We start from the raw sequence: 57671 nt of genomic DNA, 5'->3' as shown, positions 1-57671 counted from the left end.
GGTTTCCTGGCGCATACGGGGCTCATGCCCGAGCCGGCGGAAGCCCCTGGGAAGCCATGCCGGTTTTACGACGTGAGCGATCCCGGCGCTCAGGTTTACTCGGACTGCAGCGGCATTTTCATGGCAGATGTCGCCATTGGTGAGCTCTGTGGTCAAGGCGATCCAATAGGGCGGATTTTTGATTTCTACGACGTCATGGCGCCGCCGAAAGTGATTAGAAACAAGATCCCGGGCAGAGTGCTTGCAATAAGGAGCCTTCCGCGCGTTGAGGTCGGGGATTGTCTGGCTCAGGTTGGTAAGTTGGTGCGGGTCTGATGGGGCTTTCTCAAATGCAACCCAATTCTCAAGAACCAGGCATCCATCCGCAGCTTTCAGCTGAGGGAATATACAAATCATTTGGTCAGTTTGAGGTCCTTAAGGGCATCTCACTCAATGCCTATAAACACGACGTTATCTCCATCTTGGGCGCCAGCGGGTCCGGCAAGAGCACTTTTCTGAGATGCCTCAATTTCTTGGAGTGCCCGAGCGAAGGAATCGTCACGCTCGATGGCGAAAGGGTGCGAACGCGACGAAATCGGGCGCGACAGCTGGAACCTTCCGACAGAAAGCAGATCGAGCAACTTCGAACCCGTGTTTCCATGGTTTTCCAGAGCTTCAATCTGTGGTCTCACATGACGGCGCTTGAAAATGTTATGGAGGCCCCGCTCCACGTTCTTCGCATGTCTCGCAGCGAGGCGAAGGACGTTGCCGAGCAATATCTCGAGCGCGTTGGGCTGGCCGAGCGGAGAAATTTCTATCCCGCGCAGATGTCCGGCGGTCAGCAGCAGCGCGCGGCCATAGCGCGCGCACTTGCGGTGGACCCGGAGGTAATCCTGTTTGATGAGCCGACCTCCGCATTGGATCCGGAACTCGTGGGGGAAGTTCTGAAGGTAATGAAAGGATTGGCGGAAGAGGGGAGAACCATGATTGTGGTGACCCACGAGATGGCGTTTGCCCGGGAGGTTTCCAATCGAATCGTATTTCTGGATCAGGGACTTAAAGAAGCCGAGGGGTCGCCGGAGGAGGTGATGCTCAATCCTGAGTCAGACCGCCTTCGACAGTTTTTGGCGCGCACCCAATACTCGTCGGAATAACGCAAATGCGCAAACCAAGAGGGAACGTAGATGATCGCTTCTATAAGAAAAATTGCTTTGGCGAGTGTAATGGTCTTTGCTTCGTTCGGCGTTGCCGCCGCCGAGGATATCATCCGATTTGCCACTGAGGCGGCCTATCCGCCCTTCAACGAGCGCGCCGCTGACGGCTCCATTGTCGGGTGGGAAATCGATCTGGGCATGGCAATGTGCGAAAAGATCGGGCGCAAATGCGAATTCGTGGCGCAGGATTGGGACGGTATGATCCCAGGGCTGCTGAGCAATCGGTTCGATGGAATTTTCGCGTCGATGAGCATCACCGAGGAGCGAAAGCAACGCATTGATTTCACAAACAAATATTATCAATCACCAGCCTACTTCATCGCCAAGAAGGGCACTAAGATAGATCGCTCCGCGAAAGACCTTGGAGGCATCAAACTGGGCACAATCGGAGGTGTGCAGAGCTGCTTCCTCGCGAAGTACTATCCAGACGCCAAGGTTTCAATCTATCCGACGGCAGAGGACACGTATCTTGATCTCCAAGCCGGCCGCGTCGATACCATCCTGGCGGAATCTGTCCAGACCGATTTTGGCCTGCTCCGCAAAAATCCCGATGCGCAGTACGCATTTATCGGGGAACCGGCTTTGGACAAGGAGTGCTATGGCGAAGGCATTGGTATCGGTGTTCGCAAGGACGATGTCGCGCTTAAAGGGATCCTCAACAAGGCGATAAAGGAGGTCCGCGCCGATGGTACCTACGACAAGCTGGTCCAGAAGTATTTCGGCTACGACATCTATGGGCAATAGACAGCGGTTTCTGATTCAAGTTCTCGGAAATTCGCAGTAGATCAATAACCTTAGGTAGGGCTGCCGCATCGCCGGTGGCCCGTGCCTTGGTCGGGTGAGAACGGACGAACCACAATCTTATGGGTCGCCAATCTGTTAAGGTGCGTCTTGGACAACATTGTCGCATATAGCCCCTTTCTGTTGAAGGGGGTGGGAGTCACGATCGGCCTAAGCCTCTGCTCGATTATGGTCGCAGTGCTACTCGGTCTCGCGGGTGCAGCGGCGAGCATGTCGGGCAATGTATTGGCGAAACGAGCGGCGTCCTTCTACACCACGGTTGTGAGAGGAATTCCTGATCTCGTATTCATGCTGCTGTTGTACAATTTTGGCCAAGTTGCCCTAAATTCACTGGGTGCCGTTACCGGTCTGTGGAAATTTGTAGAACTAAACCAGTTTATTACCGGAGTGATCGTAATCGGCGTGATCTTTGGCGCCTATATGAGCGAAACATTTCGTGGTGCATACATGGCAATACCGCGCGGCATGATAGAGGCCGGGATTTCTTTCGGAATGAAGAGAGGGCTTCTTTTTCGTCGCATTATTTGGCCGCAGCTTATTCGCTACGCTCTGCCAGGCTTCACGAACAATTGGCTTGGGTTGATGAAGACCACGGCTCTTGTATCGGTCGTCGGCTTGGAAGACATTATCCACAATGGGTATGCCGCAGGTCGCGCCACACGCGAGCCATTCACGTTCATGATGATCGCATTGGTTGTTTATCTCCTTATGACAATCATTTCAGACATCGGGCTTCGCGCACTTCAGCAGCATTACACAAGGGGCGTGGTTCGGGGAGTCTTGCGATGAGTGACCTCTTCGAGGCGGTCCATAGATTTTCGTCAGAGACGTCGCCACTCGACTTCCATCTTGTCATCGAAAATTGGCGTCTGTTCTGGTATGGCCTGGTAAACACCCTTATCTTGTGGATTGTCTCGCTGATCGCCGGTGGCCTTTTCGCAATCCCCTTGGCGGTCATACGCGCGCGACGTGTGCCGGTGCTTAACCAGATCGCCTACGGCTATATTTACGTCATCCGGGGCACCCCGCTACTCGCCCAGCTCTATGTTATCTATTACGGGCTCTCCCAGTTCGAGTTTATCAGAGAGTCTGCGGCCTGGACGATTCTGCGGGACCCGTGGTGGTGTGCATTAATCTCATTTTCAATCGGCACGTCGGCCTATACCGGTGAAATCCTGCGGGGCGCGATCGAGGATACGCCGCGTGGAGAGGTGGAGGCTGCGACGGCGTCCGGGATGTCACAATCAATGATACTGCGCCGAATCTTGTTGCCCAGTGCTTTCCGCAGGTCGTTGCCGTCCTACGGAAATGAGGTGATATTCAGCCTATATACAACGGTACTTGCAAGCATGGTGACCGTAATCGATCTGCTAGGGGCGGCACGGCAATTCAATAGTAAATATTATCTGGCCTATGAGGGCTTTGTGACGGCAGCACTTATATTCATGGCAATCGTCTTCGTCATCACACGCATTTTCCGGTTCTTGGAAGGCAGAATGCTCAGACATCTGGCCCCGATTTCTTCCTGATGCTCACCAATTGACGCTTAGTCCAAACTGCTTTTTCCGCCTGATGGAGGCCCTGATGTTAGATTTGCCCGTTTCCGAAAACTGGTACCAGATTGATGACCTTGGGGACGGTATATTCAAGATCTTTGAACCTCACGTCGCGGGATTCATGAAAGCAAACGCCTTTGTTGTGCGCGGGCGCGATGATACTTTGCTGATCGACGCTCTTAACGGAGTGAGGCCCCTCAGGCCATTCTTGGCTGACTACGGGCTAGAGCCGACCATCGTCTTGGCGACGCACGCCCATGCGGATCATATCGGTGGACTCCATGAATGGCCGTTAACCCTATGCCACAGCGCGGAAGCCGAGGGGCTGCGGATACTCGATCCTGACGTGACTCTTGCCAGTAGAAACTACGACATTCTCGATCTCCAGACATTGCTCGTTCAGGACGACAGGCTTCACGGACCCATCATCACAGCTTTGCCGCATGCCGGGTTTACCTCCCATGACTTCAGGCTGCATGCACCACAGGTCGAGGCGATCGAAGACGGGCATGTCATAAACCTTGGAGATCGCCAGTTTGAAGTTCTTCACCTGCCAGGTCACTCGCCGGGCGGGGTCGGCCTTTGGGACGCATCCAATCGAATTCTCTTCGGCGGCGATACCATTTATGACGGCAAGCCTTACGATAAGCTTCACCATTCCAGCGTCCCCGACAACCGGCAATCGCTGCAACGCCTGCTCCCTTTGAATCCCCGCGTAGTGTACGGCGGACACGAGCAGCCCATACACTTGGAACGCTTTCGCAAGGTCATCGAGGACTATCTCGCTCAAACCGCCTAACAACTCCAGACACGAGCCTTGTTGGGAGGCTTTCGACTTTGAAAACAAGATGCCTAAGCAAGTTTACGTTGAACGCAGCGTCTTGTTGTATTGTTGCGCATCAGCGCTGATGTCGCTGCCGGCGCCGTTTGTCTGTCATCAGCCGGCCGTGAGGCCGGCTTTTCGCACAGTTTCTGCCGTTTTGACAAAGGCTGCGACAAGAGGCATGACAACGGCGTCTTCATGAAAGAGTAGCCGAATTTTGGTCATTTTGCGAATATGAACGGGAAGCAGGGGGCGCATGACGCCGCTGTCTACCCAACCCTTGGCGTAGTGTTGAGGCAAGAAACCGATATAATTCCCCGTCAGTATCAACATGGCAATCCCTTCCGTAAATTGCCCGGTTGCGGCCGGAGTAAGCCCGATCTTGTTCTCATCCCGAAGCTCGGACTCTGAATAGGCATGTTGCGCAAATCGCTGTTCGTTGAGCAGATCGAGGCTCAGATCGCTTTCGATATACTCAAAAAGTGGGTGATTTCGTCCGCAATAAAGATAGCTGTGTTCAAAAAACAGCGAGATGCTTTTCGCTCCTTTGATCATTCCTCGGTCGGTAGAAAATCCGATCTGCACGCGCCGGTCCGCAACAGACTGATCAATCTCAGCGGATGAGGTGGTAATTATCTTGATCTTCACGTCCGGAAAGTCGGTTGAGAAGCGGGTCAAGATCGCCAGGACCGGGGACTTTTCGCTGGTGACCAGCGAGTCAATGCATCCAATATGCAAGGTTCCGGTAGGATGTTTTTGAAGCGCGCTCAGTTCGGTGCGAAATCCCTCTAGAGCGCCCAACATCTTGGTACTCGCATCATAGACATATTGTCCTTCAGCGGTCAAAGCGAAGCCCGACCGCCCTCGGTGGCAAAGCTGCACACCCAATCGAATTTCCAGGTCAGCGATCTGTTTGCTGATCGCTGATTTCGTCATGTTTAGTTCGATTTCTGCAAGCGAAAAACCGCTGCAATCCGCCACAGAACGAAAGGTGCGAATGAGCTTCAAGTCAAAGTCCGATATCTGACCCGAAAACAGGCGCACTGGAAGGGTCATGAAACGATCCTGTTTGCTAAACTAAAAGCTCATACTTGTATTTTTGGGAAACTATAGCAAGCTGATATGGGAAAGCACGAAACCCAAAATTGACAGTTTCCTGCTGAGCAACTCAGCTTTCCAAGTCCGCCGATTTATCTCTTAAGATTATCGCTAAAGATGCCTCACTGGCGCACGTTGAGGAGACGAACCCGATGAGAACTGTTTATACGCGAGCTGAAATCGATGCCGTATTGCCTCGTGTAGATGCAACTGAAGCGGTCGCTCAAGGGTTTGTAGCCTTTTCGAAGGGGGACGTAGAAGTGGCGCCGGTGGGCGAACTGCTATTCCCTGAAAATTCCGGCGAGTTGCATATCAAGTTCGGTGCAATTCGCGGCGATGACGTGTTCGTCGTTAAGCTTGCTACCGGCTTCTTCAATAATCCGACCATCGGTCTGCCGCCGTTCAACGGATGCATGATCGTCCTTAGCCAGAAAACGGGCGTGATTGACGCCGTCCTGCTGGAAGAGGGAGAATTGACAAACCATCGGACTGCGGCTGCAGGTGCAGTCGCGGCCAAGGCACTCGCCCCCGGCAATCTTCGCGCGATCGGTATCGTCGGCACCGGAGTGCAGGCACGCCTACAGGCCGACTACCTGCGTCGCGTGACCGACTGCCGAGACCTGTTCATATGGGGTCGTCGGCCTGAAGCCACAGAACACGCGGCCGCGGACATAGGCAGAATGGGTTTTCAAGTCTTCATCGCCAAAGGTCTCGATGAGCTGTGTGAGCGGAGCAGATTGATCGTCACGACAACCCCTGCCGAACACCCGCTTCTCACTGCCTCAATGGTCAGACCTGGTACGCATATTACAGCAATGGGATCGGACACGGCCGAGAAAAACGAACTTGCAGCCGAACTTCTGGAGTTGGCTGACTTGGTCGTTGCCGATAGTTTGGCACAAAGCGAGTTCCGAGGTGAAATCTACCAAGCGTGCAAGGCCGGGGTTTTGCAGCGGAAAACCGTGGTGGAACTCGGCACAGTCCTGTCTGGAGCAGCGGTAGGAAGGACATCTGATGCACAAATTACCATCGCAGATCTGACTGGCGTAGCTGTCCAAGATATCGCGATTGCTAAAGCCGTTCTTCGCGAGCTCAGGTCGAACTAGGCCCTGCGTTTAATTCCGCTCCGGCGAACAACACGTGGCTTTTAGTCGAGTTGACGACGAGATACGGCAGCTTGCGCGGGACCATCCCGTAGGCGAACTTTGGAAGGTAATTACTGGTGCCGAGCCGGGCCGCACCGCCGCATCACAGATCACCTTGTTGGACAGCGTGCGATATTCAACGGGATTTCTCAGCCCTGAGGTATGTCCGGCACGCAAAAGCTCACTTTCTTTCAGAATCTGGATCTGCGAGCAGATCCAGATAACCTACGAGGGATGTTCGGGATGCTGATGCGGCATCGGGTTATATTAGGAGCGGTCTAAAGACTGCCTAACGCGATTGAGCGCAGAGCTCAAACGGCAGCGAGGGATGATCGGAGTGCGCGGCACTTCCGAAACAAGGGGTTGTTTTTTGAGACATCAACTTAAGAAGACAATTCGGCAAGTGGTGGGGACGCTGCTGATGAACCTTACTCCGTCACTTTTTTGGAGCTTCAAGCCTTCGCGGTTTTTTTCCAGGGTGAAATTGCCGAACAAAGAGTGGGGCATCACTTCAGCGATCTTCGTCTGCGGCGGAGGCAAGCCAGCCTATGTCCATCCCTTCGACCGAGTCCCATCGGAACAATAATTTTAGCCGTATCGCTGTTCCATAAACCGCATGCTGAAGGTGCGATTCCGAACCCCCAGCCTCCTCCCGGGGCACCTCGACTGCATCATCGCTATACGCAAGAAGAACGGCTCCGAATATTTGAACCGCCATAAGTAAATACCTTAGGGCCTGCCGGACGGACTTGAGTTCGGTATGGAAATATTGCTGACAGAGGGCAGCGCTAAACTAAATAGGATCGGCCCATCAATAATCAACAGCTGACGGCGTTTAGATATTCTCAATATCCGTTTCGATATATTTGGAGTTGATCTCCAACCTACCTGTCGATGAAGCCCAAAAAACGCCAACGCCGGCAATCGCGCAAAAAATCAGAGTTAGGACGCCAAGCCAGCGCAGTCTGCGTTCCTCAACTTGTGACAGGGGTTTATCGCGACCATCGCAAAGCGAACCGGCGACCGCATATCCAATCCCACGTTCAAACATTTCCAATCTCCTTCTTAGTCCCGATAACTAATTGGCAGACGCAGTCGCGGTCGCTCCCAATCATTCAGATAGTTGTCGATTGCGATGACCTCTTGTGTCAGGAGGGGAGATTCGTGGCTTGGGTAAAACACCTTTTCGTGAAAGTTTACATTCTGATTTTGAGTATTATGTCTGCAAAGGTGCTTGTCCCACTTGCTTAGTGCCCCACGCGTAGAGATCGCTGCGAAAGGTTGAAGGCGTTTGCGGCGTCTTGTGGCCGAAGTCGAGATAGCTTGCGAAATCTCGTTTCCATGTCGCCACCCACTCCGGTTCAAAACAGGCGTTTTCAGCTTCAGTATTCATGACTGGAATTATCGTCATCAATGCCACCAGATCAAAGCCGTCAGGTCTCGCCATCCCCGTCAGTGGCCGGCGACTCCTCCTCCTGTAAATTGATTTTAAAGCCCGTTGAAGGCGCGGCTTTCCGCTCGCTCTGTTTGCTTGCCAACGAACTTTCAGCGTGAACTTCATCAGTCGTTCTGAACCGCCCCGACTTTTCCGAAGACAAGGCCGGGGCGGTTTAACATCATGGGCTCATACAAAATCGTACCATTTCAACGACCCAGTCGCTCTGCTAGCGCAATCGCGTGTTGGCGACTTGCAATTCGCGTATTTGCTCGCTCGATGTAGTGCTTCTCAGTCGTCGTAAAGGAACGATGGCCCAGGCCTTCTCTTGTCATTCGGATGTTTTTTGGATCGACCACTGCGATGAACGTGGCAAAGGCATTGCGAAAACGGTGAGGCGACACAGGAAACCCTAGGGCGGCCTTGGTTCGGCTACAAACGATGCGATAGATGCTGCCAGGGGACATTGCGCGATTACCTTGAACCCATAGCGCATCGTTCGTTCCGCTAGAAAAACTCTCGCGAACATTGGAAAAATAATGATCTAGATATGAAGTAAGCCGGAGCGACAACAAATAGGTCTGGGACGATCCCGTCTTAACCAAATCCGCGGGCACTTCAATACGCCAAAGCCCGTTGATGTTCCTAAAATGAGATTCTCTCAGCCCCGCAAGTGCCCTACGGCGCATGGAAGATTCGACCAATAATACGATCAAAAGCCCGTCACGGAATGCTTTCGCGTCAGCAATCGAGATATTTACCGCATCTTTTGTTTTGTCTAGTGACGATTCAATCAGGGATATACCCACGGCGTAAAGGTCGCTGCTAAGCACTTCTGGACGGCTTCGCGGCTTCGCGTGATATTCGATGCGCTCGCCTATCTTGTAGAGCCATCCCCACTCCTTCGATGGGCACATTACCTTAATGACCGTATAAACTTTCTTTAGGACGTGCGCGATGGAGGACAACCGCATTGTTTTGAAAGCCACAATGCAAAATGTCCGCACCGACTGAGGAGTTAGCCGTTCTGTGGGTGATAGCAGTAGTCGAGGGGGATCGACCGTACTCAGAAACTTCCCGTAGCAACCTTCATAGGAGCGCAGAGTGGCCGGTGACAGCGGACGACGATAGTTGTCCTCGAATATGTCATCCGACGATTGAAAAGCCCTCTGGAACAGGTCCCTATCTGCCTCTGGCCAAAGGGCGAACGACAGCGAAGAAATTCTCCTCTTCTTAATCACGGGCATCCCTTTCGCGTTTGACCTGGATGCCCTCTAGGCCGGCAGAGATCGACTCTTCTAGAAGCTTTTGGTGATGGCGCTGGCCTCGCTTGGGCTCGTACCCTGCATAAAAATTTACTGTGGTAGACAGGTTCTTATGCCCCAGCAATTGCTGCACTAAAACATGCGCGCCGGGATCCGCGTCCAAGATGATTTTGGCACACAGGTGCCGAAAAATATGAGGGTTCAGAGGTACTCCCACAAATCTCTCGGTGTATTCTTTAACGAGCCTTGCGACCTGTGCGTCCCCTTTGGGAAGCCCATTCGAACCAAAAAATAGATACTTCGATGGGCCTCCCATAGCGTTAGGCGCAATCTTTTCGCGATACTCGAGCAACATTTCCGCAAGGGTAGGCGGAATATCAAAATCGAGCGCTGTACCGGATTTGTTTTCGTGCGCCGGAATCACCAATCGCGATTGTCCGGCAGGCCGGAGGTAGATATGTCGGTCCCAGGACAGGGACGCCAGGTTCGCGAGCCGAATAGGCATGTAGATCAAGATACAAATGGCCAAAGCGGCATGGGCTTTAGCCATGGTCCACGCCGATTTCGGATCGCCTTCTCGCACCAGGATCCATAACAGAGTAGGGGTCTTGACCAATCGAAGCAGGTAAGCGGGATCATCAAATACTGCTAACTTCACCTCGTTGCGCGGTGCCATCACCGCGGGACGCCGGGGTGACTTGTATACAATTCGTTTTAGTTCTTCCAACTGATTGGGATCAAGTCGCAGAAAATCACGGGCAACCAAGAAAAGAGAAAGGGCCAAATCGAACACAGGCTTGGGCTCTAGCCGATCTCCCATGTAGTAGCTTAGTATCGCTTTGAAGTTTTCTTTTATGAATAATATCTTCAGGCTATCGATCTCGTTCCGTCCGATGCCGTTTTTTATAAGCGCGGAGACGGCGCGTTTAATATCCAACTTGAGTCCCACTCTTGATGAAACAGAAAGCGGTCTTGTCCGCGCATCGTCAGCAAATATATCGCGACATTCGCACCAGTTGAGAAGTTGATAAACCTCTGTCCCAAAAGTTGTTGGAAGCTTCTCAATGTCAGGGAGAGTTGGACCGTTGCGTCGGGCCGAAACAGTAACGTGATTCAACTCAAGTTCTGGGTGCTCATCGGCAAAGCAATTCCAAGCGATCAACGTGGGGCGAATGATGTTGTCAAGCTTTTTTCGCAGAGATGTTAAGCTCCGATACCGAAAATAGTCCTGCATACATAGATCGGTTACCTGATGAGGCAACACCTCGCGGCAGCTGAAATAGCGTGCGGCTGGCATTAGGTATGTTCGAAAATCGTATTGACTGCTGAAGCCGAAGACATGCCACTCCCTTCTCAGTAGACAATTGTTCACATCTTCTTGACCCGAGGTGATCAGGATCGCCTTAAGCCAATGTGATTTCAAATTGGCGAACGTCTTGGGACTGACGTTTAATCTGGCCGGAAAGAGGTGCTTAAGAAGCTCGCGTAACTGGGGAGCCTCACCAGGGATTTGTTCAAGAGGCATATTTAGCCACTCGGGGAGTCTATTCAACGCCAATGTGATTTGGTGACGGTCCCCGTCAGACAGATCAGTTGAAGTTTTGAGAATTTCTTTTACCTGCGCCATGTTCCTCTTGGCGATATACAGGTCGGTCCTGATATTCATGAATTTGCTCCTTTTGTTCTCGTCCGATGATCCGCTGCGGGAATACATTGGGTGTGAACTCTGTTGAATTTCGAAAATTATCGCATTACGCGAGGCTCCGAGTTTCCGACTCCGGAGGGTTACAACTGGAGAACTGTGGGAAGTGAACCGCACTGAACTGCACAATGCGGCGGTTTCGGATTGAGACCGCGAGCGCTGATCTCCACGCGAGGCATGAACTCGTTACCCCGTTAAACTACTCGACTTCAGCAGACGTATCTTTTGACAGAGAGTCCGGCCGGCCCTCAAAGGCCAATTCACCGCACGATCCGGTTTCAGTCACTATCCTTGCGCCGCTGAGATCCGCCGCAATCCGCGGCGGAGAACTCATCGGCGCAGGGCCATCGCTCACAATGGCCAGTTAAAGAAACCTCCAATTTTTCAAATTATCAAGATCAAAATTCAGATTTCACGAATAAAATTCCGCCAATGCACCTAATTTTTTTACTTGCCTTCGTATTATCAAGTTTATCTTAACACCAAAATCACTAGTTTATTTTGATATACACATTCACAGAATGCAACGTTCTGACTCGTTCTGATGCCTCTGCCCTTCAAAAGACCTCAATGCCATTAATTAGTCGTCTTGTTGTCTGCCTCGCGTCCACAGGACACGTAAAGGCATTGGAAACAGGTAGATAGTTCGGGGTACAGATGTCTGCTGATTGCGTCGGCGAATCCCGCACTCATCTCTCTCAGGGACACACGGCGCATGTCGGAGTAGATGCGGATCGTCCTCACGCGCCACTGCGCGCGATCCAATGCAACCCCAATAATTCGGGCGGTGAACAGATTACCTTGACAGCGGATATCGGCACCGCTTTTCCGGGCATTCCTGCTTCTCATGCAGATTGCCGGATCAATAATCTGAGAGGCCTTTATCAAGTTCCGTGGATTTAAGGCCCGGCCAAGGATTTCTAGGGTCCCCGGCGCTGCCTCTCCGGAGGAAAATTTTCCAGAATTGCAAAACCCGTGGAAGGATTCCGAGGGTCCCCGGCACTCATTCTGGATTGAGGATGTAAGGTGAAGGCAGCCACAAGAGCCGTTCATGAGGGTGAGCCGAAAGCATCGCGGATAGCAGGCGCTAACGTCCGGAGATCACCCGTGGCTTCGGTTTCAAATTATATGATTCAAAAAATCTGCAAGGATTCGCAGGGTCCCCAGCCGCTTATTTGAGCTGAGAAAGACTTTTCACTCGAAAAATGAAGGGTGGCCGTCCTGGTATTTGGCTACCCACGGGGGAGGGCGGGGCGTGAAAGGAACGTTTCCACTCCGTGCTTCGGTTCATTCATTTGGGTTGATCGGATCCTGCCGATTCAGGCCCTCTAGCCGTGAAACCCAGTCCCGACCGGACCATGACAAGCAGCCTTGGCGCCAACAAACCAGGCAACGTTTTGCGATCAACGCAGTCAAGCGCGTCGCGCATTTCTTGGGGCTAAGTTTCGGTGCGCCTCTGTTTGCACCCGCGACCAGCGCCGACGCCCCGCAAAACCGATCGCAGCAGGGCTCGGAACTTGCTCATTGTCCCAGCGTAGGAAAGCGGATCGGACGAAGGCTTTTCTGTAGCTTTTTCAGTGTTTTAACGAAAAATGCATAAGATCAATTATGGAACTCACGACGTAGGGAGACCGAGGGCTCGCCCGGAGCATTGCGCTTGGAGGAAAGGTTATTTAGTACGACTGGAATGCGCGCAGCCTCTCACTTTGTGGTTTCGCAAGAACCTCTTTCGAATCTCCTTCCTCGGCGATCACGCCCTGGCTCAGGAACACGCGGCTGCCGTCGTCTCGGGCGAAGGCTATTTCGTGGGTGACCACGATCATGGTGCGCCCCTCTCCGCCAAGAACTTGCATCGCGATCTGCCAGGCTGTGTTGATTGCCTGTAATTCCCTGGTGTGCGGTATCACAGTTTCTTCTCAGGATTTTGTACAGGCCGAACATCACGCTCGTGGATGGTAATTGCCATGGCGCACTCGCAGTCGCCCGGCTTGGAAGCGAAATAGAACATACCGGGCAAAAGAGGGGAACCTATGCGCGGCCCAGAGCACTGCAAAACAGGCTGGCGCAGCGGGGCAAAGCTTCCCCCCGTGGATGTGTGGGAGCTCCTCGCTTCGCTCCCTTGGTGAGATCGAAGGCGGCAACGAAGACGAATGCTCCAGCAAGGCCTAGATGTTCGAAGAAAGCGTTGGTGGCCATCATGCGCTCCATGCCGGGAGCCAGTGCCCAGAACCGAAGTGCGATGAGTGTGGCAATCAGCGTGAAGCCTGAAAGCGCCAAGGCGCCTGCCCAGCGCAGAACGCCTGAGATTACCATGGCAGACGCCGTCAGCTCAAAAACAATGACAATGACTGCAAAGACAGCGGCAGGTTGCAGGCGGAAGTGGTCCATCTCTGCCATGGCGCCATTGAAATCGAAGATCTTGGTCAAAGGACCCTGAATATAGGCAGCGCATAGCGCGAGCAGCGCAACGGTCCGGATCACTGGCGTTGCGATGATGCCCGCCAGACCTGCTTTCACTCGATTGTCGGTATGTGTTTGGTAGGTCATGGCTGCTCCTGCAGCTTGGCCCGGCGTGACGGGCTGTCGTCTTGCGACGGAGTGATCTTGAGCGGAAACATTGCCGCCCACAATTGCATCAATAGTTCCGATTTAATTGCGTTTTCTGTAATTATGAAATGCGAACGGGCCGCACTGCCTGTCCGCCAAAGCAGGGACAATCACACCGCCCAGCACGAGCAACCCAACGCCCCGAAGAACCCCTTGAGATCAGCAATCGGCAGTTTCGACGTCCATGCGTCTGCGTGGTCGTGACCGTGAACACCGCAATCGCTGGCGCAACCGCACGAGGTGATGGCTGTCCGGCGCAGCGACCGTTGACCGGCACCTTCCGGTTCACCCCAGGCGGCGTAGCCACCGAACTTTCGAACTGGAGACCAATCGGGCATAGCGGGCGGCACGTCGTTTTCATCTAGCGCCTTGAAGTCACCGGACCCGTAGACGATTTCGCCACCGACCATGGTGAGGTCTGAGGTCAGAAACGAGATTTCGTCTTCGGTGCAGGAGAAAAAGTCTTTGTCCGGCACGACGAGATCGGCGAACTGGCCCTTTTCAATGCGGCCTTTCTTGCCTTCCTCGTTGGAAAACCAGGTGACCTTTTCCGTCCACATGCGCAGCGCCGTTTCGCGATCCAGGCAATTCGCGCGCGGATAAAGCTGCATGCCGCCAACGGTCTTGCCCGTGACCATCCAGGAGAGCGAAACCCATGGATTATAGGAGGCGACGCGGGTGGCATCGGTTCCGGCGGAGACATGGACGCCCTTGTCAAGCATCTTGCGGATCGGAGGCGTTGCCTCGGCAACGCCATGGCCGTAGCGCTCCGTAAAATATTCGCCCTGATAGGCCATGCGATGCTGTGTCGCGATGCCGCCGCCGAGAGCCGCGATACGGTCTATGGAGCGGTCGGAAATGGTTTCGGCATGATCGAAGAACCAGTTCAGGCCTTCCAGCGGAATGTCCTTATTGACCTTCTCGAAAACATCCAGCGCACGCGTGATCGTCTCGTCATAAGTGGCGTGCAGGCGCCAGGGCCAACGGTTTTCCGCCAGGACCCGCACCACCTCTTCCAACTCGCCTTCCATTTCCGGGGCCATTTCGGGCCTTGGCTGGCGAAAGTCCTCGAAATCGGCAGCGGAAAAGACCAGCATTTCGCCAGCGCCGTTGTGGCGGAAGTAGTCATTGCCCTGCTTGTATTTGACCGACTGCGCCCATTTGAGAAAATCTTGCTTCTCTTCCTTCGGCTTCTGGGTAAACAGATTGTACGCGAGACGAACCGTCATTTGGTTTTCGTCGGAAAGCTTCTGGATGACTTCATAGTCGTCCGGATAATTCTGGAAACCACCGCCCGCATCGATGACGCCGGTGATGCCTAGACGGTTCAGTTCCCGCATGAAATGGCGGGTCGAATTGACCTGATAGTCCAGCGGCAGTTTTGGCCCCTTGGCCAGCGTCGAATAGAGAATGCCCGCATTGGGCTTCGCCAAAAGCAACCCTGTCGGATTGCCGTTGAGATCGCGCGTAATCTCACCACCCGGCGGGTTGGGCGTATCCTTCGTGTAGCCGACGGCACGAAGGGCGGCACCATTGAGAAGCGCCCTGTCATAGAGGTGCAGCAGAAACACCGGTGTATCGGGCGCGACAGCGTTGATTTCTTCGATTGTCGGCAGACGCTTTTCCCAAAACTGGTGCACGGTAAAGCCACCGACGACGCGCACCCATTGAGGGGCAGGGGTAATCGCGACCTGCCGCTTCAACATGTCCATTGCATCTGCCAGCGAACGAACGCCATCCCAGCGCAGTTCCATGTTGAAGTTCAAGCCGCCACGCACGACGTGGGTGTGGTTGTCGATCAGGCCCGGCAGTACGCGCTTTTCCTTGAGGTCGATAATTTTCGTATCCGGCCCTGCAAACGCCATGACAGCGCCATCGCTACCCACATCGGCAAACAAACCGTCTTTGATGGCAATTGCCGTTGCATTGGGGTTGGCGCGATCCAGCGTCGTGACGCGGCCATTGTGAAGGATGATATCGGGATGCATGGTGTCTGCTCCGGTCTTGTTTGTATCCGCGGCTTTGGCCGGCAAGAGGAGATTGGACAAGGCGAGGCTGGACGCCGCACCAAGAAACGTGCGGCGCGTCGTCATCAGCTTTTGCCCTCGGGAGCGTCTTGTCTGGAGGTCTGCCCGCCCTTGGGCATATGTCCGAACATGTGCGGCTTGGCGTGGTTGAGCCACGCCACCGCCCCGGGCTCCTTGTTCCAGATGGTTTTTGCAAGAGGCACGAGCTGTTCGCCAACGAGGATGCCAAGGAGACCGACCAGAGCGACGACAGGCGGAGCGGGCGAGCGGACATTGAGAAGGCTGTAGATCACGCCCACCAACAGGCCGGCACCGAGGGACAGGAGATAAATTTTCATGGCTGAGACCTTCAATGTGGGAAGAACAGCCCTGTTGGCCACCATCGGTGGAACGAGAGACTTCCTCCCGGGCCCACTCGGCCCGGCAATTTTGAAAGGGTTTCTATTTGCAGCACAATGGAGCGAGCGGGCTGGAAACAATCCCGCGCGCAATCAGTCGTTTAGCCCGCATTCCTGACAGCGTCCTGTGCCCTCTGATAACTCTCGATCACAGCCGCATAGTTAGGTGCTGCCATCGCATAAAGCTGGGCGAGGTCGCCGGCCTCTGGACGAGCCCAGGTGCGGTGGAGTTCTGACAAGAGCGAATTTGTGGATGTCGGCTTCACTCCGCCTTGCACAAAGCGAGCTAGCGAAACTCGAGATGCCATTTCACTGGGGTCGCCTGAGGCATCCATTACCGCATATACTTCGTACCCCGCTGCCCGTGCATCGAGTGCGGGGAACATCACGCATACGCTTGTCCAGACGCCAGCCATCACAAGTGTTTTGCGGCCCGTCGCCTTTACTACGCCGACGAAATCGTCGTTGTCCCATGCGTTAACTTCACCTTTACGCGGAACGTAAACGGCGTGCGACGCGTATTCATGGATTTCCGGCATAAGCGGGCCGTTGCTGCCGGCAGGCTCCGAAGCCGTTGTGATGACAGGAATGTCGAGAAGTGTAGCTAGCTTGGCAATCATCGCCACGTTTCTGCGGAGATCAGCGACTGCGATATCTTTTACGGTCTGGAACAGACCAGACTGATGATCAAGCAGGAGGATCACCGTATCGGACGGATCGAGCAGGGTTGCGCCACCGCCCGAGGGAAGGATGCTGGATTTGTTGGCTGAAAGTGTCATTACCATTCTCCATCTTGTTTCGTTGTGCGGCTGCAATTGCCTGAATTCTTAGCGCACCCCATCCTCGGGTGTCGTCGAAAACGAGCCATACGCTGTTAAACCAAGTATCGCCTGATTTTAGGAAAGGTGATCTAAATCGCGCAATAAAACCGCCTGCATCGGAATTGTAATCTCCAATTTCAGGCAAAGGCCTCTTCCCTCGCCGAAGAGCGCCAACGGGAACTTCTCCTGTTCCACTCGAATGAAGCCTCCCTTCGGCGGAAGCAAGGGAGCTTTTTCTGCACCAGGGATATCTTGTGATGCCAAGTCGGATACAGATTCACCAGCGTCTGGAGCGAAGGCTGCCACGTAAACATGGCTGACGACCTTTTCATTGGTCCCTGCTCCCTAATCACACCACCATACGAATGTCCGACGGGCACCACCGGATTTTTCGCTTCAGCGATAACACCCCTTGTGCGCTCAACGTCTTGAGTGAACGAGATGGCGGAGTTTCGGTCGATGAGGGCTTTATGGCCCACTTGCGACAAGGTTTGATAGACGCTCCGCTATCCGGACGCGTCGACAAAAGCCCGTCTACAAGCACGACCGAAACGGCGTGGGGCACAAGTCGAGTTTGCTTCAATGTCATGACGCGAGCTCCGAGTTGGTATCGACCAGCTTATCCATCCGTGAAACAGGTCGACAGCTACGGGCAGTTCGGCGGAGGCTTTCCGGGTGTGGGTTGCCTTATGTGCTACCTCAGCCAATCGCTTTAGCTTATGTTTAAAGCGCATTTGGGCTGTTCTCAATTGCGATCAAGGTCTCGTCCCACTAGACGAAAGGATTGAAAAATAGACCTTCGTCTATGAATCTCGGCTAACGCAGTCCAGCGGAAAAGCGTAGTTTATGAGAGCACGAGCAGTGGGGGATTACTTGAAAAATCAGACGAACTTCGACACGATCATCGACCTGATCCCCGCGATGGCTTGGTCGACGACTTCTGATGGGATGCTTGATTTTGCCAATCAGCACTTTCTTGAATACATCGGCATGCCGCTTGCAGATATTGCCGGGGAAAATTTCTACCGCCTGTTTCATCCCGATGACGTCGCCCATTTGGGCTCGGAGTGGCGGAGCATCATGTCTTCCAAGACGGGAAGGGAAGTCGAAGGTCGGATCAGGCGCGCGGATGGCGATTACCGCTGGTGCTCTCTTCGTCAAAAGCCTCATCTCGATCCCGAAGGCAATGTTCTGAAATGGTATGGTGTCGTTCTCGATATCGAAGATCGTAAACAAGCCGAAGTTGCGCTCAAGGAGACGAAATCGGCACTTGCGGCTAGCGAAGAAAATCTCCGGCTCATCATCGATTCGCTTCCGGTGCTCGTATGGTCAGCACGACCTGATGGAAGCGCGGATTTTGTGAACCAGAGTTGGCTTGACTATGCCGGCCTGCAGGCCGAACGAATCCTCGAGTGGGGCTTTCTAGACCTTTACCATCCCGATGATATTCCGGAGATGGTGGAGATCTGGAAGCGGGACCTTGAGCATTCCGACCACACCCAGTTGAAAGGTCGCATCCGTGGCAGAGATGGACAATACCGCTGGTTCTATTTCTCCGGTCGGAAACTGAAGGATGCCAATGGCATCGTGCGCTGGTTCGGTGTTAACATCGACATCGAAAATCTCCAGTGCGCCGAGAACGCTCTGCGTGCGAGCGAGGCCGCACTCAGAGAGAGCGAGCACAAGCTCAACCTCATCATCAATACCATCCCAGCCATGGCGTGGTCGTGCACGCCGGACGGGCGGCTTGAATACTGGAACCAGCATCTAACCGATTTTGTCGGCCTTCCCTTCGAAGAAATCGTAGGCTTCGGTTTTTATCGGATGTTTCATCCTGAAGACGTTGAACGCATGCGCATAAGTTGGGAGGAAATTGTTGCCACCAAACGCCCCGATCCAGTAGATGCCCGCATCAGACGGTTCGACGGCGAATACAGGTGGTTCAACCTGCAACAAAGCCCACTACTTGATGCGGAAGGAAATGTCGTGCGGTGGTACGGCGTGGTTGTGGACATCGAGGATCGCAAACGAGCAGAAGAGTCCCTTCGGCAGAGCCAGAGCCACCTTGCACATGTTACCCGGCTGACCACCATCGGCGAGCTGGCCGTCTCGATCGCACACGAGATCAATCAGCCGCTGATGGCGATTGTTACCAATGCCGGGACCTGCCTGCGCTGGCTTCAGGACGGACATACAGATCTTGAGCAGGCTCGCCTGGCCGCGGAGCGGGTTGTGAATGACGGGCATCGCGCCGGCGAGATTGTTGCCAGTATACGTGCAATGGCCCAGAGATCTCCGGTGAGTATGGAGAGGACTGACTTTACCAGAGCGCTTCGTGACGTGCTTTTCCTTCTGCGGGAAGAGCTGCAATCCCGAGGCTTACAGGTCGTCACGGATCTTACGCCAGACCCCGTCTATGTCTTGGGTGATCGCACGCAGTTACAACAGGTCCTGCTTAATCTGATAATGAACAGCGCTGAGGCAATGCCTCCTGGCGCAGATGCAGTGATCAGGGTCAAGTGCACGCAGCGTCCAGAGGGCGGAGTCGAAGTTAGTGTTTCTGATACGGGGGAAGCTATCCCCCCTGAACAGCTCGACCGGGTATTTGAGGCGTTCTACACCACGAAACCTGACGGCATAGGAATGGGCCTTTCTATCTGCCGCTCTATCGTTGAGGCTCATGGAGGGCGCATCTGGGCTACATCCAGTCATCCACGCGGGAGCTCATTTAACTTCACGCTCTCCAGCTTCAAGGACGCGGCCATTGATCGATGACAGGAAGAACAGACGGCCCACTGTCATCATCATTGATGACGATCAAAGCGTCCGCGAAGCTCTCAAGGGGCTGTTCGAGTCCGTGGGCCTAAGCGCTGAAACCCACGGCTCCGTAAAAGAGTTCATGGCCGCAGACGATCCCGAAAAAGCCGCGTGTATAGTTCTCGACATCCGACTTCCCGGCCAAAGCGGACTTGAGTTTCAGGAGGAGTTGGCAAAGAGCAATCTTCCTCGGTCCGTCGTGTTGATTAGCGCTCACGTCGATGTGCCCATGGCGGTGCGGGCGATGAAGGCGGGCGCCATAGACGTACTTAGCAAACCGGTGCGGGAGCAAGATCTGTTGGAAGCCGTCAACCGCGCGATCGCTCGCGACGCCGCTCGTCGAGAGGAAAAAACACTGAACGTGGCCACCCGATCAAGATATTTGATGCTGACGGAGCGTGAGCGCCAAATTATGGCTTTAGTGATCGTCGGTAAACTTAATAAGCAGATTGCGGCAGAGCTTCAACTTGCTGAGGCAACGGTGAAGCTTCATCGGGGCCACATGATGCGGAAGATGAAGGCAACTTCAGTCGCTCATTTGGTCAAAATGGCCGACGGATTGTTGTAGGCGAAGCTCAGTGGAGATGAAGTGCGTTAAGCGGGAGCATGTTTCCATGCTCTTGATTGCAACCGAACGTACGACGACGCAAAATGGCCATGCGGCGCGCGAGCGAACGTCTTGACGATCCGCCGGCAACCTTGTTCACTCGGCCAATGTACAAAGCCGCGAAAACTCTGCAGATTAGAGTTTCTATCGATGAGATCGAGCCGGGCGTCTGGCGCCGTCTCATTCTGCGTGTCGATTGGAACCTGGAGCATCTGCATCTTGGAATCCAAGCTGCCTTCAAGTGGTGGAACTATCATCGCTATTAGTTCGACGTGGTGGTCTCCAGTATGGCGAGTCGAAATATTGACGAAGATCCCGAATATGCCGAAACCATTTAGTGGTGCGGTGGCTTTTTTGATTCAGATAGCGGACACGGATTTCCACAATGCTCTCCGCTCGAACGCCAAACGACACCTGTATCAACCGAAGCCGAAAGCCGTTCCGAAGAAATAAATTGGCTAGGTTCAAGGTGAACGCCTGGGACGGATTCGACCCCCCGGCACCCTATGTCTCTGCAATCTCAAATTGATCAACTACTTTGCTTTCCAAGCCGAGATGATGTACTACGGTTGAGCAAAACCGCCGCCATTGCCGTAGATCTGAACTCACTACCCGTCCGGTGGTTGTCGAGTGTCGCGTCAAGGCAAATTTGTCGTCGGCGCAACAGGGAACAGGCATTAAATTTCACGTAGTCGTACATCGCACTCTCGAATGCACCACGTCACGCGTTCTCGCCTTTCTGTGTACTAGCCAAATATATTTCCTCAATGTTTTGAGAGAGATTTAGGTCGAATTCGGCGTTGGGCATGGAAACACGTAGATTCTCAAACAGAGCCCGCGAGAAGCTTCCGATCACCCCGGTGTTCTCTCTGAGTTTTTCACAAGCGACCTTTAGACTATAGCCCCCGGATAAGGCAAAAACCCGGGCAACCTTAGGATGCTCGACAAGTGCTGCGTAGAGATCGGGCTGACTTGGCAGAGTAAGCTTCAATATGACCTGCGTTCCATGAGCAAGTTCCGAAAGGTTCTTGAGGATTTCCTTGACCAAAATGGCTTCGGCAATCACCTTATCCGGGCTGCTGACGAGAACCTCAGGCTCGATAATCGGGATCAATCCATTCTTTAGGATGGTCGATGCCACGTCAAATTGTTGCCTAACAGCAATAGAAATGCCTTTTTCGGACGCTGAATGCACGACCGAACGCATTTTCGTCCCGAGGACGCCTTTTTCCAATGCGCGCTCTAGCAAATTGCTCAGATTTGGCATGGGCTTCATCAACTGAACGCCGTCCTGCTCAGCTTCTCGACCGCTGTCGACCTTTAGAAAGGAGAAAATTCCGCGATCTTCCCAAAGGTAAGCCGGGATTGATTTGGCGCCGATGGAGCGATCCATAGTGTGTTCGAACAAGATGGCGCCAATTACACGTTCGCTAGAGAATGTGGGGGCGGTCATTATCCTTACGCGCACCTCATGGATAAGCTTCAACATTTCCGTTTCGCCCTGATAGGCCGCGTCGGATATTCCGTATGAGCGCAAGGTCTCGGGGGTAGAGCCTCCGCTTTGATCGAGCGCTGCGACAATCCCGGGTGTTGAAGTCAACCGGGCGGCCATTTCTTTGCGAGTTTCCGTATTCATGCGTACTTTCCCTTCCTCCGATTGAACAGAAATTTCGAGGCGTGGCTCAGCGAGAAGATACCGCGCGTCCTTGCGCTAGTGTGCACGGCCGGCGAGGCAGATGGCGGGCGAGCCCATCGGGCAAGATTGCCATCTCACAACCTGAAGTTCTTCCGGTGAAATGCCTGCCGGAAGCCTACTTTCCTAAGGTTATCAAAGGAAATATTCGGTTCTCCAACTACAGGTTCCAATGTCTCGACGGCAAATGTCGACACGCCGTTGCCGAGCCCATGTTCGACACGGCTTTTGATGAGCGCTTTTTGAACACCGCGATTTCGGAACTCCGGAAGTGTCGTGCCACCGCCTAACCATGCGTAAGTGCCAGACTGATACATGGCAGCTGTTCCGACTGGATACTCACCATCGAGGGCGAAAAAACACGACCAGCCTCCTTTTCCGACGATTGCAGACCACAACCTCGTCAGGGTCGATGGAAAGTTAAAGCCTTTGCACACCATCGATCCAAAGAGCATGGCTTCCTCAACATGAACGAGGCGCGTTCGGAAAGAGTTGGGCTCCGAAAGGTTCACTGATGAGCCGTCGTAGACAAGCTTCGCCCAGCCGACACCATACTCAAGCAGACCCTTGGCAAGGATCCAGTCTTTAGTCCCGGCCGAAACCTTATCTATATTTACCTGGAAAAACCGGTGTCCGGTCTTTCCAATCATCCACTCATAGGCTTCCTCAAGATCCGTCACGGAGTTCAGTCCCAATACACGGTTCAGACCGATGGCCGGCGCGCTTGGCAGCGAGATTGCGCATCCACGGTTGATGGGCAGGCATTCAAAATGCTCTTCCGCCCTGAGCTCTGCCGGTGAGACATTGTACAGATCGACGAAGGCTTTGACCTCGATAGCCTCCTCTTCTGCCGGAGATGAACGTTGTGAAAAATGCGAATTCAAATGACCATGCCGCTGTCTTCGACTGATGGAGATGGAAACGAGGTTGATCAGAAACCAAGCTCGCTGAGCCCCGGGTGGTCGTCGGGCCGACGACCGAGCGGCCAGTGAAAGCGACGGTCTTCCGCGCGGATCGGCAGGTCGTTAATGCAGGCGTATCGCTTGCCCATCAGGCCACTATCATTGAACTCCCAGTTCTCGTTGCCGAAGGATCGGAACCAATTGCCGCTGTCGTCATGCCACTCATATGCAAACCTGACGGCAATCCTGTTGCCATCGAACGCCCACAGCTCCTTGATCAGACGGTAGTCGAGCTCCCGCCGCCATTTTCCTGTGAGAAAAGCAACGATTGCCTCACGACCATTGACGAACTCGACGCGGTTACGCCACTGACTATCAACCGTGTATGCGAACGCGACCTTGCCCGGGTCCCGGCTATTCCAGCCATCTTCGGCAAGCCGCACCTTTTCGGCAGCCGTCTCTGATGTAAACGGGGGCAGAGGCGGTCTTTCAGCGTCGGTCATTCGGATCTTCCTTCTAATCTTGCCCGCAACGCTGCATTTTCAGCTTCCAGCTGTTGCAGCTTCTGACGAAGCGGTGCGACTGCTTGCTCAACCTGCTGTTCGGTGTAGCGGGGGATGATGTGCTGGGGACAGTTCCAGTCGTATGCTTCGACCCGGAGCTTGAATATCCGCTCTGCACGGCCCCTATACGTCGGATCGGATACGAGGTCCGTGAGCGATTGGTCGGCGTCGAGCGTCAGCCGCTCGACGTGGGCATAGACTTTGAGCCGGGTCCGTCGGACATAGTCCATTAGGAACAGACAGGCGCGGTCGTTGGCTGCGAAATTCCCTGCGCTGATGTACTGGCGGTTTCCGCGATAGTCGGCAAATGCCATCGTTTGCGGATCAACAACCTTGAGGAAACCGATTTTCCCACCGCGATGTTGAACATACGGCCAACCCGTTTCTGACACAGACGCGATATAGAAGCTGTCGCGCGTCGCGATGAAAGCGATCTCATTCTCCGTCAAAGTATCCGAAGGGCGATCGTGCTCGCCCAGCCATATCTGGTCGACCCCCATATCCGCCTGCGCGGCTCGGACGCTTGGCGTCACGGCGACTTCCAGAAAGTGGTACGCCATACCTCGTCTCCATACTCGAGGAGGCCCGCATCAGCGGATAATGCGGGCCTTAATCTATCTTCAGGTGCCTAAATCCTTCGGCTAAAGCATCAATCTTGCAAGGCCCAGTCGGCTACTTCCCAGCGCATCTGACCACGATCAGAGACCACGCGACCAAGACCTGGGAATGGCATGTGTGTCGCAGCGATCAGGGCACCTTCCGAGGCAGCTTGTGGGAAGAAGCGATCGCGCATGGCTTTCGCAGCAGCCTGATCCTGTTCGAACAGGAAGAACACGTCCGACGCAGCCGGATGGACAACCGGGAAAATCATGTCGGAAACCATGATCAGGCTCTTGGCGCCATCCTCGATGCGGACGCCGATATGGCCAGGCGTATGGCCGGTCAGGTCGACAATCGAGACGCCGGGAACGATCTCGCGCTCTCCGTCGATCGCTTGCAGCTTCGGATAGAGGCGCACCACCTCTTCAGCCATCTTGAAGCTGGGCTGCAGGAAATCAGGCGCGCCATTGCGCTTAGCCCGGTCGGTCCAGTGCTTGACGTCGCGACGGTCTACATAGACCTCGGCATCGGGGTAATTGTTCTTACCGCCGGGAACCAAACCGCCCATGTGGTCCTGGTGCATATGTGTCACGATAACGGCATCGATCTGGCTCGGCTTCAGACCGAGCGTGGCCAGCGCCTGCGGCAGATGCCCGGTTTCCCCGATAGAACCTGCAGCGCCGGCATCGATCAGGATGCGTTGCTTACCGTCTTCAACGAGGTATTGATTGAACAGAAAACGAACCCCGCTGGGTCTGGCCGTAAATTGGGCGTTTGCGGCCTTTTCCACTTCCTGGGCTGAGCGTCCCGGGAAATAGTTGTAGGGCATATCGGCATACCCGTCCGTAAGCGCCGTCACCGTAAAACGGCCGATGCGAATCTGTGCAAACGGCGTTGTTGCGACGGGGGTTCCGGCAGCCTTGGATGTTGCAGCCTCGGCAGTCAAGTCGCTGAGAAGACTTCCGCCGAAAAAGGTTCCTCCAACGAGACCAAGAGGCAGAGCGCTCGCGAAGGCGCGGCGTGAAAGCTGAGGCATGCCATTCTCCTCGGGTTTAGTCGGTGATGTTTGTGGTGCCTGTGAACGTGTCGGCATAAAGAAGTTGCGCATGGTATTCCCCCAGTCGGTGATTGATGTGGACAGCAGCTGACGCTCAGCTCCTTTGCTGGTTCGGCTCAGCTGCTGTTGTGATGAGCTCTGCGACTTCGTCAGGCTGGGACAGCATTACCGCATGGCTGCTGCTAACCTCTACGACCGCGGCACCTGCGCGCGCGGCCATCGCTGCCTGCGCTTGAGCGGGTATCATCCGATCTTCCGTTGCGAGCAGATAGAAGGATGGCTTGGTTTTCCATGCCGCAGAGGTGATCTTGCCCTGGACGGCTTCAAGGCCCCACGGCCTCTGGGCGGCAGCCATAAACTGCGCTTCGGCGGGATCTATGTCGGCCGAGAATGCGGCCGCAAACTTCTGCGGATCGATTTTGATGAAGCCATCCTTCGGCGGAAGGAGTGGGGCTGTCTCCGCACCAGGGACCGCTTGCGAGGCCAGGTCGAAGACGGATTCCCCGGCGTCGGGAACGAAGGCTGCTAAATAAACGAGACTCAGGACCTTTTCTTCGATCCCTGCCTCCGTGATGACGGCGCCACCGTAAGAATGCCCAACGAGCACAACTGGATGCTTCGCCTCGGCGATAACGCTTTTGGTGCGCTCAACATCCTGCTCGAAGGTTACAGCAGAGTTCTGAACAACGAGAACCTCATAGCCTTCCTCCGACAAGGTGTAGTAGACCTTTCGCCAACCGGAGGCATCCACGAACGCACCGTGCACAAGCACCACTGAAACCGATTCGGATAGAGGACGAGGAGTATCTAGGGTCATTGCGCGAGCTCCCGGGTGACACCATTTGACTGATCTGCCCGCGAAAGCTCAACAGCGTTGAGTTTTTTGGCGGATATAGCATTGCCTCGATGAGTGTGATGATGCACTGCTAATGCTGGCGTGCTCCACTCGCTTGACGGCCATGGTAGGGCTGATGACGCCAACTCTCAATTGAGACATTGGTCCCCTCCGACTAGACGAAGGGACTGCAGAAATAGACCTTGGTCTATAAATCTCAGCTAACCTAATATCGCAGCACAGAGTATTTTCAGCCCCGCACCAGCGTTACACGCAGCCGGGGGATCGACTTGGAAAACCCAACACATCCTGACGAGATCATCGACATGATCCCGGCAATGGCTTGGTCTACAACATCCGATGGAATGCTGGATTTCGCCAATCAGCACTTCCTGGAATATGTCGGTCTGCTACTTGCTGATATTGCCGGCGAAAACTTCTACCGCCTCTTCCATCCCGATGAGCTCGATCGACTAGGCACGGATTGGCGGAACATCATGACTTACAAGACCGCCAAGGAAGTCGAGGGACGGCTCAGACGCGCGGACGCCGAGTTTAGGTGGTGTAGTTCTTCGGCAAAAGCCACGGCCCGATCCGGGAGGAAAGGTCGTCAGGTGGTATGCGTGGTTCTTGATATCGAGGATCGCAATTGTGACACTTGTAGTGGACGGGAGAATTCTTCATACCACTGAGCTTCTGCATGACGACGAAGGTACATATGACAGCCGCCGTATCCACCGTGACACAGCCCAGAACTTATCTCACGGTGCTGGCCGTCCTGGGTCTGACCCACCTGCTGAACGATCTGATGCAATCCCTGATCCCCGCCGCGTATCCGATCTTGAAGGATGCCTATGCCCTAGATTTCGTGCAGATTGGCATGATCACCATGACGTTTCAGATTGCCGGCTCGCTACTGCAGCCGGCAATCGGCATGATCACCGACAAACATCCCGCACCCTATTCGCCTGTCGTAGGAATGATGTTCACGCTCTCGGGTCTGGTCAGCCTCGCTTTCGCTCATAGCTACGCGATGATCCTCGTATCGGTCGCCCTGATTGGTATTGGATCATCCATTTTCCACCCCGAAGCCACTCGTATGGCGCGGTATGCAGCCGGTGGCCGCCAAGGATTGGCGCAGGGGCTTTTCCAGGTTGGCGGTCAGGCCGGAGGCGCGCTCGGCCCAGTTTTCGCGGCGCTGGTCATCGTGCCCTGGGGGCAGCCGAGCCTCGCGTGGTTTGCTGTGCTGGCATTGCTGGCGATGACGCTCCTGGTTTGGATCGGAAGCAAACAGCGTCAGATCGGTGCCGAGTTTGCAGCGATGCGAGAAAAGGGCAATCAGAAGGACGGGACCGTCCGTCATGCACCGGTAACGATCGGCGTTGGCCTGGTTGTTCTGACATTGCTCATGTTCGTCAAGAACGCGTATGGCGAGAGCTTCCGATCATTCTACACATTCTACCTGATGGAGAAGTTCGGCCTCTCGATCCCTTCAGCGCAGATGATGCTCTTCATCTTCCTGTTGGCTTCAGCAGCTGGAGCGCTCATCGGCGGGATTGTGGGCGATCGGATCGGGCGCTACCGCATAATCTGGATTTCCGTCCTGGGACCTCTCCCACTGACGCTGATGCTGCCGCACGTTGGTTTGCTCTGGACCGGTGTTCTGACCGTGTTGATCAACTTGATCATGGCCAGCGCATTCGCGTCGATACTGATTTATGCGATCGAATTGCTACCGAATAGAATCGGGCTGATTGGCGGGCTGTTTTATGGACTGAACTTCGGACTGGGCGGCATAGCCGCCGCGCTTCTGGGGGTACTCGCAGATAGCTATGGCGTTGAGACAGTTTACTACATCTGCTCCTTTCTGCCTCTCGCAGGCCTTCTCGCCTGGTTCCTTCCGAATATCGAGGAAAGCAGAACGTAGGCTGCGGAGATCTTGATTGGGCGGTCTTGAACGGAATCGGCCTGTGATTTGTGCGGCATAACAACCAATTATGGGACTAAATACTTGACCAAGCGCTTCACGCACCAACAGGCTGAAGGACCTTAATCATGACGTCGATTGATAATTCCAACCCGCTCGCGACAATGCTGAACACGTCTGCGGGTTCGACAAGGATGGCGACGGCAAGTCGAATGCTGACGGGTGTAAAAGGTCAACGCGATACTGCAACACGCAATCGCGGCAGACGATACCGGAAAACCGAGCGTTGGCTATAGCGAGCGGATGGATCACGCCGAGGATGGGGAATGAGCCAGGACGAGATGAACACAACCGGCGTTATGATGCCGCGGGCCTTAGCGATCCTAACTTTCGATCCATCCTACCTCCATTTTAAGGGTGACCCTCGGGTGCTCGAGGCCACAGCCCTTCTGCAAAAACACATAGGAACGAAATCGTAGTTCAAGCCAAAGGGCGAGCGTTATAGCCGCCCGCCCTTTTTCCGTTTTGGATCCGGAGCCTGTTCCTCGCCGCCGGCCCGGATGTTCCGACTGTCTGCCTGTCGATGTCTGGTCACTTATGGAACGCCGCAATCTCGACCCATGCCCCCGGCTACCGGCCGGAATTGCCGGCGACGGTCGCGACCGCAACGAGTCCGGTGAATGGCGACGGCTCCGGCGAGAAGGCGTCATAGGCGCAGGGCGCCGCAAATATGACGACAGCCAGCAGGCAGAAGACGATACGTTTCATCGAGATCTCCTCGCTGGCTTCCCTCAAACCACTGTCAGCACGACGTCGATATTGCCGCGCGTCGCCTTGGAATACGGGCAGGTCTGGTGCGCATCGTCCACGATCGACCGGGCAAGTTTCGAATCAAGACCCGGCAAGCTTACGGCGAGGCGGGCTTGGAGGAAATAAGTGCCATCTGCCGTCCCGAGATCAACTTCCGCATCAACGGCCGTGTCTACCGGAAGCGTGATCTTTCGTTTACCGGCAGCCTTTGTCATGGCGCCGATAAAGCAGGCAGACCAGCCTGCTGCGAAGAGCTGTTCGGGATTGGTACCGGGCTTGCCACTGCCCGGAGGCGAAAGTTTCACCTCCAGCTGGGTATCATCGCTGCGCGCGAAGCCGTCGCGCCCGCCTGTCGTGTGGGTCTTGCCCGTATAGAGAACATTCTCGATCTTGGCCATGGAACACTCCTTTGCTCTGTCACATTGCGCGACTCGTTGACTAGTGTGTTTTCTCGGCTCTACGTATCGGGCATGTTTGCGAAAACGTCGGAATTGTATCGGAGCGTACGATCTGGCTAGCTCGACATTCTGGCTTACAAAACCGCCTGATGCCTCAAGCGCAATAGATCGGTGTCATCGAAACGCGACCTCAGCGGCCAACCCACCACCGGCGCGATTATAGAGCCTGACGGACCCACCGATCGTCGATGCTAGCTGCTGGGCGATGGCCAGTCCCAGCCCCGTGCCTCCAGTATCGCGATTGCGCGACGTCTCAAGGCGAAAGAACGGTTGCATGGCGGCTTGCAGTTTGTCGTCCGGAATACCTGGTCCTTGATCCAGAACAGTGATGACGATATCGCCTTCACCTTTGCGTTCCACGCTTATCTCGGCGGCGCCTGCAAACTTGATGGCGTTGTCGATAAAGTTGGTTAGTATCCGTCGCAACGCATGGGGTTTGGTCACAGCCGTGCCCTGGACGATGTCTACGACTGTGACGGCTTTTCCAGTGTCCTGATAGTCGTAGACGATGCTGTCCATGAACGACGACAGATCGATACGGGATGTCTTCTCGCCATTGCTGTGAGAGCTGCGCGCGTAGGCGATGCCGTCCTGTATGAGACGTTCGATCTCGCGCAGGTCGCTAACAAGTTTTTCCTTTTCGGGCGTCTCATCCGCCATGTCCGCCCGCAATCGCATGCGCGTGATCGGCGTCTGCAGGTCATGCGAGATCGCTGCAAGGATTTGTACCCGCTCTTCCAGGTAATGGGCGATACGGTCACGCATGGCATTGAAGGCGCGCGCCGCATGGGCAACCTCGCTCGGTCCGCCCTCTGTCAGGGGAGATCCCTTCTTGCCGGGATCAAGTGCATCGGCAGCAGCGGCGAGAGCGCCTAGCGGACGAATTGCGAGGCGCACCGCAAACCAGGTGCAGAGGATGAGCAGAACCATCTGGGCCGCGAAGACATACGGCAGCCATTCGGCCAAGGGCATCACACCTCGCGGGGTCACATCGATGGTCAGCAGCGAACCGTCCGAAAGCGTCAGATGCCCCTGCAGCCGCATTTGGTCGCCCGGAATGGCTTCGACGCGGATCGGAAACCTGTTTCCAGCCGCCTGGCTTATCCGGTCCGCGATCTCCGCACCGCGCCCGGACAAATCCGGGACGCCGGGAAGTCCGGAACCAAGAACGAGGCGATAGCTGCCGCGGCTTAGGCGATGCAGCCAATCGGCCCGCTCGTTGGCGGGAAGGCGGTCGAGAATTGCGATCGACGTTGCCAGATCGCTTTCCAATGTCCCGAGCATGACGGCTTTCGCCGACATATACCGTTCGGCAAAGAGGATGCAGAAGGACAGGCCATAGGCGATCGCCAGCCCGGTAAAGAGAATCAGGAAAATGCGCGACCTCAGGGTGCTCGGCCACCAGCCGAGGCGCATCTTGCCGCCCTCGATCATCTCCTGGGCTCCGAGATCTCGACCGGGACGGAAAAGACGTAACCCTCGGCACGCACGGTCCTGATATAGATTGGCTCTCGCGCATCGTCCCCGAGCCGCTGTCGCAGCCGACTGACCAGAAGATCGATCGAGCGATCGAACAGGTCAGCGTCACGTCCCTGGGTGAGGTTGAGAAGCTGGTCACGGTTGAGGACACGCTGCGGATGATCGATGAACACGCGCAGGAGACGGTATTCGGCGCCGCTCAGTGCGACTTCGGTGCCTTGCTTGTCGAGGAGATGCCGTCCGACCGTATCAAGTTGCCATTCACCGAAGGTCAGAAGCTGGCCGGCCTCGCTAATCTGCAGGTTGGGGGGCAGCATCCGCGTCCGCCGCAACACTGCCTTGATCCGCGCCAGAAGCTCGCGTGCTGCGAACGGCTTCGGCAGATAGTCGTCGGCGCCCATCTCGAGCCCAATGATCCGGTCCATCTCGTCATCGCGTGCTGTCAGCATGATGACTGGGATTGCCTTGTGCTTGCCGGCGCGAAGCTCGCGGCACAGAACCAGTCCATCGTCGCCCGGCATCATCACATCAAGCACGATCAGGTCCACCGTGTTACCCTCGAGAAAGCTGCGCATCTGGCGACCATCTGCGGCCACGGACGTGCGAAGGCCATTTTTTTTCAGATAGCTCGATACCAGTTCGCGGATTTCCCGGTCGTCATCGACAATCAGGATGTGGTCGACATGCTCCATCTTCAGTCTTTCAAACGATAACTTGCGGGCTGTACAGTGCGTTTCTATTAGTTCGACGATGGGTTGCCGAGAGTAAAGTAGTTTCTCGCGGCAACCGGCCCGCGGCTAGAGCTTTGCGACATCGATAATGGCTTGAGCGAAAGCCTGAGGTGCTTCCTGCGGCAGATTGTGTCCGATACCGCCTGTCACCTCTCGATGTTCGTATTTGCCGGAGAATTTTTTGACATAAGAGGATGGATCCGGATGCGGTGCGCCATTGGCATCGCCTTCCAGGGTGATCGTCGGGATGGTGATAACCGGCCCCATGGCAAGCTGCTTCTCGTAGGCGTCGAATTTCTGTTCACCCTTGGCAAGGCCGAGCCGCCAGCGATAATTATGGATGGTGATATCGACATGGTCGGGATTGTCGAACGCGCGAGCCGAGCGGTCAAAGGTTTCGTCGTCGAAATTCCATGTCGGAGACGCCGTCTGCCATATCAGCCTCGCGAAATCGCGCGTGTTGGCGGCATAGCCAACACGGCCGCGCTCGGTGGCGAAATAGAACTGATACCACCATGCAAGCTCGGCCTTCGGGGGCAAAGGTTTTTTGTTGATCTCCTGGCTGCCGATCAGGTAGCCGCTCACGGACACGATCGCCTTGCAGCGTTGCGGCCAGAGCGCAGCCATGATGTTGACTGTGCGCGCGCCCCAATCGTATCCGCCGAGGATTGCCTTTTCGATGCCCAGTGCATCCATGAATGCGATCATATCGACCGCCAGGGCCGCCTGTTGACCATTGCGTGGCGTATCGCCCGAGAGAAAGCGCGTCGTGCCGTAACCGCGAAGGTAAGGGACTATGACGCGGTATCCGGCCTCGGCCAGCATTGGTGTGACATCGACATAGCTGTAGATGTCGTAGGGCCAGCCGTGCACCAGCAGGACAACGGCCCCATCGGCGGGACCAGATTCGGCGTAACCGATATCGAGAACACCGGCCTTGATCTGCTTCAGCGCAGCAAAGGTTGTGTGACCTCCCGATTTGGCAATGGGTGAGGATAGGGCGGGCTGGGCATTGGCGACCGCCGTCATGCCGAACTCGACGGCCGCAACTGTCGCGGCGGCAACCCCGAGAAAACGGCGGCGCTGGTGATTGATTTCATCTGACATCGTTTTTTCTCCATCTCGATTGATCCAGATCTGAAGAAAGCCGGCTGCATGTATCCCCCATGTGTCTCAGGTCGGACGTAATTGAATGTCGATGTAGCATTCAGCATCCCGGATACACTCCGATACAATTCGCCCCTCCCTCTGTAGCCGTACGCACCCCGACTTAGATTTGTGTCGTTCTGTAACGCGGCGAGCTTTTCCTACAGTTGGGTACAGTTCTCGCAGAAGCCGGACACATCCGCGATACGTCGCGCCGACCAGATTGGCCTCGTCACTGGTCGTGCCAAGTCGCCGCCCAGAACCCGATACATCGGCTTCAAAGGACACGACGATGACACTTCTTATCATTGCCTATCTCGGAGGGGCGCTGACCATACTCAGCCCATGCATCCTCCCCATCCTTCCCTTCGTCTTCGCCCGTGCCGGGCAACCGTTCGTCCGCAGCACTCTGCCAATGCTGATCGGAATGGCCACAACCTTCGCGCTCGTTGCCACGCTTACTGCAGTTGGTGGAAGCTGGGCGATCAACGCGAACGAATACGGCCGCCTCGCCGCGATTTTGCTGCTTGCTACTTTCGGCATCAGTCTCATCTCGACACGGATCGCGAGCGTCATCACCCAGCCTATTGTCGTTTTCGGCAACAAACTGCTGAATGCCTCGGGCAGACCCGGCTCTATGTCGACGGCTGCAAGCTCTCTCGTTCTGGGCGTCGCAACGGGCCTGCTCTGGGCACCCTGCGCCGGACCGATCCTTGGTCTCATACTCACCGGAGCTGCCCTTCAAGGCGCCAGCTTCCAGACGACGCTCCTGCTCGCTGCTTACGCCGCCGGCGCTGCAACCTCGCTTGCCAGTGCACTCTTTGCCGGGGGCAGGATCTTTGCCGCCATGAAACGATCACTCGGCGTCAGCGAGCGGATTCGCCAAGTTCTCGGCGCCGCTGTTCTGGCCGGCGTGGCGGTCATCGCGCTCGGCCTTGATGCCGGGCTTCTTGCACGACTTTCTTATGCCAGCACGGCATCCTTCGAACAGGCTGTGCTCGACCGGCTGAACACCGTGCCCGTGACGGGCTCTTCCGAAATCGGCAGCAATGGACCTGTAGCTCTCGCCGACAATACAAATCGGCCTTTCCGTAGCAATCTGCCGATCGAAGGTCGCGCCCCATCTCTGGACAGCGCCGTGGATTGGCTGAATTCTCCGCCGCTCGGCATGGAACAGCTTCGCGGCAAGGTCGTGCTTGTCGACTTCTGGACCTATTCCTGCATCAACTGCATCCGCACCAACCCTTATATCCGCGCCTGGGCCGAGAAGTACAAGGACCAGGGCCTGGTTGTAATCGGCGTACACGCGCCAGAATTCGCCTTCGAGAAGAAAATCGACAACGTCATACAGGCGGTCCGTGACCTCAAGATCGGTTATCCCGTCGCGATCGACAATGACTACAAGATCTGGCGCGCATTCGAGAACAGTTATTGGCCTGCCGCCTACCTGATCGATGCGAGGGGCCAAATCCGGTACCATCACTTCGGCGAAGGCAACTACCTCCAGACCGAACAGGCGATCCAGGGCCTGGTGCGCGAAGCCGGTATTGACACGGCCGGGAGCACGCCGGTGACACCGAACGCCAAGGGTGCCGAAGCAAGTCCGGACCTGAACGATATCCGTTCCGGCGAAACCTATATCGGCTATGCCCAAGCCACCAACTTCGCCTCCCGCGAAAACCTGAGCCGTGACGCCGCCCGCGAGTATTCGGTCGCAAATCTGAATCCCAATGAATGGGGGCTCTCCGGCATTTGGACCGTCGGCGCCGAACACGGGACCCTCGATCAGCAGGACGGCAGCATCGCCTACCGCTTCAGTGCCCGCGACCTGCATCTTGTTCTCGGAGCCGGCGCCCCGGGCAAGCCGATCCGGTTTCAGGTGACGATCGATGGCAAGGCGCCCGGACCCGACCATGGAGCCGATATCAACACTGATGGCAACGGCCTTGTGACATCGACAAAGCTCTACCAGCTCGTCCGCCAGTCGGGCGACGTCGAAGCGCACAGCTTCAAGATTCGTTTTCTCGATCCCGGTGTTGAAGCTTACGCTTTCACCTTCGGCTGACGTCCTCTCATCTTCAAAAGCCAAGGAGAAACGCTTGAACCGCCGCACTATCTCCATCCTCGCCATCGCACTTGTAACCAGCGCCATTGCTTTCACAGCCCACGCCGGGGCGAAAGCTTGCTCAGCCTCTAAAGCTCCAAGCCAGCCGGTAGCATGAACATCCGAGAGGAGAAGGACGGGGAATATCTCTATCTCGACCCGGCTGCGTTCCCGAGTGATTTCGCCGCGGATCTACCGAATGACGAAGCCGCATACATGGCGAAATCTCAGGTTCTTACGACCAAGGGGGCCTTCGCAGCGAAAGTCGCCGATCCCGCCTGGAAACCAAGAAAAAGCTGGGCCGTGGTTCGACCCCGAGCTGGAACGGGAGATGGCAAAACGCGTCGGCAGCCAGGTGACAGAGATCAAGGCCAGCCTCGCCGTCTTCGCGTCTCAACCCGAGAACATTGCCAACGTCATCGAAGGCGCTGCGCGGCAGATCCGAGCGGGCAGCGAGTGATCCCTGTGCCAAAATTTGATCCAGCGTCTTCCTAACGCCAGTTGGCGGAGCCCAATTCTTGCGGTCAATCTGAAATCTTCGCAATATGTCTCAGCCGTGTATCTTCGAGATCTAGTTCTCTCTCGATTCGGCGCCTAGCATCATCGTCGAGTTGCTCTTCAGCATACAACTGCGCGATCGTGTCCCGCTCGACGTCGATGAGCGCTAGCTGAATTTCTGGATAATCGGTCATGGCGGATCCGTCCTCACGATTGTGCTGAATTCTTCGATAGAGAAGCCGGCGATCTTCGTGCTTCCGCTTTAGCTCATCAAGGGATTCCGACGTCCATTGCCTCCTGTCGAGTTGCTCGAGATTTTGAAGCACTCCATCGACAGCCCGGATACGTGCAGCGATTTCCTTTGTCCGGTTCTCGACCTCCTCACGTACACCTTCGTTAGACAGCCCAAGTCCCCGGACGATAGGAGGCAAGAAGGCGTCGACACCCACCATGCTCACGACAATGACGGACAGCGTGACGACCAAGATCAGCGATTTGTAATCGGCACCGTCCACACTGTAAAGTTGAGGAATGGCCAACGCGGCAAGCAGCGATACTACGCCACGAACGCCTGTAACGCTTATAACCGCCGCGTACCGCCAATGAGCCGTCGACCGAATCCCGAACCTCTTGGGTAAGAGCTTCGGCAGAAACGTTCCCGAAAAAACCCAGATGAACCGGAGGCCCACGGCCGCAATGCCCACCACCAACGCAACCGTGAGATAGTGTGCCCACAATCCACGCCCGGCTACTTCGATGATCGCTCTTACTTGCAGCCCAGTCAGAAAAAACGCCACCCCCTCGATAACGTAAGTAACAAGGTCCCATATGAAGAATCCTTGGAGTCGGGTTGCTGCGGCTATGTAGCGAGGCCCGTTCCATGAGACGTATACACCCGCAGTGACTGCGGCGAGCACGCCGGATCCGCCCATCGCCTGTGGTATCCAAAATGCAACGAAAGGCGTCATCAGAGATAAAACGATTTCGACATGGGGGTCGCCGGCGAGTTTGCGTAGTTCCAGGAGAAGTTTTGCTACGAATACGGCCCAGGCAATTTCTCCGCACACGATCAGCAGAAACTGTCCCAACGCAACCACGAGTGAGAAATCCCCGCCCCGCAACACGGCGACAGCAAAGCCGATGAGAATGAGCGCAGTGGCATCGTTCACCAGCCCCTCGCCCTCTATGATGGTCAGGAGCCTGTTGGGAACGACGAAACGTTTCACGATGGCCATCGGAGCCACTGCGTCGGGAGGTGCGATGATCGCGCCGAGCAGGAAGCCAAAAGCCCATTCAATCCCGAAAATCGCATTGAGGACAAAAGCCACGCCGACCGCCGTGAAGACGACGCCTCCGACGGCCAGAAATGTGACTGTCCCGAGGTTCGACTTTAGCCCCCTCCAGCTCATACCCACCCCCGCACTGTAAAGGAGCGGAGGGAGCAACAGCATCAGGACCAATTCTGGCTCGATATGGACGACGGGTACGATCGGAACGAGTCCGGCGAGGACACCCGCGATCAAGAAAGCGATCGCTCCAGAAATATTAAAACGTTTGGCAATCGCGCCAACGAATGCCACGGCTCCGATAACCGCAAATACCAGGAAGATTTCAGAATGATCCATACTTGGCTTCGCCTCCTGATCCGAGACCTATGTACTATTAATTCGATTCGATTCTTTAGCCAATAATAGAAATAATCCTATTGATACCATTCTCACATTTTGTTATACACTGGGCGCACTCATTGCAATACTTAAGAATACCTCGAGTATGTTTTTGCAAATTATTCGATCCTCTGAACTCCGTTCTTTAAGGCGCACCCTGCGGATCTGCCGCCCGGATATCCAGTCAGGAGAAACGGCGTTTGATAGAGAACGCTTTCATACGCAACTCGAAAACCTTCGGCGTTCGATCGAGAACTGCAGCGAAGACTGAATGCAACAAATCAAGGTTCCGTCTGCACCAAAAACCGAAGCTTCCGTACCAAAAAACCCACCGGCTCTGGATCCATGCGAAGGCCTGTTTTCGATTTAACTTATTGCCTAAGGGAGCGTTCACGTCGTTAGCGGCTGCACCATGGGGCACTCTAAGACACTGTTTCGCTCGACGTGGTGTTCGGATGCTGTTTCTCGGCATGACCGGGTGAAATCGGATCACTAGCGGGAAAGGTTTCCTCAAGGGCTTCCTGGAGATAATCGTCTTGTTCTTTCGCCGGATCCCTAGCGTCGGCAGGTTTTTGCTTTTCTTCAGCCATTCAAATTTCTCCAATTCGCGTTCACGCTTCAGCCTCATGGCCATATAGCGAATATCGAAGTCGCGGCTTCTTCCATCCGTCATATCGTCGAGCGCGTGGGACCCGAGGATGGAATAGTAAAGAGACCACGAGAGGGTCGTATCGAGGTCTCTTAAGCTCGTCAGTATGAGGCCTTAAGCGGCTGTCTCGTCGACCGTCATGCTGGTGAGAAGCGTCACGAGCGCCTGAGCCCCCGCGGTGGAAGATGCCGGATTTTGTCCGGTGATCAGCCTGCCGTCTGTAATGGCGAAGCTCTCCCAGTTTGCCTTCTTTTCGTAGAGCCCTCCAAGTCGCTTGAGCTCGTCTTCGACAAGGAAAGGAACGACGTTGGTCAGTTGCACTTCCTCTTCCTCGCCGTTGGTAAAGCCTGTCACCCGCTTACCCTTGACGATCGGGACGCCTTGATAGGTCACCCGATGCAACACGGCCGGCGCATGGCAGACTGCCGCTACGGGCTTCCCGGAGTTGTAGAAAGATTCGATCAGCCTAATCGACTCGGGATTGTCGACGAGATCCCACATTGGTCCATGGCCCCCAGGATAGAAAACTGCGTCGAAATCTTCGGACCGGACCTCGCTCAACTTCTTGGTAGTCGCAAACACCTTTTGGGCAGCGGGGTCTTCTTTGAACCTCGTCATGGCGGGCGTCTGGTTCTCCGGCAAATCGCTTTTTGGGTCAATCGGCGGTTGGCCGCCCTTTGGCGACGCGAGTGTCAACTCGACGCCTGCGTCGCTGAAGACATAGTAAGGCGCGGCACCTTCCTCGAGCCAGAAGCCCGTCTTGCGCCCTGTGCTTCCCAGCACGTCATGAGAAGTGAATACCATAAGGATCTTCATCTGTTGGCTCCTTCCATTTGTGTCCTGCAGCCGGATGGCCGCACGATGGAAGCATGACGAGGATCACTGCGTTCCGCATTTGCACATTGGTATCGCCAACACCTTGGTATCGGTTGAAGTACGAGTTGAAACTTCTGCAAAAAGAGGCCAATCGCTTCTATTCGCTGCAACGAAGGCGACACAATCACTGCGGACGCTCAGTGCTCGTCCCAAGTTCGCCTGTCAGGAATTGGGCCTTACCCAGGCCAAACGACCAGTCCTCGTCCGAATTGATAAGCAGCGAGATCATGACGTCAGAGGACGCGATGTCGCAGCGGTCCTTCAGAGCAAGTGTAAGCTTGGAGTAAAATGCCAATTTGGCCTCACGAGACCGCGGACGGCTGGTGATTTCGAGCAGTAGAAACTTGCCGGTCCGAGCGATCCCAAGCCCCGTATCCAGCGCGCGAAAGTGTGACGCCTCGTGCTCATGGATGATTTGGTATCGGTCTCTTCGCGGGACGCCGAAGGCGTCCACGACGGCGTCGTGGCATCTTTGCGCCAAGTGGTCGCCGATCTCCGAGCAGCGAGATACTAAGACTCTCGTAGCACCAGCCGTCCACAAATCTGCCTGTTCTGGATTTGAAGCAATTAAACGATGGTATGGCTGACTAAAGACGATGCGCAGCGGCCGCCACCACGGCCAAGACAATCTTCGCCAACGCCCCCAGGGGCCCATCTGAAGGCGCACCAAAATTTGGTAGCCGAGCGTCTGGAACACGTAGGAGATGCTATCGAGCGGCAACGGCATACCTAATGAACTGACCGCAACGTGTCATATGTCTTGCTGTCACGGCAGCAAACAAGGAGCAACGCCGTCGGGTGGCAACCGGCGGCGTTACGCTCGTATTCCGGAGGGTATCCAGAATGTCAGGCTTTTCCTTCGGCCTTTATTTTCCGATACTGGGCAGTTGGCAGGCCGCCCCAACCCCAGTTGTCCAAATCTACTTCCTCGATCACCACATACGTGGATTCAAGAGGCTTGTTGAGAACATCAAGCATAACCTGGCTTACGCCCGCTATAATGGCGGCCTTCTCTTCGGATGACACCGAGCTGCGAGCGGGCGTGGTGCCTTCGCGGGTTACCTGTACGGTTACTATTGGCATTTTCCTATTCTCCTTTTTAAGACCTAGTTCGACCTGTCAAGCAGCCATAGATGCGAGATGCATTTCAAGTTCGTCGGCTGGCGCGTATCCATCGCCCACCCGGCGGAGAGTTCCCCCCTGCTTCAGAAATAGTGTAGGGAAGCTGGTAACGCCCATGGCGCGGGCTACAGCGAAGTCTGTCGCAGCCTCTTCGAGTGTGCTCTGCTTCGTCCAAGTTTCTAAGAATAACTCTGCGGACACGGGATGACCAAGTTCACTCAGCGTACGCGATCCGACCTCAGCAAGCACGACGCCGTCTGTGGTGTCGAGTGCGTCAACGTAGAAAGCATGCTGGAACGCCCGGAAGATTTTCAGGATGTTCGCCTCGGGGCGAAGAATCCGAGCTGTTACAACCGCCCGGCACACTGGTTCCGTGTCATAGACGAAACCGCTTCTGGAGAGGAGACCTTCACGGTTGAACGGCACTCCGCTGACTTCTTCGACCATAGCCCAGTGGTGCAGCCTGAACTGCTTGCCCGCGTCGTCCAAGACGTCTGTGGCACCCGCGCGGAGCCCACCGAGAACGATCCTTAAAGAGGCGTCCGGGCGCCGCTGAAGCAGAAGCTCCATTTCCTTGCCAAATCCATAGCACCACGAGCACATCGGATCGGCAGCCAATACGAGTTCCATTTGTTTTCCTTTCGCATGTCTGGCGGGCGCGGCGTGTTCACGCCGCGCGATTTTTTCTGGTCAGCGCCTACCAACGGCCGGCGTTCTGGCCACCGTCGACATGCAGAATCTCGCCGGTGACGAAGCTTGCGTTCTCCAGGTAGATCACAGCGTCAACAATGTCGCTGATCTCGCCCATGTGACCGACCGGATGGAGCGCCGATAGGAACTCGTGAGTCTCAGGAGCGTGCATTGGGGTCTTAATGATGCCGGGAGAGACAGCGTTCACCCGTACGCCAGTCTTTGCGAACTCAATCGCCAATTCCTTTGTGACGGCGTTCAACCCGCCCTTGGTGAGGGAGGCAAGAGCCGTGGGAACGCTCGCGACCGGCTGGTTCACCAGGCTCGTCGTAATGCTGACAATGTGGCCGGAACCCTGCTTTAGCATTTCCTTCGCGGCTCGCTGCGTGATGTGGAAGAAGCCCGCAACGTTGACGCCGAAATTCAGATCATAGTCTTCCTGGGTAAACTCGACGAATGGCTTTGCGGTGAAAACACCGGCATTGTTAACGAGCGTGTCTACTCGGCCGAAACGTTCGAGCGCCTCGCGCACGACCCGGTCTGCGGTTTCCGAACTGGAGATGTCGCCTGCCACTGCGTGCACGCCGTCGTCCGACCCCTGTTTGATCGAACGCGAGGTGGCAACTACACGGTAATTCCGCTCCCGATAGGCCCGGACCAGACCTTCGCCAATGCCTTGCGACGCGCCGGTGATAACGGCGACCTTCTGTTGATTGCTCATGATATGTGCATCCTTCTCAATTGTAGCGACCCTCACTCGGGCCGCCCGCCGCCCTCGGCGTCGGTACGATTGATTTAAGTGCGATCGTTTGAGGGGATAATATCTAGGGAGCGGCAATCACTCTGCCGATAGTCGGGATGATCATGCGGCAAATATAGATCCAAATGTTTAGGCTCGACGTACTCATTGTCGACGACTGTACCGACACTACTCCGCCAACATGAAAGGGGAACTCTCCGTAGATGCTTTAGCTGGGCAACATCCCGGCAGGCACAATTCCAACTCAACAGGATGTGTGCAAGGTGGCTGGCCCAGCTAAATCGCGAAATAGCACGTTGGTCTTTTAGGACATCAAATCGAGGGGTGGCCAGAGAGCGACACGGCTTCAGGGAAGTTTCAATTGGCTCCCCACACTGCTTTCGTGAGCTGGTCAGTGAAAGCCTTATCACCCGGACGGCCCGGCAAACGTGTTGTAATTTCCTGGACGGTCCATTCGTTGCCGTCTGGATCTTGGAATGCCAGATAGGATGCGTAACTTTTGCGCTCAGGATTGACGCCAGTGGTTATCCCCAGACCGTTCGAATGGTGGAATACCCCGCCGACGTCGTGGAACGGCTCACTTGTTTCGACGCCTCGAAACGTCAGGTCCTTTCGGGCTGCTTCAATGTCAGAAACAACCAGATGCAGTCCCCGAGACGAACCGGCTGGCGCCGTCGTGATGTTTCTTCCAAACATGACGGAGCAATCCGATCCGGGTGGAGTGAACTGAATCACACGGTAGTCGTCGCCTTGGAAATCAATATCGAGGCGCCAGCCGAGACTTGTGTAGAACATTTTGCTCAGGTCGGGGTCGGAAACGGGGATAACGGCAAGTTCGAGCTTCGTCACAACCGCCGAGGCGGCCTGGGTGACTTCTTTCGTCATTGATTTGAGTGCACTATCCATGTTCGTTGCTCCTTTGTAGACGATCGCCGTTGGATTTCTAAACGGCAAGAACGAGGGCAAGCTTATGGATGCCGCCCATATCCACCATTGCACTTAGGTGTCCCCAGCGGATGGCATTTACCGCAGCTATTGTTCGGTACCGCCGCGGAAGACTTCATTTCCCCAGCGTCGAATGGATTCAGAGTTGTCCCAACCACCCAATACCAAAGTTCACTTATGCGGGGTCGGCAACACGAGCTAACTTCATTCAATCGCCTCCTCCCAAAATTTGGCGATGCGCTCCAAGCAGCGACTGCGCGCCAGCGTACCTCCCCTCCGCCGAGGCGTGCGGATCCTGACAGGTCCGGCATGGCCGTCTCCGCCCGCTCGGAGGCGGCCACTTCAACTTGAGAGCTGCCAAAAAGGCGAAAAACGGCACGTGCATTGGTCACGTAGCTTGTGATCAAATTTCAGCGGCGCTGCGTCGAAACTTTGGAGCTACTGCCTTGAAAAACAAGCACACGGAAGGGATCGAATCCTACGACCACCCGGCTGGGGGGTGGGACGCTCTTAAGTCCGTTGCAAGAACTCTTGCTCGACAGCAAATTGTCGTCCAAGGCAGCAGGACACTCCTTAAGGCAAACCAACCGGAAGGATTCGACTGCCCCGGATGCGCGTGGCCCGACCCAAAGCATACATCCTCATTCGAGTTCTGCGAAAACGGCGCCAAAGCGATCGCGTGGGAGTCGACCGCGAGAAGGACCGACGCAACCTTTTTCGCGGCGCATACTGTGTCGGAACTCTGGAACTGGACGGATCACGACCTTGAAGAGGCTGGGCGTCTGACAATCCCGCTGAAATATAACTCTGGCAGCGACCGCCTCGAACCGATCGAATGGGATGCGGCATTTGAACTGATAGCCCGTGAGCTGAACAAGCTAACATCGCCTGATCAAGCTGAGTTCTATACATCCGGGCGCGCGTCCAACGAAGCCGCCTTTCTCTACCAGCTCTTCGTGCGCGCGTACGGCACCAACAACTTCCCCGACTGCTCGAACATGTGTCACGAAGCGACCAGTGTCGGACTCCCGAAATCAATCGGGGTCGGAAAAGGCACTGTAACGCTTGCAGACTTCGATCACGCAGATGCGATCTTCAGCTTCGGACACAATCCCGGCACAAATCATCCGCGGATGATGACAACGCTCCATGCGGCGGCGCGGCGCGGCGTTCCGATCGTGGTCTTCAATCCGCTGAAGGAACGCGCGCTAGAGCGCTTTGCCGCGCCCCAAGATCCTGTCGAAATGGCCACGCTTTCCTCGACCCCGATCGCCTCTGCCTATCATCAGGTCCGTGTCGGCGGCGATCTCGCGGCACTCAAAGGGCTTATGAAAGCACTACTTGAACTCGATGCAGCGAATCTTTCGGCAGGCGTTGAAGGCGTGTTGGACCGGTCCTTCATCGGCGAGCATACGTCAGGGTTCGAGGGGCTCAGGGGTGAAATCGTAGCCACCGGGTGGGATGAGATCGTTGCGGCCAGCGGCCTGACGAAGGAGGCCTTGGAGAGCGCGGCAGGGATCTACGCCAAGGCCAAGAGGGTGATCGTATGCTATGGAATGGGCATTACGCAGCACGCCCGAGGAACGAATAACGTTCAGCAGATCGCCAACCTCTTAATGCTGCGAGGAAACATCGGTCGCGAAGGTGCGGGTATCGCGCCGATCCGCGGTCACTCCAATGTCCAAGGCGACCGGACAGTCGGAATCACCGAGATCCCCAACATGGCCCTTCTCGACGGCATCGAACGAGCGTTCGGATTTCGCGGCAGGGCGGACAAAGGCCACAACACGGTTGAGGCCATCGAGGCGATCATCGCCGGCCGGTCGAAGGCTCTCGTCTGTTTGGGCGGGAATCTGGCGGTCGCAATGTCGGATTCGCAGGCGACTTTCGAAGGCATGCGCACACTCGATCTTGCCGTCCACGTCGCCACGAAGCTCAATCGCTCCCATCTACTAACAGCGAGGACAACTCTCCTTCTTCCGTGTCTTGGACGAACGGACTTGGACATGCAGGCGTCGGGTCCACAGGCAGTCACCGTGGAGGACTCGATGTCCATGGTTCACGCCTCTCGAGGCTTCCTAAACCCTCCTGGCAAACTTGTCCGATCGGAGCCGGCGATAATTGCAGGAATTGCTAGCGCTACACTTGGCGAACGCTATGGCATTGAGTGGGTCGGGATGGTCGATAACTACAATCTTATCCGAGACAAAATAGAAGAGGTCTTTCCGGACTTTTTCGAGTTCAACACGCGCGTGCGCAAACCAGGCGGTTTTAGGCTTGATGTGGCTGCTTCCTCTCGACGCTGGAATACTCATAACGGTAAGGCAAATTTCTTGCTGTCACCGGACCTGACCGAGAATTTGCAACGCTCGACCGAAGGCGCGTTGGTGCTCACTACAATTCGCAGTCACGACCAATACAATACCACTATCTATGGCTTCGACGATCGCTATCGCGGCGTCTTTGGACGGCGCGACGTGGTATTTATGAATGCTGAGGACTTGGCTGCTCGCGGACTGAAGGACGGCGACTGGATCGACGTGCAGGGGCTTATAGACGACGGCGGCAGTCAGCGCCGGGTGCGTAGCTTTAAGGCCGTGGCCTACAACATTCCGCGGGGGTCAATCGCGGGCTACTATCCAGAGATGAACGTCGTTATCTCCCTAAGCCAATTCGATCCACAATCCGGCACGCCATCCTACAAGGGCGTGCCGGTCATGGTCACGCCTGCACAGTCATAGAGCACGGTTCCGGCAACTAAAGGATTCATCGCCATCCCGAGGCGTTAGCACGAAATCCGCCTCAGGTCTGCCGACCTGGGGCGGACAAGAGAAGGTACCGAAGCCTCTCCTTTTCTGTCATTCCACTTTGGAACCACCTAACGAGTTGCCGGGCCACATCCTCGCCCTCGACACCTTGTCTCCTGCACTGCCGATTTTCGCAATATTCCTTGACGAGGCCACGTAACATGGCCACGTCTCCAGGCCTCAGCGGTACCCCACAACTGTCGCCCCGGTCCATTGTCTCGCTCCTCACACCGGGTCTGCCTGATTGCAACTCAGCGCCGCGGACGAGCATGGGGAGGACGCCCTGCCGCCATCGGCGGCAGCCCCACGTGATTGAACAGGAGGAAGCCAAACGCGGACTTGAGGAGCGGGCTGTCTAGTTAAAATGAAACCGCCCATGAGAAACGCCATCGAGACGAGTATCACGATGACGGGAAAAGCAGTGCCAAACGGCTGATCGTCTTTAGAACTCATCGCCTTCTCCTCATGCCCGTCGGCGGGATGCCGGGGCTAGAAGGTCACTATGTCCAACGGTGCACACGCAGGCAGTTGCACATAGGTATCGCCGACACGTTGGTATGTACCTACACCATCGTCCACTAGCGAGTTTGAACCGCCTGTCCCAAACTTCGATCATTGACGCCGCTCAGGAGAGAGCCTCCGGCGGATCGTCAGCAGACTTTCATCGGAGAAAAATGTCATGGAAAACGTTAGAGGCGCGAACCTCACACGTCGCTCGTTCAGCGGAATCGCTGTTGGGCTAGCGGCAACCGGAGTCCTTGCGGAACGGGCCGCCGCCGGGGCGGATCAGGGCACGAAGGCCAAAACGACCAATAAAACCAATGGTGCTCTCATTGCCAACCGTCGTATCGACGCCGGAGACCTCGATGTCGGATATGCCGAACTTGGACCTGGCGACGGTTCGCCGATTCTCCTCTTTCACGGCTGGCCGTACGACATTAACAGTTTCACCGAGGTGGCCCCATTGCTGGCTAGCCAGGGTCATCGTGTGATCGTGCCTCATCTACGCGGATACGGTAGCACGAGATTTCTTTCCGAGGACACGATGCGCAATGGCCAGCAATCGGCGCTTGCCGTTGACGCTATCAAGCTGATGGACGCACTGAAGATCGAGAAAGCTACCGTAGCTGGCTTCGATTGGGGCGCGCGGACAGCCGACATTGTCGCCGCGCTGTGGCCGGAACGATGCAAGGGGCTGGTGTCGGTCAGCGGCTACCTGATCGGAAACCAGGCTGCTGGCCGAAAGCCGTTGCCGCCGTCCTCGGAGCTACAATGGTGGTACCAGTTCTATTTTGCTACTGATCGGGGCCGTGACGGGTATCGAAAATACACGAACGATTTCGCCAAGCTCATTTGGCAGCTCGCATCCCCGCATTGGGAGTTCGACGATACCACATTCGAACGAAGCGCTGCCGCATTCTCGAACCCGGATCACGTCGCGATAGTCGTCCACAACTACCGCTGGCGGCTTGGTCTGGAAAGTGGAGAAAAACGGTTTGACGAGTACGAAACGAGGCTTGCGTCTGCTCCTGAAATTCACGTCCCGGCGATCACCATGGAAGGCGACGCCAACGGTGCTCCTCATCCCGATCCCATTTTGTATGCAGGGAAGTTCAAGGCAAGATACGAACACCGGCTCATCTCGGGGGGGATTGGCCACAACCTTCCTCAGGAAGCTCCCATAGCCTTCGCCAAGGCCGTGAAAGACGTTGATTCGTGGGCATAGCGGGTCAGCGAAACAAAACGAGTTACTATGCGCCGTGCTAATGATCGATGCTTTTTCAGGAATACAAAGACGCGCGCCCCATCACCGTTGTGTACCGGGGACGCGTGTAGAACTGTCGCGCTTCGTGGCAGCCACGCACAAGGAAGGATAATACATTGGAAATCGGGATCGACAGTTTTGCGATGCGTCTGACTGACCCTTCTACGGGGCGGTTACAGTCAGCAATCGATCGCATGGAAAGCGTACTTTTCGAGATCGAACTGGCGGATCAGGTTGGCCTGGATGTTTTTGGAATGGGCGAACACCACAGAGAAAATGCACTTGATTCTGCGCCGGCTGTTATTTTGGCGGCAGCCGCCGCTCGCACGAAGTCTATAAAATTGACAAGCGCTGTCGCGGTTCTCAGCGCTGCGGATCCTGTCCGGCTTTTCCAGGAGTTTTCGACCCTAGACCTCGTCTCCCACGGAAGGGCGGAAATCGTGGTGGGTCGGGGATCGTCCGTGGAGGCATATCCGCTGTTCGGTTTCGACCTGCGAGATTATGATGCTCTGTTCGCTGAAAAGGTCGATCTGCTGCTCAAGATAAGAGCGCAACCCAATATCAAATGGCAGGGCCGCTTTCGCCCTGCTTTAAACGGCGAGGGAATCTTTCCACGCCCACATCAAGTGACCCTGCCAATCTGGTTGGGCGCCGGTGGAACTCCCGAATCCTTCGTTCGTGCCGGAACGCTTGGCTTGCCGTTGATGGTCGCCGTCATTGGAGGAGGCTTCGAGCGTTTTCTTCCCCTGGTCGACCTCTATCGTCGCGCGTGGCTCGCCGAGGGTCATTCTCCCGCCAACCAGAGGATCGGCGTTCACGCTCTTGGTTTTGTCGGCGAAAGCGACGAGGCCGCGAAGGAAGCCTTCTTCCCTGGCTGGTTCCAAATGTTTACGGAAGCAGGAAAAGAACGGGGATGGCCGTCCCCAACGCGCGCGCAATTCGACCATATGTGCGGCCCGAATGGCGCCTTTCTCGTCGGCAGCCCAAAAACGGTCGCTGCGAAGATGCTGCATGTTAACCGGACATTCGCGGGGGTTTCTCGCTTCGCCTTGCAAATGAGCACGGCCGCACTTGAAACTGAAGCGATGAAACGATCCATCGAGCTGCTCGGCACAGCGGTCGCGCCACTGGTTCGCCAACAATCCCGTCTAAACGTGCAAACTGGTCAGCACTCTCCATGAGCGCGTCTCGACGTCGCCGGCGCCGTCCCCCTTTCATCCGAAGATGAGTCTCTGGTAGTCAGCTAGCATCTTCGGATCCTCGACCGATCCATGATGATGAAGCTGCCGCCAAGCCCCGTCTTTGCGCACGAACCACCGCGTTGTACGAAAAGCGATGTCGAGCACCTCGGTGGGTGTCCTACAGGCTCCACGTTCACGGCCAACGAAAAGGTGCCAATCGTCACCCCCCTGGCTGGTAAAATCGTGAAAAGTTACGCGAACCGTGGCCTGTCCCTCAAAAAGCTTAGAATAGCCTTGGGCAATCTGATTCCACCCGCGGCGGATGCCGCCGACAGGGTTATCCATGCTGGGCTCCCCGCCCTCGAGCCATACGGCTTTCAAGCCAATAAGATCGCCCCGATTGAAAGCTCCGTAAAAATCGATCAGCGCATCTACGGGGCCGCCGTCTCCCTGCTTCGTCTCGCCGCCGCTCACCTTCGTGGGGTACCGGTTCATTGTCATTCTCCTCAATATGGTGCGGGCTCTCTGCCGGCGACCAATGTTTTGACATATCAAGGTCCGGGATGGATCGGATACCGATGTTGGCACCAGTGTCAGGCATGGCGCGACGACGGTAAGATGGGCGAAAGAACCGAAGCTGATCTATTGTACAATGGTGTCGCGAGACCTTTGCCCCCCAGTTCGGTTCACGACGGGGAAGGGGCTCGCCTCAGGCACGAAGCAAGGCGTTCGACCGGCAGCGCTTTCGCTTGCGCCGACGCAGCGGCCTGAGCGAAGGCAGGTCAATGATTCTTTTGCGCGATGGCATGCTTGCGTCGCGACAATCAGGATGAGAATCGCGTCAATCAAGATGAGAATCTGTCAGCCCTGCTGGAACGTAGGGAGGGCGTAGCCCGACCGGAGTTCCAGCAGGGCTGACGGCGAGATTTTTCGGCTCGTTTGTGTATCGCGGCCGGCCCAGTATCGAGGTGTATTCCTGAGAGGAGAACTTCACAGGCTTCGATACTATTGTACAATGTACATTCTGATGACATGACGCATGCTCTCTTCTGCGACTTTAGGGGACATGGATTGGCGAGGGGCAATGCCGTCAGGGCCGTTCCATGATATGGTCCAGTTCCATTGGACAAGCTTGTTACCCGCTTAAGGAGGCAGGACATGTACCGGATGACGACCCCGTCGAACCAGGGATCTCACAAGCCTGTCGATGGCGAACACCGCCCCATAGTGTTTGTAGTGGATGACGACATTTCGGTCAGAGAATCGCTAGAGCTGCTAATCGTTTCAGCGGGCTGGCGTCCGATCCTCTTCCACTCCGCGCAGGATTTTTTGGAGGCGGCTCCGACTTCGACGCCGAGTTGCCTCATCCTCGACGTCAACCTGCCCGGTTTGAACGGTTTGGACCTTCAGACATTGATTTCATCGAACGGTCGTGGGATGCCGATCATATTCGTATCCGGCTATGGAGACGTGCCACTGACAGTTAGGGCCTTGAAAGGTGGCGCCTTAGATTTCCTTACCAAACCGATCGATTCAGCAGCGATTTTGAACGCCATCCAATCCGCGCTTTCCCAAAGCGAAGTTCTCTGGCTTGAAGAAGAAAAACAGCAAGCTCTGCAGCGCTGCTTCGACGCGCTAACTCCACGAGAGCGCGAAGTGATGTCGGGTGTGGTCAAAGGGCTCATGAATAAACAAGTCGCCTACGAACTCGATATCAGCGAGATCACTGTCAAAGCACACCGCGGTCAGGTAATGCGAAAGATGGGCGCACGTTCCCTTCCGGATCTTGTTAACATGGCCGCCAAACTCCGCCCCGAGATCGATACGGCAGACACTTAGAGCCTGACTCTGCACCGCCACATAAGTGCGGATTCAGTACCGCTAAGCGCGGACCCTGACGCCATACGTGCGGACTGGCGTCGATCATCGGGCCAGCCTCAATCGCTGTAGCTGAGCTTAGGCGACGTGCCGTTCACCTTCAATGATCTGCAACGGCGCCTGGGCGGTGCCATCGCGGCGGACCCGTCTGGCGTTGGCAGGAGCGCTTCATGACGGAAGGCGTAGATGTCAGACGTGGGCACCAAGTGTTGGAATCAATCGACTAGGTATAGGCGATACGTAAGTCTCGTGTTGTCAGAATTCGTTGGAGGCTATCCTTTCCAGATCGCCTCACCTCGTCCAAGGGGCGAGACGCTCATGCAGCGACAGCGCTCCCGCGTACTTCCTCCCATCGCGGCAGCGCGCGGATCCTCCGGATCCGCCATAGGCCGTCTCCACCGCCCGGAGACGGCCTTTCCACAATGCCCGCATGAGATGTTACCTTCCGTCTCGATCTTTTCGACCACCCGGCGCGGCGCCGATACCTTCGTTCAATTGGATGCCCCGCTCGCGCCCGCTTAGATGCCCGCACAGCAATGTCGCGAGGTGACCCATGCAGAACCAGATCGAAGTGAGCAGCCCAATACCCGGAATATGGCGAGCAAAGTTCAGCAACCCGCCAATCAACCTGATCGACCTCGACACGATTTCGGAGCTTTCGCATCTCATCGCGAAGCTTGAGAGCGATTCCGATGTCAAGGTGATCATTTTCGAAAGCGGAGATCCCGACTTCTTTCTCGCGCATTATGATGTCCTCATCGACAAAGCGCGCACGGCGGATATGGGCCGCGGGCCCACAGGCATGCATCCCTGGCTCGACGTCTTGGTGCGCCTGGCCCGCGCACCAGTCGTGTCGGTTGCGTCGATCCGGGGACGGGCACGGGGCGCAGGAAGTGAGTTCGTCTTGGCATGCGATATTCGCTTTGCCAGTGCTGAAAAGGCCATCCTCGGGCAGTTTGAGGTCGGTGTCGGCGCAGTGCCGGGAGGCAATCCCATGGTAAAGCTCGCCGCACTAATGGGCCGTGGGCGCGCGATCGAGGTCGTTCTTGGCGCCGACGATTTCCCCGGTGCGCTGGCGGACCGCTACGGCTATGTGAATCGGGCAGTCCCGGACGCGGAACTCGACGCCTTCGTCGACCGCTTCGCTCGGCGCATCGCGAGCTTCGACAAGGAGGCGCTCGTAGAAGCCAAGCGGCTCATCGACGCGGCTTCCCTCCCCGAGGACGCAGTCTTCCCACCGGCACTTGATCAGTTTTTTATCTCAGCCATGCGCCCGGGGACGAAGGCAACGATAGCAAGGCTTGTGGAGGCTGGGCTTCAAAGACGTTCGGATGTGGAACTCAACTTAGGACAACAGGTCGCGCTGGACGCTCAGAGGAGAGCATCCAACGGAGGTTCGCGATCGTGATTATTCTTTCCATGGCTCTGGGTTCATCACGCCCGCCCTACATCAGTGCAGGCCGATATTCCCCAGGTGCACTATTCATGCACCTTCGCGCCGCCATCGCGATCAACGGAGCCGTGTTCCTGTTCCTGGCTGGAGCAACTTGAGCAAAGCTCGATTGTAGCCGCGATGCGCAACGCCTGGCCGTCATGCTGCGGGCTATTCGTCCTCCAGACGCTCCGAAACAAAAGATGCCGGCGGTTAGACCCGGCGGCATCACGAAAAAAGTTTCCAGGCATGAAACAGGCTTTCAGGCTTTCCCTTCGGCCTTTTTCTTCCTGTAAATGGGCGGTCGGAAGTCCACCAGGGCCCCAATTGTCTGGCTCGACCTCTTCGATTACCACGTAGGTCGATTCCAGCGGCTTGTTGAGGACGTCGAGCATGACCTGGCTCACGCCCGCAATGATTGCCGCCTTCTCCTCGGGAGTGACCGAGCTGCGGTCAGATCCCATACCCTCACGGTAACCTGTACGGTGACTATTGGCATTTCGTAATCTCCTGGTTCAATATCTGGATCGATCTGCTATGCGGCCACATTGCCGCAAGGTCCCTCTCAAGTTCATCCAGATGCGCATATCCAGCGCCGACCCTGCGAAGAGTTCCACCCTTCTTCAGGAAAAGCGTGGGGAAGCTCGAGACGCCCATGGCACGAGACGTGGCGAAGTCTGTCGCTGCCTCGTCGATGGTGCTCCGTTTGTTAAAGGTCTCGAGGAACTCGTCGGCGGTGACGGGATGACCGAGTTCCTCGAGCGCGCGCGATCCAACTTCTGCAAGTACTTGGCCGTTCGTGGTGTCGAGCGCATCGACGTAGAACGCGTGCTGGAATGCACGGAAGACCTTCAGAAGGTCCGCTTCCGGACGAAGGATCCGGGCGGCCACAACCGCGCGGCAGACGGGTTCGGTGTCGTAGACGAAGCCAGTTCTTGCAAGCAGGCCCTCATGGTTGAACGGTACGCCGCTGGCTTCCTCGACCTTCGCCCAATGGTGCAGTCTGAACTGTTTGCCTGCGTCGTCGAGAACGTCAGTCGCGCCCGCGCGGAGTCCACCAAGAACGATCTGGGGGGCCAATACCAAGGTGTCGGGCACACCTTCGAACAATATCGGTTCGGAAACCGCTGCGGTAACCTAAGGTCGCCGCTGAGAGTTCTCGAGGCGGGTGACAATAGGAGCCTACATGACCGACGCCACGCTGCAATCAAAACCTCCGGCTAAGACATCGGAAACAAGCCCGACCAGCATGAATTTGGAACTCCTCGTAATCCCGGTCTCCGACGTGGATCGGGCCAGAAAGTTCTACGAAAGCCTAGGCTGGCGACTCGACATCGACCACGCCACGGGCGACGACTATCGCATCGTCCAGTTGACCCCGGCTGGCTCCGGAGGCTCGGTGATGTTCGGCCAGAACATCACTACGGCGACGCCCGGCTACGCCCAGGGCATGCATCTCGTGGTGCCCGACATCCTAGCGGCGCGTGACGACCTCCTACGACGCGGCGTGAAGGTCAGCGACCCGTTCCACGACGTCGGCGGAATCTTCCATCACTCCAACGGCAAGGGAATTGCCAAGGGACCCAATCCCGAAAGGAAGAGCTACGCCTCGTATTTCACGTTCGAGGACCCAGATGGCAACGGATGGACGTTGCAAGAGGTGACGGCACGTCTACCTGGAGCGCCCACCGACACGAGCTTTACGACGCAGCTTCACGAGGCCGTCTGGGGATCTGCCAGGTGAATGGTCAGGCTCCGGCTCGACGTGTCTTTGCCCCGCCGATCCGGCAGGCCACAAAAACAGTTTGATTAGCCGGTACACCGCTTCTCGCGGTGACCGGCTAGACTGAACGTGTTTGCCCGTCTCCATTGCGTTTCCAGACGACGGACGCGGTGATGGTATGATTGGCGCAGACCACCGGCTATCAGTCGATCCATCGGTCTCGTCGCTCGCCGTACCTCAGGTCACCACGTTTTGTATGAACTAACCCGTGCGACGAAAGCCGGGAAATGAAACAGCTCTCCACAGGCTCTCAAAGTCGCCACAGTCGCCTGTGAAAATGCCCTACTAGGGATGCATAGCTTTAGTGGGCGTCCGACGTCGTCATTGGCAGTAGTCTTCGCTACGATCGATACGTCCTGAATAGAAGGCTCGATGCGAGACGAGGCCCCCACTTCTTCCATCGGCCGTTCGATCATAGAGGGGCTCCAGGGCAAGCTGTGGGTGAGCGACCCACTCTCCCAGGGTGCTGTATTTCAGTTCACGGTCGCCATCGTTGGTGGAAGAATTCCGTCAGACAAGCGGATTAACGCTTTAATACAGTGCGGTATCGGACGGACCCGGCATGAGACCGCCGCCAGCCGGGATCGAAAACGCAAAAGTCGCTCCGTGCGTGTTGTTAGGCTCCGCCCACAAACGTCCGTTATGGCTCTCGACGATTGCACGACTGACAGACAGACCTACGCCCATGCCGTTCGCCTTCGTGGTAAAGAAAGGGCTGAACAGCTTCTCAGAAATTCCTGGATCGAAACCCACGCCAGCGTCCTTGACGGCAAGGCGGACGTGATCCGGCTCCTCCCGCATGGTGGAAATTTCCAGGTCCTTCGAACGACCGACAACCCCGTTCATGGCTTCGGCGCTGTTTTTAATGAAGTTGAAAATGACTTGCTGCAACTGGATGCGGTCGCCTCTGACGGCCGGCAGATCTGCCGCGAGATGTGTTAGCAGGCTGACTCCATTCTTGCGGAGGTCACCGTGCGCAAACCCGATGACTTCTTGAGCGATGACGTTGAGGTCTACCAACTCCACCACGGGATCCTTTTTGCTGTACATCGCCCGAAGCCGCTCGGTGACGTCCGAAGCGCGGTTTGCATCTCTGAGCGTCCGCCTGACCGTCTCCCGCACACCGTCGATGTTCGGCGGTTCGGTGCTCAACATCTTCATACCCGCGCTCGCGTTGGCCACGATCCCGAAAAGTGGCTGGGCGAGTTCGTGGGCGATGGCAGCCGTGAGCTGCCCCATGCCCATCACGCGGGTCATGTGGGAGAGCTCCGCCTGCGCCTCGCGCAGCTCGTCGTGCGCGAGTTTCCAATCGTGTATGTCGACGTTGATCCCGAACCATTTCACGTCGCCGGCCGCATCCACGAGTGGGTTGCCACGGCACAGGAACCATCGGTACTCGCCGTCGAAACGGCGCAATCTCGCTTCGACTTCCCCTGCCTCGACGCGTTCCGCCATCACCCGCCACGCCTCCGTCAGCTCGGGGAGGTCGTCGGGGTGGACGGCCGACGCCCATCCCCAGTTCCGGGCTTCGTCCATGGACAAGCCGAGGTAGGTGCGAAAGTGACGATTGGCGAAATCGCCGCCTCCGTCGGCTAGTGCCGACCAGACCATGCCGGGTATCGTGTCGATGATGAGCTGCAGCCTGTTCTCGCTGGCGGCAATGTTCTCCTGCGCCGTTTTACGATCATGGATGTCGATGAGGCTGCCGTACCACATCAGAATCGCGCCATTGTCGTCGGGCATCGGCAGCGCCCTCACATCGACCCATCGATAGTCTTCGCTAGCGGGAGGCCTGTATAGAACCTCTACTTGATAAGGCTCACCGGTGGCGATCGAGTGGCGCCACGTTCGAATGATCGTTTCAACCTGATCGGGATGAAGCCCATCGGCCCACCAGGTTCCTTCCGTGAGATCTTTCGTTTCTACCCCCATGAAACTCAGACCTCTTTTGTTAAGATATCCGATTACTCCGTCAGGCGTCGCGCTCCATAGCGCCTGCGGGATTGTTTCGGTGAGTTGCCGCAGGTGGAACTCGCTCGCTCCCAAGGCATCCGCGGCGCGCTTCCGGTCCTCGATATCTATGTTCAGCCCGCACCACCGCACCAGCGACCCTGATCCGTCGAGCAATGGGTTGGTGCGGAAAAGAAACCAGCGATATTCGCCATCGAAACGACGTATCCGCGCCTCGGCCTCGCCTCCGCGACGTTCGGACAACATCCGTCGCCATTCGGCAGCGAGTCCCTCGATGTCGTCCGGATGCACCGTCGCAGTCCATCCGACGCCGCGAACCTGGTCGGAGCTCATACCGACGTAGCTAAGGTAGTGACCGTTGAAGTATTCGGCAGAACCGTCCGGGGCCGCCGACCACGCGAGGCCCGGAATAGAATCCACCACTTCGGCAAGATCGGCCGTGTGCGCGGATTGAGAGGCAACACTTTGGTCGCTTTCCGCCCGCCCGTGCTCCAGACCGATCATCGCCTGCAGCACGGCTTGGGACAATGCCCGTCGCTCGTCGTCCATCGGGAAACCCTCCCGACTGGATCCGACGACCAATGTTCGAGCGACGTCCCCCTCGCCGATCAAGGCCGTGTGAAGTGCGATCGTCGTGCCGGCGATGATCACGGTATCCAGGAATTCGCCCGTATTTGTAGAGCGCAGACGACCGATACCTGCCTTCACGTCATCCGCCGAAAACTCTTTCGAACTACGAACCATTTCGAAGGCCTGACTGGGAGCGCCTTCATGAAGAAGGATGCCAGCGAAATCGACTTTCAACCCACTAAGGAGCGCGTCGAGCAATGTTTTTAGAACTAAAACTTCGTAGCTCATGTGCGATAAAATTCCCGACGCAATGTTCTGCGCAGCCCCCTAATGTGCAGTAAAGTACAGTCACAACGGCATTTAATCCATAGCATGCCTGTTGTTGAGGCCCCGTATTGAAACTCCCCTTAAGGTTCCCTCCTGCGCGCGCTCTGCTTGTTGTCCGCGGGCAAGGCGAACCATGAAGGACCGATACCAAAGTCCACTTATCGCGGCGGCGCCGTCCCAATGTCGCCTCCGTCTCCCACGAGGCGACACGCTTGAAGCAGCAGGCGCTCCTGCGCCCACCCCTCCGCCGGAGCGCGCGGATCTCCGCATTCGGCCGTCTCCTTCCGCCGGGCGACGGCCACTCTTAAAAACCACCATTAGGGCCACCCGTGCACGAGGGCGAAGGTCACCGAAAATAATTCTGCCAACCACCGAGCGCAAGCGGGTCCTAACCGTTTCGCCGCTCCGAAAAGGAGGGCGAGTCAGTTTCTGGCACGCGCTCAGGCATGGCCGCGACCTGTTTCGAGAGCCCTTCGGCCGCAAGCGCCCCCGGTATAGAAAATGCGAATGTCGCGCCCCGGCCGCTTGTGTTGGACACCCCCCAGAGACGTCCCCCGTGCGCCTCAATAATGGAACGACTGATCGAAAGTCCTATGCCCATGCCGTCTGCTTTGGTGGTGTGAAAAGGCTGGAAGAGTCGCTCGACGTCTTGTGAAGCAAGGCCGATTCCGACATCTCGCACGGAAAGGCGGACGAACCCTCCGTCCTCGGCTCGACTTGAAACATGAACTTCGCCGTCGGGGAGCTCGACGTCGGCCATGGCATCCGCCGCGTTCAGCACGAGATTCAGAATAACCTGTTGGATTTGTACCCGATCGGCGAGGACCAAGGGAATGTCATCCAGCAGTTCAGTGCGCACAATGACGCGGCGGCGCTGTAACTCGGTGGACGACAACGCCAGTACCTCGCGCACGGTCTCGTTGAGGTTTATCTGCTCGAAAGTAGCTGGTTTTCGAGTGAATAGGCCTCGCAAGCGGCTAATCACGTCGGAGGCACGATTGCCATCCCTGATCGTCCGCTGGGCGGTCAACCGCGCGCCATCCAAATTGGGTGGATCCGCGGCAAGCATACGCAAGCAGGTATTAGCGTTGGTAATGATTCCGGCGAGAGGCTGGCTTACCTCGTGGGCGATGGATGCGGTAAGCGAGCTGAGCGCAGTCACACGCGCCACATGCGCAAGCTCTGCCCGCGCATGATTCAGGTCAGCCTCGGCAATTTTCTGCTGAGTTATATCCTGCAGTGCACCCAGGAACACTCGCCGATCAGGAATTTCGCCGATCCTGTGGCCTATGACTTGCGCGTGCCGCATTTCCCCTCCGGACCTCAGCACCCTGAACACCAGTTCAAATTTTTCGCCGATCGCCGCCCTGCGAAGAAGCGCCTCGACAGCAGGCATGTCTTCAGGATGGATTGCGCTGGCGATCATATCCATGCTCACCTTGGTGCGGGGCGGGAACCCGAAGACCTGATAGATCACCTCTGACCAGTTGTGTTCGTCCTCCTCCAGATCCCACATAAAGGTACCCGTCTTGCTTAGTCGCTGGGCTGCCGTCAGATAGGTGTTTGTCCGTGCGAGTTCCGCCTCGCTCGCCTTTAACGTTGCCTCTGCGAGTTTGCTTTCCGTGACGTCCTGGGTGCTGCCGAGGAAAACGGCATGGCTCGTTATTTCTGGTATCGGCATGCTGACGGTATGAAGATATTTCACCGCACCGCTGCGGGTGACGATGCGAAAATAAGCATCAAACGGCGAGCGAGTGAGCGCGGCTTCCTCGATGGCGGCCATCGTCGGGTCCCTGTCGTCCGGATGGAATGCATCAACGATCATTGCCATCGTCGGCGGCACGGCAGGATCGAAGTCCCATATCCGATAGTTTTCGTCCGACCAGTCCAGTTCAAGAGTCTTCGCGTCCCAGGTGAAGCTACCCGTCTGGCTGAGACGTTGGGCCGCACTAAGTTGGACGTTCGCCCGCGCAAGGCCCGACTGGCTTGTCCGTAGCGCTTCTTCGGCAATCTTGCTTTCCGTAACATCCTGAGAGCTTCCTAGATATACGAGCCGGTCGGTTATCTCGGACACGACCTCCATCACTGTGTGGAGGTGCTTGACCCCGCCCACGGGAGTTACGATCCGATAGAAGAGTTCAACATCCTGT

At 56.1% G+C, this 57671-nt stretch carries 54 protein-coding genes and 2 pseudogenes (1 of these 56 running past the window's edge); 22 read left to right on the top strand and 34 right to left on the bottom strand.

Annotated features, from left to right (window positions below; translation table 11 throughout):
• The 6 genes from QO002_RS29920 to QO002_RS29895 all read left to right on the top strand — a co-directional run.
• Positions 1–315, top strand: the final stretch of a protein-coding gene (locus QO002_RS29920) for a M14 family metallopeptidase (protein ID WP_307237120.1). It extends 687 nt beyond the left edge of the window; only the last 315 of its 1002 coding nucleotides appear in the window; its start codon lies beyond the left edge, outside the window; its stop codon occupies positions 313–315.
• Entirely contained in the window at positions 315–1133 is an 819-nt protein-coding gene (locus tag QO002_RS29915) for an ABC transporter ATP-binding protein (RefSeq protein WP_370878630.1), read from the top strand. Before QO002_RS29920 ends, QO002_RS29915 begins: the two co-directional genes overlap by 1 nt.
• 30 nt (positions 1134–1163) lie before the next feature.
• A complete protein-coding gene (locus QO002_RS29910) occupies positions 1164–1937 on the top strand; it encodes a transporter substrate-binding domain-containing protein (RefSeq protein WP_307237117.1) in 774 nt (257 codons plus the stop codon).
• A 147-nt stretch (positions 1938–2084) separates the two neighbouring features.
• Complete coding sequence (locus QO002_RS29905) at positions 2085–2783, top strand: ABC transporter permease (protein WP_307237115.1); 699 nt, start codon at positions 2085–2087, stop codon at positions 2781–2783.
• Complete coding sequence (locus QO002_RS29900; RefSeq protein WP_307237112.1) at positions 2780–3523, top strand: ABC transporter permease; 744 nt, start codon at positions 2780–2782, stop codon at positions 3521–3523. Before QO002_RS29905 ends, QO002_RS29900 begins: the two co-directional genes overlap by 4 nt.
• A gap of 55 nt (positions 3524–3578) precedes the next feature.
• Positions 3579–4349 carry an MBL fold metallo-hydrolase gene (locus QO002_RS29895; RefSeq protein WP_307237109.1) on the top strand — a complete coding sequence of 257 codons (771 nt, stop codon included), beginning with the start codon at positions 3579–3581 and terminating at the stop codon, positions 4347–4349.
• A gap of 138 nt (positions 4350–4487) precedes the next feature.
• Here QO002_RS29895 and QO002_RS29890 read toward each other — a convergent pair whose 3' ends face one another.
• Positions 4488–5429, bottom strand: coding sequence for a LysR family transcriptional regulator (locus QO002_RS29890; protein WP_307237106.1), 942 nt, complete (start codon positions 5427–5429; stop codon positions 4488–4490).
• Between the two features lie 194 nt (positions 5430–5623).
• Here QO002_RS29890 and QO002_RS29885 point away from each other — a divergent pair, with 194 nt between their 5' ends.
• Entirely contained in the window at positions 5624–6577 is a 954-nt protein-coding gene (locus QO002_RS29885; protein WP_307237101.1) for a Rossmann-fold NAD(P)-binding domain-containing protein, read from the top strand.
• Between the two features lie 34 nt (positions 6578–6611).
• On the top strand, positions 6612–6866 hold the full coding sequence (locus QO002_RS29880; protein ID WP_307237097.1) for a hypothetical protein: 255 nt from the start codon (positions 6612–6614) through the stop codon (positions 6864–6866).
• Between the two features lie 585 nt (positions 6867–7451).
• Here the strand turns inward: QO002_RS29880 and QO002_RS29875 are convergent.
• The 8 genes from QO002_RS29875 to QO002_RS29840 form a co-directional block, all read right to left on the bottom strand.
• Positions 7452–7667, bottom strand: coding sequence for a hypothetical protein (locus tag QO002_RS29875; RefSeq protein WP_307237094.1), 216 nt, complete (start codon positions 7665–7667; stop codon positions 7452–7454).
• Positions 7668–7832: 165 nt separating this feature from the next.
• Positions 7833–8177, bottom strand: coding sequence for a hypothetical protein (locus QO002_RS29870; protein ID WP_307237091.1), 345 nt, complete (start codon positions 8175–8177; stop codon positions 7833–7835).
• 83 nt (positions 8178–8260) lie between these two features.
• Positions 8261–9040, bottom strand: coding sequence for a tyrosine-type recombinase/integrase (locus tag QO002_RS29865; RefSeq protein ID WP_307237078.1), 780 nt, complete (start codon positions 9038–9040; stop codon positions 8261–8263).
• 244 nt (positions 9041–9284) lie between these two features.
• Positions 9285–10982 carry a tyrosine-type recombinase/integrase gene (locus QO002_RS29860; protein WP_307237075.1) on the bottom strand — a complete coding sequence of 566 codons (1698 nt, stop codon included), beginning with the start codon at positions 10980–10982 and terminating at the stop codon, positions 9285–9287.
• Positions 10983–12691: 1709 nt separating this feature from the next.
• Positions 12692–12841, bottom strand: coding sequence for a hypothetical protein (locus QO002_RS29855; RefSeq protein ID WP_307237072.1), 150 nt, complete (start codon positions 12839–12841; stop codon positions 12692–12694).
• A 205-nt stretch (positions 12842–13046) separates the two neighbouring features.
• A complete protein-coding gene (locus QO002_RS29850) occupies positions 13047–13565 on the bottom strand; it encodes a DoxX family protein (RefSeq protein ID WP_307237069.1) in 519 nt (172 codons plus the stop codon).
• Between the two features lie 170 nt (positions 13566–13735).
• Positions 13736–15718: an amidohydrolase gene (locus tag QO002_RS29845; protein WP_307237067.1), complete on the bottom strand. Its 1983-nt coding sequence runs from the start codon at positions 15716–15718 to the stop codon at positions 13736–13738.
• The gene (locus QO002_RS29840; protein WP_307237064.1) at positions 15718–15990 is read right to left on the bottom strand and encodes a XapX domain-containing protein; all 273 of its coding nucleotides are present in this window, start codon (positions 15988–15990) and stop codon (positions 15718–15720) included. Before QO002_RS29840 ends, QO002_RS29845 begins: the two co-directional genes overlap by 1 nt.
• Here QO002_RS29840 and QO002_RS29835 point away from each other — a divergent pair.
• The gene (locus QO002_RS29835; RefSeq protein ID WP_307237061.1) at positions 15989–16168 is read left to right on the top strand and encodes a hypothetical protein; all 180 of its coding nucleotides are present in this window, start codon (positions 15989–15991) and stop codon (positions 16166–16168) included. The two genes, QO002_RS29840 and QO002_RS29835, sit on opposite strands and share 2 nt — an antisense overlap.
• Here QO002_RS29835 and QO002_RS29830 read toward each other — a convergent pair.
• Positions 16152–16829: an isochorismatase family protein gene (locus QO002_RS29830; RefSeq protein WP_307237058.1), complete on the bottom strand. Its 678-nt coding sequence runs from the start codon at positions 16827–16829 to the stop codon at positions 16152–16154. The two genes, QO002_RS29835 and QO002_RS29830, sit on opposite strands and share 17 nt — an antisense overlap.
• A 915-nt stretch (positions 16830–17744) precedes the next feature.
• On the opposite strand from QO002_RS29830, the gene QO002_RS29825 reads away from it, so the two are divergent.
• From QO002_RS29825 to QO002_RS29815, 3 genes are all read left to right on the top strand, one after another.
• Positions 17745–19646 carry a PAS domain-containing sensor histidine kinase gene (locus QO002_RS29825; protein ID WP_307237055.1) on the top strand — a complete coding sequence of 634 codons (1902 nt, stop codon included), beginning with the start codon at positions 17745–17747 and terminating at the stop codon, positions 19644–19646.
• Complete coding sequence (locus QO002_RS29820) at positions 19636–20256, top strand: response regulator transcription factor (RefSeq protein ID WP_307237052.1); 621 nt, start codon at positions 19636–19638, stop codon at positions 20254–20256. Before QO002_RS29825 ends, QO002_RS29820 begins: the two co-directional genes overlap by 11 nt.
• 83 nt (positions 20257–20339) lie before the next feature.
• Complete coding sequence (locus QO002_RS29815; RefSeq protein WP_307237049.1) at positions 20340–20561, top strand: IS1096 element passenger TnpR family protein; 222 nt, start codon at positions 20340–20342, stop codon at positions 20559–20561.
• Between the two features lie 455 nt (positions 20562–21016).
• On the opposite strand, the gene QO002_RS29810 is transcribed toward QO002_RS29815, so the two are convergent.
• The 6 genes from QO002_RS29810 to QO002_RS29785 all read right to left on the bottom strand — a co-directional run bounded on the left by QO002_RS29810 (position 21017) and on the right by QO002_RS29785 (position 25927).
• The gene (locus QO002_RS29810; protein ID WP_307237045.1) at positions 21017–21931 is read right to left on the bottom strand and encodes a fructose bisphosphate aldolase; all 915 of its coding nucleotides are present in this window, start codon (positions 21929–21931) and stop codon (positions 21017–21019) included.
• Positions 21932–22065: 134 nt separating this feature from the next.
• Positions 22066–22872 carry a GNAT family N-acetyltransferase gene (locus QO002_RS29805; RefSeq protein ID WP_307237042.1) on the bottom strand — a complete coding sequence of 269 codons (807 nt, stop codon included), beginning with the start codon at positions 22870–22872 and terminating at the stop codon, positions 22066–22068.
• Between the two features lie 47 nt (positions 22873–22919).
• Positions 22920–23393, bottom strand: coding sequence for a nuclear transport factor 2 family protein (locus QO002_RS29800; RefSeq protein WP_307237039.1), 474 nt, complete (start codon positions 23391–23393; stop codon positions 22920–22922).
• Entirely contained in the window at positions 23390–24013 is a 624-nt protein-coding gene (locus QO002_RS29795) for a pyridoxamine 5'-phosphate oxidase family protein (RefSeq protein ID WP_307237036.1), read from the bottom strand. The genes QO002_RS29800 and QO002_RS29795 overlap by 4 nt, the downstream gene beginning before the upstream one ends.
• An 89-nt stretch (positions 24014–24102) precedes the next feature.
• Positions 24103–25089, bottom strand: a complete 987-nt coding sequence (locus QO002_RS29790; RefSeq protein WP_307237033.1) for an MBL fold metallo-hydrolase — start codon at positions 25087–25089, stop codon at positions 24103–24105.
• A 115-nt stretch (positions 25090–25204) separates the two neighbouring features.
• Positions 25205–25927: an alpha/beta hydrolase gene (locus QO002_RS29785; RefSeq protein ID WP_307237030.1), complete on the bottom strand. Its 723-nt coding sequence runs from the start codon at positions 25925–25927 to the stop codon at positions 25205–25207.
• A gap of 308 nt (positions 25928–26235) precedes the next feature.
• Between QO002_RS29785 and QO002_RS29780 the strand changes: the two genes are divergently transcribed.
• Both QO002_RS29780 and QO002_RS29775 read left to right on the top strand, forming a co-directional pair.
• Positions 26236–26637: a PAS domain-containing protein gene (locus QO002_RS29780; protein WP_307237027.1), complete on the top strand. Its 402-nt coding sequence runs from the start codon at positions 26236–26238 to the stop codon at positions 26635–26637.
• Between the two features lie 8 nt (positions 26638–26645).
• Positions 26646–27872 (top strand): MFS transporter, encoded by a 1227-nt coding sequence (locus tag QO002_RS29775; protein WP_307237024.1) that lies wholly within the window; start codon positions 26646–26648, stop codon positions 27870–27872.
• A gap of 630 nt (positions 27873–28502) precedes the next feature.
• Here QO002_RS29775 and QO002_RS29770 read toward each other — a convergent pair.
• The 5 genes from QO002_RS29770 to QO002_RS29750 form a co-directional block, all read right to left on the bottom strand.
• Positions 28503–28640, bottom strand: coding sequence for a hypothetical protein (locus QO002_RS29770; RefSeq protein WP_307237021.1), 138 nt, complete (start codon positions 28638–28640; stop codon positions 28503–28505).
• A gap of 23 nt (positions 28641–28663) precedes the next feature.
• The gene (locus QO002_RS29765; RefSeq protein ID WP_307237018.1) at positions 28664–29080 is read right to left on the bottom strand and encodes an organic hydroperoxide resistance protein; all 417 of its coding nucleotides are present in this window, start codon (positions 29078–29080) and stop codon (positions 28664–28666) included.
• 174 nt (positions 29081–29254) lie between these two features.
• Positions 29255–30574, bottom strand: coding sequence for a sensor histidine kinase (locus QO002_RS29760; RefSeq protein WP_307237015.1), 1320 nt, complete (start codon positions 30572–30574; stop codon positions 29255–29257).
• On the bottom strand, positions 30571–31311 hold the full coding sequence (locus QO002_RS29755) for a response regulator (RefSeq protein ID WP_307237012.1): 741 nt from the start codon (positions 31309–31311) through the stop codon (positions 30571–30573). The genes QO002_RS29760 and QO002_RS29755 overlap by 4 nt, the downstream gene beginning before the upstream one ends.
• Positions 31312–31416: 105 nt before the next feature.
• Complete coding sequence (locus QO002_RS29750) at positions 31417–32457, bottom strand: alpha/beta fold hydrolase (protein WP_307237009.1); 1041 nt, start codon at positions 32455–32457, stop codon at positions 31417–31419.
• Between the two features lie 331 nt (positions 32458–32788).
• Here QO002_RS29750 and QO002_RS29745 point away from each other — a divergent pair, with 331 nt between their 5' ends.
• Together QO002_RS29745 and QO002_RS29740 are read left to right on the top strand one after the other, a co-directional pair.
• Positions 32789–34561: a cytochrome c biogenesis protein DipZ gene (locus QO002_RS29745; RefSeq protein ID WP_307237006.1), complete on the top strand. Its 1773-nt coding sequence runs from the start codon at positions 32789–32791 to the stop codon at positions 34559–34561.
• 99 nt (positions 34562–34660) lie between these two features.
• Positions 34661–35060 (top strand): annotated as a pseudogene (locus tag QO002_RS29740) (alpha/beta hydrolase); the annotation flags it as partial.
• Between the two features lie 64 nt (positions 35061–35124).
• Here QO002_RS29740 and QO002_RS29735 read toward each other — a convergent pair.
• The 8 genes from QO002_RS29735 to QO002_RS29700 form a co-directional block, all read right to left on the bottom strand.
• Positions 35125–36723: a cation:proton antiporter gene (locus QO002_RS29735; RefSeq protein ID WP_307237003.1), complete on the bottom strand. Its 1599-nt coding sequence runs from the start codon at positions 36721–36723 to the stop codon at positions 35125–35127.
• 464 nt (positions 36724–37187) lie between these two features.
• The gene (locus QO002_RS29730) at positions 37188–37355 is read right to left on the bottom strand and encodes a hypothetical protein (RefSeq protein ID WP_307237000.1); all 168 of its coding nucleotides are present in this window, start codon (positions 37353–37355) and stop codon (positions 37188–37190) included.
• A gap of 173 nt (positions 37356–37528) precedes the next feature.
• Positions 37529–38230, bottom strand: a complete 702-nt coding sequence (locus QO002_RS29725) for a type 1 glutamine amidotransferase domain-containing protein (RefSeq protein ID WP_307236996.1) — start codon at positions 38228–38230, stop codon at positions 37529–37531.
• A 184-nt stretch (positions 38231–38414) separates the two neighbouring features.
• On the bottom strand, positions 38415–38783 hold the full coding sequence (locus tag QO002_RS29720) for a tautomerase family protein (RefSeq protein WP_370878633.1): 369 nt from the start codon (positions 38781–38783) through the stop codon (positions 38415–38417).
• A gap of 353 nt (positions 38784–39136) precedes the next feature.
• Positions 39137–39373, bottom strand: coding sequence for a tautomerase family protein (locus tag QO002_RS29715; RefSeq protein WP_307236993.1), 237 nt, complete (start codon positions 39371–39373; stop codon positions 39137–39139).
• A gap of 36 nt (positions 39374–39409) precedes the next feature.
• Positions 39410–40042, bottom strand: a complete 633-nt coding sequence (locus QO002_RS29710; protein ID WP_307236990.1) for a DsbA family protein — start codon at positions 40040–40042, stop codon at positions 39410–39412.
• Between the two features lie 67 nt (positions 40043–40109).
• Positions 40110–40823 (bottom strand): SDR family NAD(P)-dependent oxidoreductase, encoded by a 714-nt coding sequence (locus QO002_RS29705; protein WP_307236987.1) that lies wholly within the window; start codon positions 40821–40823, stop codon positions 40110–40112.
• 396 nt (positions 40824–41219) lie between these two features.
• Complete coding sequence (locus QO002_RS29700; RefSeq protein WP_307236984.1) at positions 41220–41768, bottom strand: VOC family protein; 549 nt, start codon at positions 41766–41768, stop codon at positions 41220–41222.
• Between the two features lie 485 nt (positions 41769–42253).
• Here QO002_RS29700 and QO002_RS29695 point away from each other — a divergent pair, with 485 nt between their 5' ends.
• The 3 genes from QO002_RS29695 to QO002_RS29685 all read left to right on the top strand — a co-directional run bounded on the left by QO002_RS29695 (position 42254) and on the right by QO002_RS29685 (position 47560).
• The gene (locus QO002_RS29695) at positions 42254–44548 is read left to right on the top strand and encodes an FdhF/YdeP family oxidoreductase (protein WP_307236981.1); all 2295 of its coding nucleotides are present in this window, start codon (positions 42254–42256) and stop codon (positions 44546–44548) included.
• A gap of 745 nt (positions 44549–45293) precedes the next feature.
• Complete coding sequence (locus QO002_RS29690; RefSeq protein ID WP_307236978.1) at positions 45294–46340, top strand: alpha/beta fold hydrolase; 1047 nt, start codon at positions 45294–45296, stop codon at positions 46338–46340.
• 155 nt (positions 46341–46495) lie between these two features.
• Complete coding sequence (locus tag QO002_RS29685) at positions 46496–47560, top strand: LLM class flavin-dependent oxidoreductase (RefSeq protein ID WP_307236975.1); 1065 nt, start codon at positions 46496–46498, stop codon at positions 47558–47560.
• Positions 47561–47593: 33 nt separating this feature from the next.
• Here QO002_RS29685 and QO002_RS29680 read toward each other — a convergent pair whose 3' ends face one another.
• The gene (locus QO002_RS29680; protein WP_307236972.1) at positions 47594–48055 is read right to left on the bottom strand and encodes a YybH family protein; all 462 of its coding nucleotides are present in this window, start codon (positions 48053–48055) and stop codon (positions 47594–47596) included.
• Positions 48056–48718: 663 nt separating this feature from the next.
• Here QO002_RS29680 and QO002_RS29675 point away from each other — a divergent pair.
• A complete protein-coding gene (locus QO002_RS29675) occupies positions 48719–49399 on the top strand; it encodes a response regulator transcription factor (protein ID WP_307236969.1) in 681 nt (226 codons plus the stop codon).
• 592 nt (positions 49400–49991) lie between these two features.
• The gene (locus QO002_RS29670) at positions 49992–50846 is read left to right on the top strand and encodes an enoyl-CoA hydratase/isomerase family protein (RefSeq protein ID WP_307236964.1); all 855 of its coding nucleotides are present in this window, start codon (positions 49992–49994) and stop codon (positions 50844–50846) included.
• 305 nt (positions 50847–51151) lie between these two features.
• Here QO002_RS29670 and QO002_RS29665 read toward each other — a convergent pair.
• Positions 51152–51369, bottom strand: a pseudogene (locus QO002_RS29665) (tautomerase family protein); the annotation flags it as partial.
• Entirely contained in the window at positions 51360–51956 is a 597-nt protein-coding gene (locus QO002_RS29660) for a DsbA family protein (RefSeq protein ID WP_307236960.1), read from the bottom strand. The gene QO002_RS29660 and the pseudogene QO002_RS29665, both read right to left, overlap by 10 nt.
• A 100-nt stretch (positions 51957–52056) precedes the next feature.
• Between QO002_RS29660 and QO002_RS29655 the strand changes: the two genes are divergently transcribed.
• The gene (locus QO002_RS29655) at positions 52057–52614 is read left to right on the top strand and encodes a VOC family protein (protein ID WP_307236957.1); all 558 of its coding nucleotides are present in this window, start codon (positions 52057–52059) and stop codon (positions 52612–52614) included.
• Positions 52615–53184: 570 nt separating this feature from the next.
• Here the strand turns inward: QO002_RS29655 and QO002_RS29650 are convergent.
• Both QO002_RS29650 and QO002_RS29645 read right to left on the bottom strand, forming a co-directional pair.
• Entirely contained in the window at positions 53185–55482 is a 2298-nt protein-coding gene (locus QO002_RS29650; protein ID WP_307236954.1) for a PAS domain-containing sensor histidine kinase, read from the bottom strand.
• 427 nt (positions 55483–55909) lie between these two features.
• Positions 55910–57671 (bottom strand): PAS domain-containing sensor histidine kinase (locus tag QO002_RS29645; protein ID WP_307236952.1); only part of this gene is annotated, 1762 nt, incomplete at its 5' end.

It is taken from the genome of Pararhizobium capsulatum DSM 1112 (assembly GCF_030814475.1).
Taxonomy (GTDB): domain Bacteria; phylum Pseudomonadota; class Alphaproteobacteria; order Rhizobiales; family Rhizobiaceae; genus Pararhizobium; species Pararhizobium capsulatum.
Note: the sequence above shows the minus strand (reverse complement) of the source record. Positions and strands in the feature narration are given on the sequence as shown.

Bases quoted from the DNA above. Each gene is read 5' to 3' on its own strand.
- QO002_RS29915 (WP_370878630.1), top strand. From the start codon at position 315: ATGGGGCTTTCTCAAATGCAACCCAATTCTCAAGAACCAGGCATCCAT.
- QO002_RS29910 (WP_307237117.1), top strand. From the start codon at position 1,164: ATGATCGCTTCTATAAGAAAAATTGCTTTGGCGAGTGTAATGGTCTTT.
- QO002_RS29900 (WP_307237112.1), top strand. From the start codon at position 2,780: ATGAGTGACCTCTTCGAGGCGGTCCATAGATTTTCGTCAGAGACGTCG.
- QO002_RS29895 (WP_307237109.1), top strand. From the start codon at position 3,579: ATGTTAGATTTGCCCGTTTCCGAAAACTGGTACCAGATTGATGACCTT.
- QO002_RS29890 (WP_307237106.1), bottom strand. From the start codon at position 5,429: ATGACCCTTCCAGTGCGCCTGTTTTCGGGTCAGATATCGGACTTTGAC.
- QO002_RS29885 (WP_307237101.1), top strand. From the start codon at position 5,624: ATGAGAACTGTTTATACGCGAGCTGAAATCGATGCCGTATTGCCTCGT.
- QO002_RS29875 (WP_307237094.1), bottom strand. From the start codon at position 7,667: ATGTTTGAACGTGGGATTGGATATGCGGTCGCCGGTTCGCTTTGCGAT.
- QO002_RS29870 (WP_307237091.1), bottom strand. From the start codon at position 8,177: ATGAAGTTCACGCTGAAAGTTCGTTGGCAAGCAAACAGAGCGAGCGGA.
- QO002_RS29860 (WP_307237075.1), bottom strand. From the start codon at position 10,982: ATGAATATCAGGACCGACCTGTATATCGCCAAGAGGAACATGGCGCAG.
- QO002_RS29855 (WP_307237072.1), bottom strand. From the start codon at position 12,841: ATGATCGTGGTCACCCACGAAATAGCCTTCGCCCGAGACGACGGCAGC.
- QO002_RS29850 (WP_307237069.1), bottom strand. From the start codon at position 13,565: ATGACCTACCAAACACATACCGACAATCGAGTGAAAGCAGGTCTGGCG.
- QO002_RS29845 (WP_307237067.1), bottom strand. From the start codon at position 15,718: ATGACGACGCGCCGCACGTTTCTTGGTGCGGCGTCCAGCCTCGCCTTG.
- QO002_RS29835 (WP_307237061.1), top strand. From the start codon at position 15,989: ATGGCTGAGACCTTCAATGTGGGAAGAACAGCCCTGTTGGCCACCATC.
- QO002_RS29840 (WP_307237064.1), bottom strand. From the start codon at position 15,990: ATGAAAATTTATCTCCTGTCCCTCGGTGCCGGCCTGTTGGTGGGCGTG.
- QO002_RS29830 (WP_307237058.1), bottom strand. From the start codon at position 16,829: ATGACACTTTCAGCCAACAAATCCAGCATCCTTCCCTCGGGCGGTGGC.
- QO002_RS29815 (WP_307237049.1), top strand. From the start codon at position 20,340: ATGGCCATGCGGCGCGCGAGCGAACGTCTTGACGATCCGCCGGCAACC.
- QO002_RS29810 (WP_307237045.1), bottom strand. From the start codon at position 21,931: ATGAATACGGAAACTCGCAAAGAAATGGCCGCCCGGTTGACTTCAACA.
- QO002_RS29800 (WP_307237039.1), bottom strand. From the start codon at position 23,393: ATGACCGACGCTGAAAGACCGCCTCTGCCCCCGTTTACATCAGAGACG.
- QO002_RS29795 (WP_307237036.1), bottom strand. From the start codon at position 24,013: ATGGCGTACCACTTTCTGGAAGTCGCCGTGACGCCAAGCGTCCGAGCC.
- QO002_RS29790 (WP_307237033.1), bottom strand. From the start codon at position 25,089: ATGCCTCAGCTTTCACGCCGCGCCTTCGCGAGCGCTCTGCCTCTTGGT.
- QO002_RS29785 (WP_307237030.1), bottom strand. From the start codon at position 25,927: ATGACCCTAGATACTCCTCGTCCTCTATCCGAATCGGTTTCAGTGGTG.
- QO002_RS29775 (WP_307237024.1), top strand. From the start codon at position 26,646: ATGACGACGAAGGTACATATGACAGCCGCCGTATCCACCGTGACACAG.
- QO002_RS29770 (WP_307237021.1), bottom strand. From the start codon at position 28,640: ATGAAACGTATCGTCTTCTGCCTGCTGGCTGTCGTCATATTTGCGGCG.
- QO002_RS29765 (WP_307237018.1), bottom strand. From the start codon at position 29,080: ATGGCCAAGATCGAGAATGTTCTCTATACGGGCAAGACCCACACGACA.
- QO002_RS29760 (WP_307237015.1), bottom strand. From the start codon at position 30,574: ATGATCGAGGGCGGCAAGATGCGCCTCGGCTGGTGGCCGAGCACCCTG.
- QO002_RS29755 (WP_307237012.1), bottom strand. From the start codon at position 31,311: ATGGAGCATGTCGACCACATCCTGATTGTCGATGACGACCGGGAAATC.
- QO002_RS29750 (WP_307237009.1), bottom strand. From the start codon at position 32,457: ATGTCAGATGAAATCAATCACCAGCGCCGCCGTTTTCTCGGGGTTGCC.
- QO002_RS29745 (WP_307237006.1), top strand. From the start codon at position 32,789: ATGACACTTCTTATCATTGCCTATCTCGGAGGGGCGCTGACCATACTC.
- QO002_RS29735 (WP_307237003.1), bottom strand. From the start codon at position 36,723: ATGGATCATTCTGAAATCTTCCTGGTATTTGCGGTTATCGGAGCCGTG.
- QO002_RS29730 (WP_307237000.1), bottom strand. From the start codon at position 37,355: ATGGCTGAAGAAAAGCAAAAACCTGCCGACGCTAGGGATCCGGCGAAA.
- QO002_RS29725 (WP_307236996.1), bottom strand. From the start codon at position 38,230: ATGAAGATCCTTATGGTATTCACTTCTCATGACGTGCTGGGAAGCACA.
- QO002_RS29715 (WP_307236993.1), bottom strand. From the start codon at position 39,373: ATGCCAATAGTAACCGTACAGGTAACCCGCGAAGGCACCACGCCCGCT.
- QO002_RS29710 (WP_307236990.1), bottom strand. From the start codon at position 40,042: ATGGAACTCGTATTGGCTGCCGATCCGATGTGCTCGTGGTGCTATGGA.
- QO002_RS29705 (WP_307236987.1), bottom strand. From the start codon at position 40,823: ATGAGCAATCAACAGAAGGTCGCCGTTATCACCGGCGCGTCGCAAGGC.
- QO002_RS29700 (WP_307236984.1), bottom strand. From the start codon at position 41,768: ATGGATAGTGCACTCAAATCAATGACGAAAGAAGTCACCCAGGCCGCC.
- QO002_RS29690 (WP_307236978.1), top strand. From the start codon at position 45,294: ATGGAAAACGTTAGAGGCGCGAACCTCACACGTCGCTCGTTCAGCGGA.
- QO002_RS29680 (WP_307236972.1), bottom strand. From the start codon at position 48,055: ATGAACCGGTACCCCACGAAGGTGAGCGGCGGCGAGACGAAGCAGGGA.
- QO002_RS29675 (WP_307236969.1), top strand. From the start codon at position 48,719: ATGTACCGGATGACGACCCCGTCGAACCAGGGATCTCACAAGCCTGTC.
- QO002_RS29670 (WP_307236964.1), top strand. From the start codon at position 49,992: ATGCAGAACCAGATCGAAGTGAGCAGCCCAATACCCGGAATATGGCGA.
- QO002_RS29655 (WP_307236957.1), top strand. From the start codon at position 52,057: ATGACCGACGCCACGCTGCAATCAAAACCTCCGGCTAAGACATCGGAA.
- QO002_RS29650 (WP_307236954.1), bottom strand. From the start codon at position 55,482: ATGAGCTACGAAGTTTTAGTTCTAAAAACATTGCTCGACGCGCTCCTT.